The organism is Paenirhizobium cremeum (assembly GCF_022884085.1).
Lineage (GTDB): Bacteria > Pseudomonadota > Alphaproteobacteria > Rhizobiales > Rhizobiaceae > Allorhizobium > Allorhizobium cremeum.
In genome coordinates this window covers 226,743-280,920 of the sequence record NZ_JAGGCS010000007.1, presented here as the reverse complement: position 1 = coordinate 280,920, position 54,178 = coordinate 226,743, and the positions used below count along the sequence as shown (strand labels likewise).

Genomic DNA, 54,178 nt, shown 5'->3' with positions numbered 1-54,178 from the left:
CAGCATTTAGGGCCGCAGATCTGGAGCTGATCAGACGATGCCGCCCGAACCACCCTTCACAGCCGGTCGTTCCGCCGCGACCTGGGCGCGATAGCCGCTGGCGCGATAGGTGGCGACCGGATCGATAGCGCCGCCGGCGCGGCGGCGGGCTTCGGCCAGGATCGGCTCGACATCCGTGCGATAGGCGCGCTTCAGCGTTTCCGTCGCCATCAGCGCATCGTTTTCGCTTTGGAAGCCCTCCAGTGCCGTGCGGTCGACCAGAAGCGCCTGGGCATAGGCGCGGCGGATCTCGTTGGCGCTGGAAATCAGGCTCTCGATCGGATCCGTGACATTGTGGCTCTGGTCGATCATGTGGGCCGGGTGGAAGCCCTTGACCCCGCGATGCTCGGCATCAACCAGTTCGTTGAAGACGAGGAAGAGGCGGTAAGGCTCGACCGAGCCGGCATCGAGGTCGTCGTCACCGTATTTCGAGTCGTTGAAATGGAAGCCGCCGAGCTTACCGAACTGGATCAGGCGGGCGACGATCATCTCGATATTGGTGTTCGGAGCGTGATGGCCGAGGTCGACGAGGCAAAAAGCCTTCGGGCCAAGCGTCTGGGCGATCAGGAAGTTGGTGCCCCAGTCCTGCACGACGGTCGAATAGAAGGCCGGTTCGTACATCTTGTGTTCGGAGAACAGCCGCCAGTCTTCCGGCAGAGCCTTGTAGATGTCGGCCATGGAGGCGAGGTAGCGCTCGAACTGGCGGGTGAAATTCGACTGCCCCGGGAAGTTCGAACCATCGCCGATCCAGACGGTTAGCGCCTTCGAGCCGATGGCATTGCCAAGCTCGATGCATTCGATGTTGTGTTCGACGGCCTGCGCGCGGGTTGCCGCGTCTACGTGGCTGAGCGAGCCGTATTTATAGGAATGGGCCTGATCCGGCGCGTCGGAGAAGGTGTTGGAGTTCATGGCGTCGAAGCTTAAGCCGAGCGCATCGCCCTTTGCCTTCAGGTCCTTCGGGTCCGCTTTGTCCCACGGAATATGCAGCGAAACCGTCGGCGTGGCGCGGGTCAGTTCGTTGATGACCGAGCAGTCTTCCAGCTTGTCGAAGATATGGCGCGGCTCGCCGAGGCCGGGAAAACGGGCAAAGCGCGTACCGCCGGTGCCTACACCCCAGGAGGGAACGGCGACGAAGAACTCGGCGACCTGCTTCGTGACGGCGTCGATGTCGATATTGTTGCGGGCGAGCTTTTCGCCAAGGGCTGCATAGTCGGTCTTGAGCGCGCCGGCGCGCTTTTCGTTCTCGGCCGAAATCACGTCGGCGGCGATCTTCTGTTCTGTCATATCATCCTCCCCGCAACGCTGCGCGAGCATGAGGCCGCGTCGAAGACGTTGCAACTTTCCAAACCGCGAGGGGCCTGCCGCCGACCTTGGGAGCGTCGGCAGCAGGCAATTGTTATTATTCAGCGCGTGAAGCTCTGGGCGTTACCAGCATCGACGTTGATGATATTACCGGTCGACTTGGCCGAGAGATCGGAGGCAAGGAAGTAAATTGCTTCCGCAATGTCTTCCGGGAAGACATTGAGCTTCAGCATCGAGCGCTTGCGGTAATGCTCCTCCAGATCGGTGACCTCGATCTTCGAGGAAGCCGCACGCTGTTCGCGCCATTCACCGTTCCAGATCTTGGATCCGCGCAGGACGGCGTCAGGATTGACGGTGTTGACACGGATGCCGGCTTCCGCCCCTTCCAGGGCCAGGCAACGGGCGAGATGGATCTCGGCGGCCTTCGCTGTGCAATAGGCCGAGGCGTTCGGCGAGGAGGCGAGGCCGTTCTTCGAAGCGACGAAGACGATATTGCCGCCGATCGCCTGCCGGCGGAACAGGCGGAACGCTTCGCGGGAGACGAGGAAGTAACCAGTCGTCAGAATGTCGATATTCTTGTTCCACATTTGAAGCGTGGTGTCCTCGACCGGCGCAGAGGAGGCAATGCCGGCGTTGGAAACGAGAATGTCGACACCGCCGAATTCGACGCAGGCTTCAGCGAAGGTCGAAGCGACGGCCTCTTCCTTTGTCACGTCGAGAGTGACGGAGCGAACGGCATCCGCGCCGTAGCGCTTGGAGAAATCGGCAAGCGTGTCGGACAGTGCGTTGGCGTCGATGTCGGCGAGCACCACGCATGCGCCCTCGGACATCAACCGTTCAGCCGTTGCCCGGCCGATGCCGCCGGCGCCGCCGGTGACGAAGGCCACACGGCCTGCAAGCGACTTCGGCTTCGGCATGCGCTGGAGCTTGGCTTCTTCAAGCAGCCAGTATTCGATGTCGAAGGCTTCCTGTTCCGGCAGACCCTGATACTCGGAGACCGTCGAGGCGCCACGCATGACGTTGATGGCGTTGACATAGAATTCGCCGGCGATGCGGGCGGTCGCCTTGTCCTTAGCGAAGGACAGCATGCCGACGCCCGGAACCAGGAAGATGACCGGGTTTGGATCGCGCATGGCAGGCGAATTGTCGTGCTTGCAGGTCTCGTAATAGCGCGTGTAGTCGGCGCGGTAGTCTTCGAGAGCCTTGTCGAGGCCGGCGATAACAGTGTCGACATCCGGCTTGGCCGGGTCGAAGTCGACGATCAGCGGGCGGATCTTGGTACGCAGGAAGTGGTCGGGGCAGGACGTGCCGAGGCTGCCGAGCGGCTTCAGGTCTTTCGAATTGACGAATTCTAGAACGGCGGGCTGGTCGTCGAAGTGACCGAGCTTGCGCTCAGCCTTGCCGATGCGGCCGCGGATTTCCGGCATCAGCCGTGCACCGATGGCGCGACGTTCGGCTTCCGGCAGGCTCTTGGCGACTGCGCCGCCGAAGATCGTCTTGCCGTCCGTCTCCCTGGCGAACCATTCGATCGCCTTGTTGATGATTTCGAGCGTCAGCAGATAGCATTCCTTGGCGTCGTTCGCCCAGGTAAACAGGCCGTGGCTTTCGAGCACGACGCCCTTGGCCTTCGGATTGGCCTTGACGAAGGCTTCGAGGTCGAGACCGAGCTGGAAGCCCGGGCGGCGCCAAGGCAGCCAGCCGATTTCTTCCCCGAAGATCTTCCGGGTCAGTTCCTTCGAGTTTTTCGAGGCGGCGATCGCGATAATCGCGTCCGGATGCATGTGGTCGACATGCGTGAACGGCACGAAACCGTGCAGCGGCGTGTCGATCGAGGCTGCGCGCGGGTTGAGATTGAAGGTGCAATGGGGCAGGAAGCCAACCATACGATCTTCGTCGTGGACGCCCTTGTAGATGCCCTTGAGAGCTTCGAGCTTTTCCATATAGAGGGTGGCAAAACCATCGAGCTTGATGGTGCCGACGTCGCCGCCGGAGCCCTTCACCCACATGACGCTGACCTGATTGCCCGTGAGCGGATCGGTTTCGAGCACCTTCGCGGAGGTGTTGCCGCCGCCGTAATTGGTGATGCGCTTGTCGGCGCCGAGCAGATTGGAGCGATAGAGCAGCTTGCCCGGTTCATCGAGCTTTGCAGCGTAAGCGTCGTCCCAACGGTTTTCGAGAAGGCGGGTTTGGCCCGTCATTGCTTCCTCCCTTGCGTGTCGATTCATGGGCCGCTTCACTGAGCGGCCCATCTCCTTCTGGTCGACGGTATCGCGCATCGATCCGACTGTTGTCAATCAATTTCGATCATGAATGTTCATTGTGCGGCGCAATATTATCTTTTTTGATCGTTTTTGATTGACAGCATAAAAGCAATACGAATAAATCAAGCTCAGGAGGAGCCCATGCACGAACGCGAACGACATCGCATTATCTTAAGCGCGATCCAGGAAAAGCCGGTCATCACCGTGCAGGATATCGCTGAGCTGACGGAGGCTTCCGAGGCCACGATCCGTAGGGATATCGCGTCGCTTCATGTGCAGGGCAAACTGCGCCGGGTACGCGGTGGCGCCGAGGCGGTGCATCCTCCGCAGCTTGGAAATCTCGCGGCACGGCCGTTCAGGGTGTCGGAATCAGTCAACATCGATAAGAAACGCGCAATTGCGCGCGCAGCCGTCGATCTCTGCGAAGAAGGCGATTCGATCATCATCAATGGCGGCACGACCACCTTCCAGATGGTGCACTTCATGTCTGCTCGCCGTCTGCAGGTCATGACCAATTCGTTCGCCATCGCCGAGCATCTGGTGAAAAATTCGAAATGCACGGTTTCGGTTCCCGGCGGCGCGATCTATCGCGACCAGAGTCTGATCCTTTCGCCTTTCGACAACGACGCGATCCGCAATTTCTACGCTCGCCGCATATTCATCGGCGCGCAGGGCATTAACGCGCTCGGCGTTATGGAATCGGATGCGCTGGTGATCCAGAGCGAGCAGAAGCTGGTCCGACAGGCCGAAGAGCTGATCGTCATGGTCGATTCCAGCAAGTTTTCACGGCGTTCCAGCCTGATCCTGTGTTCGCTCGACAACGTCTCGACGATCATCACGGACGACAAGATCCCGGAGGAGGCGGCCGCGATGGTCACCAATTCAGGCATAAAGCTCATAACGGTCAAGCCGATGGCCTCGACCGAGAAGGAGGATACCACGTCGGTCGCATGAGAGGCGCGGCTGCGTGGGGAGTTCAAGCAGTCCATCAACCTGGGAGGAACATCAAATGAAACTAGCCAAGACACTGCTCGCAGGCGTCGCCCTTGCCGCCATGGCCATGGGTTCAGCCGCAAGTGCCGCTGATATGAAGATCGCGCTCGTGGTCAAGTCGCTCGGCAACGGCTTCTTTGAAGCTGCAAACAAGGGTGCGCAGGAAGCCGCCAAGGAACTCGGCGGCGTCGAGATCATCTACACCGGTCCGACATCCACGACGGCCGAAGGCCAGATCGAAGTCATCAACTCGCTGATCGCGCAGGGCGTCGATGCCATCGCGATTTCCGCCAACGACCCGGATGCGGTCGTTCCGGCGCTGAAGAAGGCTGCCCAGCGCGGCATCAAGGTCATCTCGTGGGACTCCGGCGTTGCTCCGGAAGGCCGCATCATGCACCTGAACCCGTCTTCCAACGAGCTGATCGGCAAGATGTGCCTCAAGCTTGCCGCCGACCACCTGCCGGAAGGCAAGGGTGACTTCGCCATCCTGTCGGCCACCACGACCTCGACCAACCAGAACATCTGGATCGAGGAAATGAAGAAGCAGTTGAAGGACTTCCCCGGCCTCAACCTCGTGACCACGGTCTACGGCGATGACCTCGCCGACAAGAGCTACCGCGAAGCCAACGGCTTGCTGTCGTCCTCGCCGAACGTGAAGGTCATCGTTGCTCCGACCACCGTCGGCGTTCTCGCGGCTTCCCAGGCTGTAAAGGATGCGGGCAAGATCGGTGACGTCTACGTGACGGGCCTCGGCCTTCCCTCGGAAATGGCAGGGGCCATCAAGTCCGGCGCGACCAAGGAATTCGCCATCTGGAACCCGATCGACCTCGGTTATTCGGCAACCCAGATCGCCTATCACCTGGTCAAGGGCGACACCGACGGTGCTCCGGGTTCGGAAATCGAAGCCGGCCGCATGGGCAAGATCAAGATCGGCGATACCGGGGAAGCCGCAATGGCGGATCCCTTCGTCTACGACGCATCGAACATCGATCAGTTCTCGAAGATCTTCTGATCCTCGGACACCAAAACACCCGGCGGCATTGGCCGCCGGGCCCTTTTCCATTTTCGGATGCACGGGATGATGACCGTTCAAGCTTCAAAAATCGGCGCGGGCGCTGAACCCGCTGACACGCCCATCCTCGAGATGCGTGGCATTTCCCAGATCTTTCCCGGAGTGAAGGCGCTCGATGGCGTGAACATCGCGCTCTATCCCGGCAAGGTGACGGCGTTGATCGGCGAGAACGGCGCGGGCAAGTCGACGCTCGTGAAGATCCTGACCGGTATCTATCGCCCGAACGAGGGCGAAATCCTGATCGATGGCCAGGCGATGACCTTTGCCAGCGCGCAGGCCGCGATCGATGCGGGTGTAACCGCGATCCATCAGGAAACCGTGCTTTTCGACGAGCTGACGGTCGGCGAGAACATTTTCCTCGGCCATGCGCCCCGCACGCGTTTCGGCTTGATCGACTGGAAGACCATCAACCAGCGCGCTCGCGAGCTGATGGCGGAGCTTGAAAGCAATATCGATCCGACGATCCGTCTGAAGGATCTTTCGATCGCGCAGCGCCATCTTGTGGCAATCGCCCGTGCTCTTTCGGTCGAAGCGCGCATCGTCATCATGGACGAGCCGACCGCCGCTCTTTCGCGTAAGGAAATCGATGATCTCTTCCGCATCGTCGAAGGCCTGAAACGACAGGGAAAGGCGATCCTGTTCATCAGCCACAAGTTCGACGAGGTCTACGAGATTGCCGAGAACTATGCCGTTTTCCGCGACGGCAAGATGGTCGGCGCCGGCGTTCTGAAGGACACGCCGCAGGATGAAATCGTCCGCCTGATGGTCGGGCGCGACGTGCACGACGTTTTCCCAAAGGTGGAGGTTGCCATCGGCGACACGGTGCTTGCCGTCGAGCGCTACTGCCATGAGACGGAATTCCGCGATATTTCCTTCGAGCTGAAGAAGGGCGAGATCCTCGGCGTTTACGGCCTCATCGGTGCCGGTCGCTCGGAGCTCTGCCAGTCACTGTTCGGCATCACCATGCCGGCGTCCGGGGCGTTGAAACTCGATGGACGCGACGTCGTGATCCGCTCCCCTGCAGACGCCATCGCCGCTGGCATCGTTTATGTGCCGGAAGAGCGTGGTCGCCATGGTCTGGCGCTTGAAATGCCGATCTACCAGAACATGTCGTTGCCGTCGCTGGCCCGTACGTCGGCAAGGGGCTTTCTGAAAGCGATCAACGAGTTCTCGCTCGCCCGCAAGTATGCCGAACGGCTGGATCTTCGCGCCGCTGCCCTTTCCGTGCCGGTGGGAACGCTTTCGGGCGGCAACCAGCAGAAGGTGGTCATCGGCAAGTGGCTCGCCACCCAGCCGAAGGTCATCATTCTCGACGAACCGACCAAGGGCATCGACATCGGCTCCAAGGCCGCCGTCCACGGCTTCATCTCCGAACTTGCGAACGAAGGCCTCTCGATCATCATGATCTCCTCCGAACTGCCCGAGATTCTCGGCATGTCGGATCGCGTTATGGTGATGCGCGAAGGTCTTCAGGCCGGCATCTATCAGCGTCAGGGCCTCACCGCCGAGACGCTGGTGCGCGCCGCGACCGGCAATGCGTAAGGACATTTCAATGCAACGTCTCCTGAAAAACCGCGAATTGTTGCTCGGCCTGATCATCATCGTGATGATCGTCGGCTTCTCGACCCGGGCATCCAATTTCGCCACGCCCGGAAACCTCGCCAACATCTTCAACGACACGTCGATCCTGATCATCCTGGCGCTCGGCCAGATGACGGTCATCCTGACCAAATCGATCGATCTCTCGGTTGCCGCCAATCTGGCCTTTACCGGCATGGCGGTCGCGATGCTCGATGCCGCCTATCCGGGCCTGCCGCTGGCGCTGCTGATCGTTCTGGCCGTCGTGATCGGTGCAGCCCTTGGCGCGATCAACGGCTTCCTCGTCTGGCTTTTGCAGATCCCGCCGATCGTGGTTACGCTCGGTACGCTGACGATCTATCGCGGCATGGCCTTCGTACTTTCCGGCGGCAGCTGGGTGAATGCGCATCAGATGACTCTCGATTTTCTCAATCTGCCGCGTCTCGTGGTGCTCGGCCTGCCGATCCTGTCCTGGGTGTCGATCGCCATCGTCTTCCTGATCTGGTTCGTCCTGACCCGCACGCCCTTCGGCCGCTCGACCTATGCCGCCGGCGGCAACCCGACGGCTGCGGTTTATGCCGGCATCGATATCGGCCGGGCGCGCTTTCTTGCCTTCGTGCTTTCGGGCGCGCTTGCGGGGCTTGCCGGCTATCTCTGGGTTTCGCGCTATGCGGTCGCCTATGTCGATATCGCCGCCGGTTTCGAACTCGATAGCGTCGCGGCCAATGTCATCGGGGGCGTGTCGATTGCCGGCGGTATCGGGACCGTGGTCGGAACCGTTCTCGGCGCGCTTTTCCTCGGCGTCATCAAGAACGCGCTGCCGGTGATCGGCATCTCGCCCTTTGCCCAGATGGCCATTTCCGGCATCGTCATCGTGCTGGCCGTTGTCTTCAATGCCCGCGCCGAACGCAAGAGGGGCCGCATCATCCTGCGTGATCGCGCAGCCAAGGATACCCATGAGGTGACCGCATGACCGTTGCAGCTTCCGAAAACGTCGTGACACGCCGCCAGATTCCGGATCGGCTGGGCACGCCCTTCAAGCGGTTGATGGGAAGCTGGGAGGTCCTTCTGTTCGGCGTCGCCGTGGTGATCTTCATCGCCAATTCGCTGGCTTCGCCCTACTTCCTGGATGCCTGGAACCTGTCGGACGCGACTTTCAACTTCACTGAAAAGGCGATGATCGCCTTTGCCATGGCGCTGCTCATCATCGCCGGCGAAATCGATCTCTCGGTCGCCGCCATCATTGCGCTTGCATCGACCGCCATGGGTGCTGCCGTTCAGATGGGTGTCGGCACGTCCGGCCTCGTCGCCATCGGCATTGGCGTCGGCCTTGCCTGTGGTGCTTTCAACGGTCTGATGGTTGCGGGGCTGAAACTGCCGTCCATCGTGGTCACCATCGGCACGATGAGCCTCTTCCGCGGTATTTCCTATATCGTGCTCGGCGATCAGGCCTATGGCAAATATCCCGCCGATTTCGGCTATTTCGGCCAGGGCTATGTCTTCTGGGTCTTCTCCTTCGAATTCGTGCTTTTCCTCGTTCTCGCCGGTGTCTTCGCCGTTCTTCTGCATGCGACGAATTTCGGCCGGCAGGTCTACGTGATCGGCAACAACCCGCTTGCGGCACGTTTTTCCGGCATTCCGGTCGAGCGGGTGAAGTTCATCCTGTTCGTGCTCACCGGCCTGATGAGCGGAATCGCGGCCGTCTGCCTCACCTCGCGTCTCGGCTCGACCCGTCCTTCGATTGCTCAAGGCTGGGAGCTCGAGGTCGTGACCATGGTGGTCCTCGGCGGGGTCTCGATCCTCGGCGGGGCGGGCACCATCGCGGGCGTCGTCATCGCCGCTTTCGTTATGGGCCTAGTCACCTTCGGCCTCGGCCTTCTCAATGTGCCGGGCATCGTCATGTCGATCTTCATCGGCCTGCTTCTGATCGTTACCATCGCACTGCCCATCATCGGGCGTCGCATTCGCAACGCAAGGAAGAGCTGATGTCCGAGCTGGAAAAGCATGCCTTCAAGATGAAGCTCAATCCCGGCATGGAGGCCGAATACAAGAAGCGTCATGACGAGATCTGGCCGGATCTTGTCGACCTTCTGCACGAGGCTGGCGTCAGCGATTATTCGATCCATCTGGACCGCGAGACCAACACGCTGTTCGGTGTCCTGACGCGCCCGAGAACCCATGGCATGGCGAGCCTTCCGGAACATCCGGTGATGAAGCGCTGGTGGGCTCATATGGCCGATATCATGGCGAGCAATCCGGACAATTCTCCGGTTGCCACCGATCTCGTGACAGTGTTCCACCTGCTATGATGGATATGAAATACGAGCGGGTTGCCGTCATCGATATCGGCAAGACCAATGCCAAGGTGGTCCTGCTGGATGGGAAAAGCGGCGCGGAAATCGCAGTGCGCAAAACGCCCAACACCGTCATCCCCGCGCCGCCATATCCGCATTATGACATTGAGGCCCTCTGGTCCTTCATTCAGGCAACGCTTGCGGAATTCGCTAGGGCTCCGGGTTTCGACGCGATTTCCATCGCCACCCATGGGGCGAGCGCCGTTTTGTTAGGCAAGGACGGAGATCTGGCGCTGCCGGTGCTCGACTACGAATTTGAGTATCCGCAGGCGATCCGTGAGGCCTATGCAAGGCTCCGACCGGGATTTTCCGAGACTTGTTCACCTTCCCTTTCCGCGGGCCTCAATCTCGGTGCTCAACTGCATTTCCAGAAGAGCGCCTTTCCGGAAGCATTCGAACGCGTCTGGGTCATTTTCACCTACCCGCAATACTGGGCGTGGCGGCTGAGTGGAGTGGTGGCCAACGAGGCGACCTCGCTCGGTTGCCACACGGATCTCTGGAACCCCGCGAAGGGTGAGTTCTCGTCGCTGGTGGATCGTCTCGGTATCCGCGACAGGATGGCTCCGGTCCGCTCGGCATTCGACGCTCTGGGGCCTGTTCTGCCCGAGTTATGCGCGGTGCTGGGGCTGTCGCGCCCGGTACCGGTCTATTGCGGCATTCACGATTCCAACGCATCGCTACTGCCTCACCTGATCCTCCGCAAACCGCCATTCTCGGTGGTTTCGACGGGGACCTGGGTGGTGTGTTTCGCAACACCTGGCAACATCGAGAAATTAACGCCGGAGCGCGACAGCTTGGCCAACGTCAATGCCTTTGGCAAGGCCACGCCTTCGGCGCGTTTCATGGGCGGCCGCGAATTCGAAGTTTTGATGCATGGCCTCGCTATGCCGGACGGCGATCTGGATGATGTTATCGACAGGGTTATCGGCAAGTCTCTGATGATCCTGCCGAATGTCGTCGAGGGGTCTGGTCCTTTTCCGGGACGTTGCATGCGATGGGTTGGGTCGCCGGCTTCGGGCGCTGAAAAGGTCGTTGCGGCGTCGCTCTACATAGCACTGATGACGGAGGTCTGCCTCGATCTGATTGGCGCGCAAGGGGAGATCATCGTGGAGGGGCCGATGAGCCGGAACACGGTCTATTTGAAGGCGCTGGCGGCGGCCACAGGCCGCGATGTTATCGTCCAGTCCGGGGAATCCTTGAGTGGCACTGCTCTTGGGGCCGCGATGCTGGCGGGGATGAAGCTGCCGATCTCGGGTTCCATACGCTATACCCCTTCGCTGGCGTTGAAAGACTACCGGGACGCATGGCTGACCTCATGACGGGCTTGTCGCAAATTTTTGCGCTTAACGGGCTGTTCACCAAGCTTGGGGAATTCCGCTCCCGATGTAGCGGGGCGTAGCCATGATTCTGAATTCCATTGCCGAGAAATTGAAGCGCCAATCTAAAGACGATTTCAAAGGGTGGCATTTCGAGGCGTGGCTGAACTTGCAAGCGGTGACCTGGTATCTTCGTTATCCGCTCAGCTACAGAGATCTGGAGGAGATGTTCCGCTGAACTGCGAGCCCTGATCCGAGTGGATCAGCACCTTGTCCTTCGGTTTGCGTCGCCAAACCGCCATGAGTAGAGCCTGCAGCACGACGTCGGTGGTTTGGCGGCTCTGCAGTGCACAGCCGATCACCCGGCGGGAATAGAGGTCGATGACGACGGCCAAATATGAAAAACCTTCGCAGGTCCGGATGTAGGTGATGTCCGTGCCCCACGGCTTGTCCGGAGCCGCCACGTCGAACTGCCGGTCGAGCGTGTTGTCGATAGCGACGGAAGGCCTGCCGCCTTAGATGCCGGGACGGCGTTTGTAGCCGATCTGCGCCTTGATCCCGGCGAGACGCGTCAGACGCGCAACCCGGTTCGGGGCGGCCCATGACGACCGCCTCGGCGCCGACCGCCTGAACCTGCGTCCGCGCACCCGCGCTGCGAGCAAGCGCGCGGACGCATCGGCCATCGGCCAGCAGGCGGCGGATGAGGTCTCGACCGACGAAGCCGGAGCCTTCGGCGACGAGGGCCGGGCGGGGCGAATTCCGCTTCCGCGATGTCGACCTTGCCGCAGGTGTGGTGCGAGATTGACTGCGTTGCCGGAGATCTGATCGGTCTTCGATCTGGATCCGGACGCCTTATGCGATCAGCGCAACGCAACGCACCGGAGTGCGTCAGTCCAGCATCACCATGTGGGCGGCAACCTGCTCTTCGAAGAATTTCGAAAATGAGGCGATCCTCGGAGGCAGAGCCTGGTATGGCGGATAAAACAGCGTCAGCCACAGGTCCGGCGGCGCCCAGCCCTTGAAGACGTGGACGAGGCGGCCGCTCCTGATATGGTCGGCGATGTTGAAGCCTGGCAACAGGGCAACGCCGGCGCCGTCCGCCGCCATGTCGGCCAGAACCTCGCCGCTGTTGGCGCTGAACGCCCGACCTGCAGCAATCGTGATGCTCGATCCGCCGTCCGATAGCACCCAGTTCTCGCGTCGGCTTTCCCCGCTATAGGCAAGGCAGTCGTCTGGTTTCAGTTCGTTCGGGTGCTCCATGGAGGTGAAGCGACTGCCCGGTGCGGCGACCAGGATGCGCGGCACCCTTCGGATCTTTCTCCAGATCGTGAATTTGTCGGAAGGCTGCGAGGAAATGCGGATAGCGAGATCGTAGTCGTCGTCGACGATGTTCACCAGCCCATCGGACAACGAGATCTCGAAGCTCATCTTCGGATAGCGTTCCTTGAAGCCGGACAGGATCGGCGGCAGTACCGTCTTGCCGAACCATGTCGGCGCGCTGATCCGCAGCCGCCCTTCATCAGCCTTGTGGGCATTCATCACCTCGCGCCTTGCATCTTCCAGCGCCTTCACCGCGGGCTGGATCTGCGCGGCGAAGATGGCGCCATCGGTCGTCAGCGATACCTGCCGGGTCGTGCGTACGAAGAGCTGCACGCCGAGTTCAGCCTCAAGCGCTGCGATGGCACGTGTCACCGCTGCTGGTGTCATGTCCAGTTCGCGGGCGACCTGAGCAAAATTCCGCTTCTCCGCAGCAAGAAGGAAGGTTCGAAGAGCTTTGTAATCGTTCACGTCATTGTTTCGTTTATTGCAACTAAATCAAAATAAATATTGCAATTCTCTTCGGCATTCAAGCTGGATACAGTCATTTTAACACTTGAACCTAACGGCCATTGAAAGGCGTCGATATGATTAAGGATATCAAGGGACTGCATCACGTGACCTCGATGGCTTCGGATGCTCGGCAGAACAACCGCTTCTTCACCGACACGCTCGGTCTGCGCCGCGTCAAGCAGACGGTCAACTTCGACGACCCGAGCGTCTACCATCTTTATTATGGCGACGAGAACGGTTCGGCCGGCACCGTCATGACCTACTTTCCGTTCCAGAACATGATGCAGGGCCGCCGCGGCGTCGGCGAAGTTGGGGAGACACAGTTCTCCGTGCCGAAGGGTGCGTTGAAGTTCTGGCAGGATCGCTTGACGGCCCGGGGAGTCGGCGGTCTGGAATCGGATGTCGCATTCGGCGCCAACCGACTTCGCTTCAGGGGACCCGACGGCGATGGCCTGGCGCTCGTCGAGGCTCACGATGACAACCGCGCTCCATGGCTTTCTCCCGGCATCCCAAGCGATGTGGCCATCCGCGGGTTCGCTGGCGCGCGTTTCAGTCTGCATGACAGCGCTGCGACCGAGGAACTGCTCGGTTTCATGGGCTATCAGCGCGCCGAAAAACAAGGTGACGTGACCCGTTTCATCATTCCGGGAGGAAACGGAGCGGATATGATCGATCTCGAGGCGCTGCCGAAGACGGCGTTCGCGCGACAAGGTGCCGGTTCGGTTCATCATGTCGCATTTGCCGTTGACGATCGCGAAAAACAACTCGAAGTGCGCAAGGCACTGATGGATACGGGCTATCAGGTGACGCCGGTCATCGATCGCGATTATTTCTGGGCGATCTACTTCCGCACGCCGGGCGGCATCCTGTTCGAGGTTGCCACGAACGAGCCTGGCTTCAATCGCGACGAGGACACTGCTCATCTCGGTGAAGCCCTCAAGCTGCCAAGTCGATACGAAGCGTACCGGGATCAGATCCGGGCCAATCTCGTACCCCTTGCCGCCTGAGACGAGGCCAGGGATTGAAACCGAAGGCGCCGCGACCCTTGGGTACGCGGCGCTTTAGTGCGTCCTGCGCGTACGACCGTAGCAATGGACGATGTGTGCATTGAGCGCGAGGGCGATATGGGCGACCAGCGATCGGTCCACATCACGCTGGCCGATCAAGGGAAGGAGTGCCGCGCCGATGTCGCGAACCGTCGGATCATCCCTGCCGCGACAAACCGCGAGATCGTCGACCGACGGCGCTTCGGTCTGTTCGGCCAGCTCGGCCAGATGCTTGCGTGGCAGATGGATCGCGAGCGCTTCAAACCGTCCGCGAACGGAAATCGCAGCGCCTGCCGCAAGATTGATGAGACATATCGATCCTTTAGGATAGATCCTGAAGGGGGCCGGCGGCCTGTCTTGGAAAATGTCGGAATGCTCGGTGTCCCTCAGGTAGAGCACGAGGAGAAACGCATCCTCTGCCGGGATGACGACCGATGGACCTGGAAGGGGATACTCGCGACAGACGTGGATCATCGTCATCTCGGCTTCCCGGAGCGGCCTGACGACGAGCGTTGGCGCGTCGCCCACCCTGAACCATTCGCCCATCTTGTCGGCGACCGCCGATGCTGTAGCCACAATAAACTCGTATCGGGATGGCCAATGATGCCGAAGAGACATGTCGGGCCGTGGTTGTAAAGATACCGTTCAATCCACCGTTGTGGCGCGTCCGGTCATATTGGGATAGTTAAAGTCCTCGTCTTTCCCGCATCGTAACGGAAGAGACCCGCCTGCTGGTTTTTATCGAACGGAAGGTAGCGTGTTTGATGAGGAAATCCACCACTCCCTTTGAAAAACCTGCTGACGCATCGACCGACAGCTTCGGTTGTTCGCTCGAAAAGCTGTCCACGAACCAGACACTTCGCGGTGCCGGCCTGACTGTGCTTCGCAAGGGGGTGCGGGAAGGCTTGTCTCAGCAGGTATCCACAGAAGCCAGCAATCGCGGATTTGTCATTGGCGTCTCCACGCTTCCTGGCCATACCCGGCGGATCTTCCACGAGCACCACGCGACGACACATGTCTTCGAACAGGACTCGGTATACATCCGGAGCCTGGACGAGAGATACAAAGCTGATCTCCGGAATGCCTTCGACTTTCTTCTCTTCGAGATTTCTCCTGCCGCGCTTGCGACGATCGCCGAGGAAGCCGATCTGCGGGCGGTGTCCGTGCTCAACACCATAACGGGTCATCCTGATCCGGTTCTCGCCAATCTCGCACGCGCCCTGATACCGGCACTCGAAAATCCCGAGCAGGCGAGCAGACTGTTTGTCGATCAACTGACGACGGCGATCGGCACCCATGTGATCCAGAAGTACGGTCATCGGACCGCCGCTTCCGGGACTCGAGCGCGAAAACTGTCCCGTGCCCAGGAGAATGTCGCCAAGTCGATTATTCTCGACAATCTTCACGGCAACGTATCGATTGCGGAACTCGCCCGGGCCTGTAACCTTTCGCGTGGCTATTTCATCCACGCCTTCCGCGAAACGACGGGAATGACCCCTTATCAATGGCTGTTGCGGGAGCGGATTGCCAGAGCGCGGACGCTCCTGCTGGAGACGGATGTCGCAATTTCCGAAATTGCCATCTCCTGCGGATTTTCCGATCAGAGCCACTTCACGCGCGTGTTCGTGAACCTCGTCGGGACCACGCCCGGCATCTGGCGGCGCAACGCCTGAATGTAGCGGATTGCATTTGCGACGCGCATGCGGCCTTTTGCATTGCCATGCAGAATTTACCTGCATTTCATTCCATGAACCTGACTAATCAACAAGACCGCTTAGCCGGTTCGCGCCAGAAATCTCCGTGTTCGGCCAGCGATGGGCGCTTGCCATAAACGATACGGACATCCGGCGCCATGTGAAGATCGTTGCGGTTTTCGCAATTCATTCGCAATTAATATTGCAATTCCGTGCATGGGTCTGCTGCGTTAGATTTCTATTCAGCAGCCAAGACAACAAGTGAACGGCTTCCAAACGAAACCGGCAACACTTCAAGGATTTCGGAAAGACGGCGCCACCGCGTCGTCCGATCGATAGCTGCTGCCCATTTTCACACCGCAACACGCGGTTCAGACAACCAAAGAGGAAAGACCATGTCCAAGCTCGAAGTTCTTACCCCCGCAAACAGCCAGCTCATCTTCATCGACCAGCAGCCGCAGATGGCTTTCGGCGTGCAGTCGATCGACCGTCAGACGTTGAAGAACAACGTTGTCGGGCTTGCCAAGGCAGCGAAAATTTTCAACATCCCGACCACGATCACCACGGTCGAAACCAAGAGCTTCTCGGGCAACACTTTCCCCGAACTGCTTGCGGTCTACCCGGAGAACGATATTCTCGAGCGCTCCTCGATGAATTCCTGGGACGACCAGAACGTTCGCGATGCGCTCGACAAGAACGCCGCCCAGGGCCGCAAGAAGATTGTTGTCTCCGGTCTCTGGACAGAAGTCTGCAATACGACCTTCGCGCTTTCGGCGCTGCATGATCGCCCTGATTTTGAAATCTACATGGTCGCCGATGCTTCCGGCGGCACTTCCGCCGACGCGCACAAATACGCCATGGACCGGATGGTGCAGGCAGGGGTGATCCCCGTCACCTGGCAGCAAGTCCTGCTCGAGTGGCAGCGCGACTGGGCTCGCAAGGAAACCTACGACGCGGTCACCACGCTCGTTAAGGAACACTCCGGTGCCTACGGCATGGGTATCGATTACGCCTACACCATGGTTCACGGCGCTGAAGAACGCGTCAAGCATGGCAAGCGCATCGGCCCGAACCCCGCGAAATAACGATCCTGGCGGGCCGCTTCGAGGACCCCGTCGAAGCGGCCTTTTTCTCACTTCGTGGAGAACATCCCATGAAAATTTATCTTCTGTCTCTCGGTGCAGGCCTGCTCGTCGGCATCATTTACAGCCTTCTCAATGTTCGCTCGCCCGCCCCGCCGGTCATCGCGCTCGTCGGGCTCCTCGGCATCCTGGTTGGTGAACAGATCATTCCTCTGGCAAGATCGCTCTGGGCAAAAGAGCCTGCTGCAATTTCTTGGATTCATCAGATCAAGCCGCACATGTTCGGTCATTTGCCAAAAGGCCGTGAAAATCTTGCCGTCGCTCTTGGAGCAGACGAACAACGTGAAAAGCGAGGCTGACATGACCTCGAGCTTCACTTCCATGACGCGCCGCAACGTGCTGCTGACGACGGGTGCTGCTGCAGCGACCGTCGCAATTTCACCCGCTTTCGGTTTCGCAGCGAATGCTGCTTCCGCCACACCCTCACACGAAGGAAACAAGATCATGGCATATGTAACCACCCAGGACGGCGTTGACATCTTCTACAAGGATTGGGGTCCGAAGGATGCCCAGCCGATCGTGTTCCACCATGGCTGGCCTTTGTCTTCCGATGACTGGGACGCGCAAATGCTGTTCTTCCTGTCGAAGGGCTATCGCGTCGTTGCTCATGACCGCCGTGGACACGGCCGCTCTGCGCAGGTCTCCGAAGGTCATGACATGGACCATTACGCAGCCGATGCCTTCGCGGTTGTGGAAGCGCTGGATCTGAAGAACGCGGTCCACATCGGACATTCGACAGGCGGCGGCGAAGTTGCCCGTTATGTCGCGAAGCACGGCGAGCCGTCGGGCCGCGTTGCCAAGGCGGTACTCGTTTCCGCCGTTCCGCCGATCATGCTGAAGACGGCCTCGAATCCGGAAGGTCTGCCGATGGAAGTCTTCGACGGCTTCCGCTCTGCGCTGGCCGCCAATCGTGCGCAGTTCTTCCGCGACGTTCCGGCCGGTCCCTTCTACGGCTTCAATCGCGACGGTGCGACGGTGCATGAAGGCGTGATCCAGAACTGGTGGCGGCAGGGCATGATGGGCGGTGCAAAGGCCCATTACGATGGCATCAAGGCCTTTTCGGAAACGGACCAGACGGACGATCTGAAGGCCATCGGCGTGCCGACGCTGGTTCTGCATGGCGAAGACGACCAGATCGTGCCGATCGCTGCTTCGGCACACAAGTCGGTCAAGCTCCTGAAGAACGGCACGCTGAAGACCTATCCGGGCTTCTCGCACGGCATGCTCACGGTCAATGCAGATGTCCTCAATGCAGATCTGTTGGAATTCATCCAGTCCTGAGGGTATCCCGGGGCCGCGATCGTCGTCGCGGCTCCGGTCTTTCGTGGACAACAGCGGTGTTGGGTCGTCTAAGCGGTAACGTCGGCCTGAACTCGTCGCATTCAAAGCTATCTACAGGAGTCTTGCCAATGACGACACGTCGGACCTTTCTTGGAGCGGCGTCAGGTCTCGCGTTTTCGAGCCTCTTTTCCACGGCCAATGCCGCCGATCCCGAACAACCCGGAGTAGACGATATGCATCCCGACCTCATTCTCCATAACGGTCGCTTCACCACGCTTGACCGGACCAATCCGAACGCGACGGCAGTCGCAATCAAGGATGGGCTTTTTCTGGAGGTTGGGTCGGATAGCGCGGTCATGGCGCTTGCCGGACCGGGCACGAAGATCATCGATCTCAAGGGTAAGCGGGTATTGCCCGGCCTGATCGACAACCACACCCACGTCGTGCGTGGCGGCCTGAACTTCAACATGGAACTGCGCTGGGACGGCGTACGCTCGCTTGCCGATGCCATGGACATGCTGAAGCGTCAGGTGGCGATCACGCCGGCACCGCAATGGGTCCGGGTCGTGGGCGGTTTCACCGAGCATCAATTCGTCGAAAAGCGTCTTCCGACCATCGAGGAAATCAATGCCGTGGCGCCCGACACCCCTGTTTTCCTGCTGCATCTTTACGACCGCGCACTGCTGAACGGTGCCGCCCTGCGCGCAGTGGGGTATACGAAGGATACGCCCAACCCTCCCGGCGGCGAAATCGCCCGCGATGCGAACGGTAATCCGACGGGGCTGCTGCTGGCCAAGCCGAATGCCGGCATTCTCTATTCGACGCTTGCCAAGGGGCCGAAGCTGCCGCTCGACTACCAGGTCAACTCGACCCGCCACTTCATGCGCGAGTTGAACCGGCTTGGCGTGACCGGCGTGATCGACGCGGGCGGCGGCTTCCAGAATTATCCAGACGACTACGAGGTCATCCAGAAGCTGTCAGATGAGAACCAGATGACCGTTCGGCTGGCTTACAACCTCTTCACCCAGAAGCCTAAGCAGGAGAAGGAAGACTTCCTCAACTGGACGCAGTCGGTCAAATACAAGCAGGGCAACGACTACTTCCGTCATAACGGGGCCGGCGAGATGCTGGTCTTTTCCGCCGCCGATTTCGAGGATTTCCGTCAGCCGCGCCCGGACATGCCGCCGGAAATGGAGGGCGAACTGGAAGCCGTGGTGCGCATTCTGGCGGAAAACCGCTGGCCCTGGCGCCTGCACGCGACCTATGACGAAACGATTTCCCGGGCGCTCGATGTCTTCGAAAAGGTCAACAGGGATATTCCGCTCGAGGGACTGAACTGGTTCTTCGATCATGCCGAAACCATTTCGGAGCGCTCTATCGACCGCATTGCAGCTCTCGGCGGCGGCATCGCGACCCAGCATCGCATGGCCTATCAGGGCGAGTACTTCGTCGAGCGCTACGGCCATGGCGTTGCGGAAGCGACACCGCCGATCAGGAAGATGCTCGACAAGGGCGTGAATGTCTCGGCCGGGACCGACGCCACCCGCGTCGCCTCCTACAATCCGTGGGTATCGCTTTCGTGGATGGTGACAGGCAAGACAGTCGGCGGCATGCAGCTTTATCCGCGCGCCAACTGCCTCGACCGCGAGACGGCGCTCAGGATGTGGACCGAGAAGGTCACATGGTTCTCCAACGAGGAGGGAAAAAAGGGCCGCATTGAAAAGGGTCAGTTCGCCGACCTCGTCGTGCCGGACAAGGACTTCTTCTCCTGCGCCGAAGACGAAATCTCCTTCATCGTCTCGGAACTGACCATGGTCGGCGGCAAGATCGTCTATGGTGCCGGAGACTTCAAGACGCTCGACGAAACCTCCATTCCACCGGCGATGCCGGACTGGTCGCCCGTCCGCAAGTTCGGCGGTTACGCTGCCTGGGGCGAACCGGAGGGCGCGGGTGCCCGTTCGCTGCGCCGTACCGCCATCTCCACCTGCGGCTGCGCCAGCGATTGCGGTGTGCATGGACACGATCACGCATCGGCATGGACGTCGAAGCTTCCGATCGCTGACCTCAAGGGTTTCTTCGGTGCACTCGGCTGCTCCTGCTGGGCCGTGTGAGGCTGGGACATCAAAGGGCTATCGTCTAAGACGCTAGCCCCCCTTCCGGCCTGCCGGCCATCTCCCTCCCAAGGGGAAATTTGCGCCAACCGCTCCGCCTCATTGGGTTTCGGCGGATAGGGTGGGTTAGGCTCTCCCCTTGTGGGGAGGGGTGGGGGCCTCGCGTTCATATGCGATAGCTCCGCTCCTCTATCAGTGCCAATGGGCAGGCAGTGTTTGCCCATTTGGCATTAATTGCGAAAATCGCAATTAAATCTGAATTTTTAATGCAATTGTTGGCGGCAATCTCTCCGGCCAATATCGCTCCATCAGCCCAATACAGCGCCGCTCGGCTCGACCGGCCAAACCCAAGAGGAGCAGACATGACCGATCATTCTCCAGCCGCAACACGCAAGGGCAGCTCGCTCGCCCGCGTCACCGCCGCGCCTGCGACGCGCACCATCGCGCTATTGGCGCTCTGCGCCGCCTATATCCAGGGTCCGCTGACCAAGATCTTCGATTTCAACGGGGCCCTGGCCGAAATGGATCACTTCGGTCTCCATCCGGCCGCGTTCTTCGCGGTCGCCGTCATCGTGTTCGAACTGACGGCGTCGGCATTGGTGGTCTCCGGTTTCTTCCGTTGGACCGGGGCCCTGGCGCTGGCCGGTTTCACTCTGATGGCCACCTTCATTGCGCTGCGCTTCTGGGAAATGGCTCCAGGGATGGACCGCATGATGGCGACCAATGCCTTCTTCGAGCACCTCGGCCTCGCAGGCGCGTTCGTCTTCGTCGCAGCGTTCGATCTTACCAGGGGAGAAGGAAAATGAGCGCCGCAAAAACATCCGGAGGCACATTCGCTCCCCTTGCGCAGCCCGTCTTCGCGGTTCTCTGGACTGCCACCGTCCTCGGCAACACCGGCAGTTTCATGCGCGACGTCGCCAGTTCATGGCTGATGACCGATCTCTCCGCATCGCCTGCCGCAGTCGCCATGATCCAGGCAGCCGGAACGTTGCCGATCTTCCTGCTCGCCATCCCGGCGGGCGTACTGACTGACATTCTCGACCGTCGCAAATTCCTGATCGCAGTCCAGCTTCTTCTGGCCTTTGTGAGCATTTCGCTGATGGCTCTGTCCCAGATGGGTATGCTTTCGGTCAGCGCGCTGATCGGCCTGACTTTCCTCGGCGGCATTGGCGCCGCCCTGATGGGGCCGACCTGGCAGGCGATCGTTCCCGAATTGGTGAAGCGAGAGGACGTCAAGAGCGCGGTCGCTCTCAACTCGCTCGGCATCAATATCGCCCGTTCCATCGGGCCTGCCGCCGGTGGTCTGCTTCTTGCCGCCTTCGGAGCGGGGATCACCTATGGGGTTGACGTTGCGAGCTATATCGTCGTCATTGCGGCTCTGGTCTGGTGGCCACGTGCAAAGAGCGGCAACGATGCGCTTCAGGAAAACTTCTTCGGCGCCTTCCGGGCAGGACTTCGTTACACCCGCTCGAGCCGCCCCTTGCATGTCGTCCTGCTGCGTGCGGCGATTTTCTTCGCTTTCGCCAGTGCCGTCTGGGCGCTCCTTCCGCTTGTTGCAAGACAGCTTCTGGGCGGCGATGCCAGCTTCTACGGCATTTTGCTTGGGGCAGTTGGCGCCGGCGCGATCGGTGGTGCGCTGGTCATGCCGAGACTGCGTGAACGCCTGAGTTCCGACGGCCTTCTGCTTGGCGCGGCCCTGATCACCGCAGCCGTCATGGGGGTCCTGTCGCTTGCCCCGCCGAAGATCGTCGCGATCATCGCTCTTCTCTTTCTCGGGGCTGCCTGGATCACCGCGCTGACGACACTGAACGGCGCAGCGCAGGCGGTGCTCCCGAACTGGGTGCGTGGTCGCGGTCTTGCCGTCTACCTGACCGTCTTCAACGGTGCGATGACCGCCGGAAGCCTCGGTTGGGGTGCGGTCGGCGAGGCTGTCGGCATCCGTTCGACCTTGCTCATCGGCGCCGCTGGCCTGATTGTCGCAGGTATCATTATGCACAGCATCAAGCTTCCCGCTGGCGATGCCGACATGGTGCCGTCGAACCATTGGCCCGAACCGCTCGTCGCCGAACCCGTTGCACATGACCGTGGTCCGGTCCTGATCCTGATCGAATACAGGGTCGAGAAACATCACCGCAGCGCCTTCCTGCGTGCCATCGATCAACTTTCGCACGAACGTCGCCGCGATGGTGCCTATGGATGGGGTGTCACCGAAGACGCCGCCGACCCGGAAAAGGTCGTCGAATGGTTCATGGTCGAATCCTGGGCCGAGCATCTTCGCCAGCACAAGCGGGTTTCGAATGCCGATGCCGACCTCCAGGGAAAGGTTCTGGCCTACCATGTCGGACCCGACAAACCTGTCGTCCGCCACTTCCTGACGATCAATCGACCGGGCGCCGCCTGACGAAGGCTACGGAGCAGGGCGGCTTCGGCCGCCCTTTTCATTATGTCGCCTGGTGCGATGAATTCGAAAGAATTGATGCAACTGCGAATATAAACCGTCGGCTGTTTGGGCAATCTGGCGTGAACTCAACAGGATACGCTCTCCCGACCTCGCCGATCTCTTCACGGCGTCGATGACCTTGAGCGTCTGGAGCCCCTCGCGACCGCTGACGAGCGGGCGTTCCTCACCGCCGATGACCTTGCAGAACTGCCGGATCTGCAGGGCAAGCGGGTCCTCCTCGATATACGCGGCCTTCTCCGTCTCGAGGGGCTCCCACCAACTGCGCTTTGACGGGTTGCGCCAGACCGCCAGGGACGGGACGGTGAGGGAACCGTGCGTCCCGCCAATGACGTAGCAGGCTCCGTCGGTTTTCGGATAAACCGGTTCTCGCCCGTCGTCATCTCCCACCAGCTCCAGGGCGCCACGACGGCGTCGGAAACGGACGCGGTTGCAAGAACACCGTTCTCGAATTCAATGAGGATCACGGCCGTCTCCTCGACCGCATTGCCACGAACGGCATTGGATTCCCGCGCCTGAACGGCGCTGATATCGCCGGAGAGATAACGAAGATTGTCGATGTCGTGAATGAGGTTCAGGAAGATCGGCCCGGCCCCGGCCGACGTCGCCACTCGATATCGAAATAGTCGTCCGGCTTGAAAAAGCCAGAACATCGCGTTGATGACCAGCACTTGCCCAAGCCGGCCGCTGTCGATGATGTCCTTGGCCTTGCGCATCATCGGATTGTGCCGGCGATGGTGGCCGGTGAGGAGAGGCACTCCTTTCGCTTCCGCTGCCGCGATCAGGCTTTCCCCGGAAGCGATGTCGTCGGCCAGCGGTTTTTCGATCAGGGCCGGAATGCCGGCCTCGATGGCTTCGAAACCGTTCTTCACGTGGACCTGGTTGGGGGTCGCGACAATGATGCCGTCGGGCCGATCGACGGCGATCATGTCGGCAAAGCTGGAGAACCACCGCGCGCCGGCCTCCCTTGCCACCGCCTCGCCGTTCGGCGTGGGATCCATCACGGCACTGAGCACCGCATCCGGTTTGCGAACGACGTGCTGGATGTGTCCGTTTTCCGATATTTGTCCGCCTGATCGAGGATGCGGACGCGTTCGAGATACTTGCGAGCCAGCGTCTCGGCCTCGGCGCGGCCCATTCCCGGCACGCGCATGGGGGCGAGCGAGCAATTCTGCAGGACGGTCATGTGCGGAAAGAGGTTGAAGCTCTGGAAGACCGACTTCTCGACGGATCGCATCCACGGCCTTGCTGCTGCCGTCGAGCATCCGGCCTGCGACCGTTATCTGCCCCTCCTCGATGGTCTCCAGCACATTGATGCAGCGGATCAATGTCGATTTGCCGGAGCCGGACGGCCCGCAAAGAACGATCTTCTCGCCTTTGCGGACCGTCAGATTGATGTCCTTCAGAGCATGAAAGGCGCCGTACCACTTCTCCACTTTCTCAAGTGAAATCAGCATGGATTGAGTATTGGCAGAAGCAGGCACGACGCCTCCCTCGATATGTCAGTTCACGGTGAAGGGGATGTTGGGAATGGATTCCGGGAATTGCAGAAGATCGATTCCCATCCATTTCCTGGTGATGGCGGCCAGCTCGCCATTCGCCTTGATTTTGTCGAGAAAGGCGTTGACGGTTTCGTTCCAGTCCTTTTCGCCCAGGCGCGTCCCGACGCCGTTATAGGTCGTCAGGAAATCGATCTTGCGTTCGTAGGTGCCGGGAGCCGCAGCCTCGAGCCGCTGGCCGTAGAACTGGATACCGACGACGATCGTGCCCTTGGCCTTTACCTCTTCGACGCTTGCGGCGGATGCCGCGGCAGCGCCGCCGAGGACCCATGCCGTCGTTGCAAGCGCCATGCCGATGAATTTCCTGCGATTGTATTGCATTTCATTTCCTCCTCTTTGGTATCGTTGTGTGGGGTGTGAGCGGGTGGCCTTGGCCATCCGTTTCTCGAGAGCCGCTCCGAAATGGGAGAGCGGCCAGCAAATGACGAAATAGATCGCGCCGACGATGCCGAAGACCAGCAGCGGGCGGTACGTCTGGTTCGAAACGATCTGTCCGGCGCGGGCGAGTTCGACAAATCCAACGATTGCCGCAAGCGACGTGCCCTTGATGAGTTGCACCAGGAAGCCGATGGTTGCCGGCAGGGAAATCTTGAGTGCCTGGGGCAGGATGACATCTTTCATCCGCGACACGTAATGAAGTCCGAGCGCGTTGGCGGCCTCGGTCTGTCCCTTTGGCACAGCCTGGATGGAGCCGCGCCAGATTTCGCCGAGGAATGCACTCGCATGCAGCCTGAAGGCGATCTCGACCGCCAGCCACGCGCTCACATCGATGCCGAGCAGCGCGACGCCGTAATAGACCACGAAGAGTTGCATCAGCAGCGGCGTGCCCTGGAAGAGCCCGATATAGCCCATAGCAATTCCGGGGCGCGCTCCAAGACCGCACCGAAGTCGAACTGGTAATTCATGAAAAGGTCTTCCTCCTCCGGGCGCAGTCTCCGCCGCGCCAGATCAGGAATGTCTAAGTCTCTGCCTGAAGAACTTCCCGCGTTTTCAGATTGAGATTTCGCAGATGCGCCGATGCCGGTGTGTCGCCGACCAGCGGCACCTCCACCGAAATGGCGGCCTTGCCGTCAAGTTTCGCAATCAGGTCCTTGAGCGCCAGTATTCCATCGCCTGGCGCGAGGCGCCCGCTCCGTGCCTCCTTCATCATGTCTTCGGCACCCTTCGGCGGCGGGCCGACCACATCGCAAAGCTGAACGTGCCGCACGATATCGACATCGATCTCATCGACATCCCCGCCGTTGCGGAAGAAATGAATGGCATCCACCAGGGCGCCGGCATTGTCCTGTCCGCATGCATGAACGAGTGCGGCGCTCTCGCTGTAGCTGCTGACGGCGCGCCAGCCCATGTTTTCGATATCGACAGCCATGCCGTACCGCCCGGCGAGTTGACAGAATGCATTGAAATTTTCGATCAGACGGCTGCGATCCGCATCGTCGCCACAGGCGGACAGCCGTTTTGCGCCAATATCCGCTGCGGCTGCAACGATGTGCTCGACGGAGGCCGCCTGGAAATCCGGGCCGACAATGAAGAACTCGATGTCGAAGACCTTCATGCCTTCGCTGTCGAGCAGGGATCGGAACTCCGACGCCGCCCGACTGCCCCGCGGCAGCTCGTAGTAAGGCGCGCCGGCAAAGGCCGGATGGAGTCGAAGCCCGACCGAGCCGAACCCGGCGGCGGCGGCCTGCCGGACGAATTCCTGCGGCGGCAACTGGATCGCCGAGAAATGCGCGACGCCGATCGGGTTTTTCTGCATCTGCCGGGCGTCGGTCATCGGACCGCTCCGGTGCGGGCGAGGTGGGCCAGAAGATTGGTGCCCGTGCGATGGATGTGCTGGCGTAGTTTTTCGGCGGCATAGTCGCTGTCGCGGGCCACCGCGCCCTGCGCGATCTCGCTATGCTCCTGGCTCACGTTCCTGTCGCCGGATGTCTGCTTGAGAAATGTCCTGCGGTAGCGATCGTTGAGATTGAGCAGCGTCTTGCAGAAGTGAAGAAGAAGCGGCTTGCCGCAGCCTGAAATAAGGGTGAGGTGGAAGTCGCGGTGGACGGCTTCCCAATGCTCCAGCGTTTCGGGCCTGCTCGCATCGCGCTCGGCGCGGTTCAGCTTATGAAGCGCGCGCATGACATTGCCCTCCCATTCCACGTTTCCGAGCCGAATGGATTCCTTGAGCGCGAAAATCTCGAACTCCTCGCGAAGCACGGTGATTTCCTCGAGGTTCGCCAGCGAGACCGGGGAGACCCGATAGCCGCGATTGTCCTCGAATTCGACAAGGCCATCGGAAATGAGACGCGCCAATCCTTCGCGCAGCGGGCTCAGGCTCACGTTGAACGCTTGCCGTTCCTTGTCGAGATTGATCTTGCTACCGGCTTGCAAGCTGCCGGAAATGATCGCTTCCCGCAGCCGGGATGCCAACTGGCTGCCGATCGTATTTTTCCCGTCGTCGGAAAAACTGCCGATCTCGGATGGGCCCGCCGCGCCGTCCTGCTGCTTCATGGTGTCCTCCCGAACGGACGTCGTCCGTCGTCGATGATGGTTAGAATAAACGATTATTATTGTCAACCGTCAAGAATTCTACGGTTGCTCTCGAGAAAATGTTCGCACATTCTTTCCGTAAAATCCAATGAAATCAATAATAAATGAAGGGATTTCCCTTTCATTCTGAAGGTCGATGATTTTGTCCCGCTCGGGAGCGCTTGACAAATAATCGATTATTCTTGTATCGGTCGCCCATCGGGAGGTGGCATATGGTGATGAGAACTGAGAGCGATGTAACGCCCGCCGTGGTCGCGGCGATGCAGCAGACATCCGATCCAAGGCTGCGCGAAATCCTGGTTGCGCTCGTGAAGCATCTTCACGCCTTCGTGCGCGAGGTGCGGCTGACAGAGGCGGAATTTCGGGAGGCCACCGCCATCCTGAACGAAATCGGAAAACTTCAGACCGACAGTCATAACGAGTTCGTACTGATGTCGGGCTCGCTCGGCGTTTCCTCGCTTGTCTGCCTGCTGAACAACGGGGACAAGGGCCAGACGGAGACATCCCAGTCGCTTCTCGGTCCGTTCTGGCGCCTCAACTCTCCAAGGGTCGAGAACGGCGGAACGATCATTCGTTCCGAAACGCCCGGCACGCCGCTTTTCGTGCATGCCCGTGTGGTCGACCGGGAGGGCAGGCCGATTGCCGGTGCCGAGGTGGATGTCTGGCACGCATCGCCGGTGGGCCTTTACGAAAACCAGGACCCGGACCAGGCGGATATGAACTTGCGCGGCAAGTTCATATCCGATGAGGACGGGCGTTTCTGGTTCCGCACCGTGAAGATGGTAGGCTATCCAATCCCCGTCGATGGCGTCGTCGGCCGTCTGCTCAAGGCCCAGGGCCGTCATCCGTATCGCCCGGCCCATCTGCACGCCCTGATCTTCAAGCAGGGTTACAAGACGCTGATTTCACAGGTCTTCGATCCCAGCGATCCCTACATCGCATCGGATGTTCAGTTCGGCGTGACCGCGGCCCTCACCGGGGATTTCGTCCGCCACGACGAGCCGCATCCGACCGACCGCGACATCGAGGGAGCCTGGTTTTCGCTCGACTACACCTATGTCATGGAGCCCGGCGAGGCCGTCCTGCCGCGCCCGCCCATCAAGTAACGTCACGACCGGAGCCAGTTCATGATTACCGAAGAGCAACGTCAGGCGGCGGCAGACGCCATATTGAAAGCGGAGACCGAGCGAAAGCCGATCGTGCAACCCAGCAAGACCTATCCGGGTCTCGATCTCGATGACGCCTATCGCATCCAGGAGCTTTGGGCACAGTCGCGCGTTTCCCGTGGCGCGCGGATCGTTGGCCACAAGATCGGCCTCACCTCGCGTGCGATGCAGATGGCGTCCAAGATGACGGAACCCGATTACGGCGTCATTCTGGACGACGCGCTCTACAACGACGGAGCGCAGATCAAGGCGGATCTCTTCATAAAGCCAAGGCTTGAAGTGGAACTGGCCTTTATCATGGGCGAGGACCTCAAGGGTGCGGGCACCCGGATCTACGACGTCATGCGCGCGACCGAATTCGTCGTGCCCGCCCTCGAGATCATCGACTATCGGACGGAGGTGCCGCGGGCGATCACCGATACGATTGCCGACAATGCGGCCTTCGGAGCCATCGTGGTCGGCGGACGTGTCATTCGCCCCATGGATATCGACATCCGCTGGGTGGGGGCGACCTTATCGAAGAACGGCATTATCGAGGAGTCCGGAGTTTCGGCGGCGATCATGGGGCATCCGGCGGCCGGCATCGCCTGGCTCGTCAACAAGCTGCATGCCGTAGGCGGCGGCTTGAAAAAGGGACAGATCGTCCTTGCCGGCTCGTTTACGCGCCCCGTGGATATCGCTGCGGGCGATGTGATCCAGGCCGACTACGGTCCCGTCGGTTCCATCGGCGTTTCTTTCTTGTGAGGCTGGAAAATGGATCTTCCCGTCAACAAATTCAAGGCGAAGCTCCGCAGCCGGCAAAGCCAGATCGGCCTCTGGTGCGGACTTCCGGGCAGCTACGCGGCTGAAATCGTCGCGCCGGCCGGTTTCGACTGGCTGCTGTTCGACACGGAGCATTCCCCGAGCGACGTGCTGACGGTTTTGCCGCAGTTGCAGGCCGTGGCAGCCTATGACGTCGCGCCTGTCGTGCGGCCTGCGGCCAACGATCCGGTCCTCATCAAGCGCTTTCTGGATATCGGCGTTCAGACGCTGCTCATCCCCTATGTTCAGAACGCGGCTGAAGCAAAGGCCGCGGTGGATGCAACCCGATATCCGCCTGAAGGCATCAGGGGCGTTTCAGCGCTCACGCGGGCCACCCGCTTCGGCAGGGTGAAGAATTACGCGCAACAGGCCGCGCAGGAACTCTGCGTTCTCGTCCAGGTCGAAACGCGCGAAGCGATGGCTCATATCGAAGCCATGGCATCGATCGATGGCGTGGATGGCATCTTCATCGGACCGGCCGACCTTGCTGCCAGCTTCGGATATCCTGGGCAGCCCGGCCACCCGGAAGTGGTCGAGGCCATCGAAAAGGCCATCGTGCTGCTCAATCGGCTCGGCAAGCCGGCCGGGATTCTTACGCCGGATGAAAAATTCGCGGCACGGTGCATGGAGTTGGGAACGCTGTTTACGGCGGTCGGTGTCGATGTCGCCGTGCTGGCGCGCGGCGCGGAAGCCCTGGCAGGCAGGTTCTCGGATCGGGCTTGACGAATGGCGGCACCGGAGAACATCGTCGCCGAACTTGCACCGACCGGGACAATCCGTGCGGCGGTGAATACCAGCAATGCCGCCCTCGTCCGTATCGATGAACGCACGGGAACGCCAGCCGGTCCGAGTGTCGATCTGGCGAATGCCGTGGCCGCAGAAATCGGTTGCCCGATTTCGGTTCTGAAATATCGATCGGCGGCGGCAATCCTGGCGTCGGCGGATCTGAACGAATGGGATATCGCCCTGATCGCGGCAGATCCGTCCCGGATGGATCGGTTCGCATTTTCCCCACCCTATGCGTTTGTTACGGCGACCTACCTCGTTCCGGCGAGGTCCGATGTCCGCTATGCGGCGGACGTGGACGTTTCCGGCCGCCGGATAGCAACCGCACGAGACGCCGCCTACACGAAAGAGATCGAACGCCGGGTGAAGAATGCGACGATCGTTTATGCCGAAAGCCCGTCGGCAGCGGTGGACATGCTGAAAGCCGGCGATTGCGACGCGGCTGCGGGGCTGAGGCAATCCCTCGAACCTGCCGCCCTGCATGACCCGGGGTTTCGCACACTGGCCGATGCCTTTTCCGAAATTCCCCAGACCGTCGCCGTCCTGAACACTCGGAAAACGGCCGCGGTCTTCCTCGCGAATTTCGTGGAAGACTATCTAAAAAAGCGCTCCCTGCCGTAGCAAGGCATCGGCACGGAATGTTTTCCAATCGCAGGCCGGTTGGAAAAATCACCCGGCATCACGCCGAGCGAGTTCACGGGCCAGTTCCAGAAACGCTCTCACGCCAGCCGACAGATTGCGGCGACCGGGATAATAGAGGCAGAGCCCCGGATATGGCGGCGTCCAGTCCTCCAGTACACGAATGACCCGTCCGGCCTCGATTTCCGGAAGAATGTCCTGCTCGAACAGATAGCCCACGCCGGCGCCTTCAAGCACCGCAGTCCGGGTGAGGCTGGTCTCATCGAGCGAGATCTGACCCCGAACTTCTATCTGAACCTGCTCCCCGTCCTTCTCAAACCGCCATCGAAACAGAGAGCCGTCCGGCAGTCGAACACGAATGCACCTGTGCCCGAGAAGATCCGGGGGAACCACAGGCATGCCGTGCTTCTCGAAATATTCAGGCGAAGCAACCACGGCATGGCGCTGAGGCCGGCCAAGCGAAACGGCAATCATGTCGCTGGGAACGAGGCCTGCAACTCTGACGCCCAGATCGAACCCGTCCCTGACGATATCGACCATCTTCCCTTCGGTGACGATATCGACATTCATCTCGGGATAGCGGCGCAGGAACTCAAACACGAGCGGTGTGAGGATCGCGCGGGCCGCAAAGGGCGCCGCGTTGATCCGTATGGTTCCGGACGGCGTTTCACGCTGTTCGCGCACGGCTTCCAGTGCTGCATGGAGATCCTGAAGCGATGGCGCGACCTGCTGCATGAAGAGCCGACCGGCGTCCGTCAGCGAAACGCTCCGCGTGGTGCGGTTGAACAACCTCACGCCCAGCCCGGCCTCGAGCCTGCCTATCGTGTGGCTCAATGCGGTCGTCGAAATGCCGAGATCGATGGATGCCGCACGAAATGTCCCTCGCCGGGCAATCGCGATCGCGGCTTCAAGTTCCTTCAGGCTCGCCTGGTCCATTATCCCGATTTTTTCATCACGCCATGCCGGTTTGTCCCACTTATTCATCCAATTGTCCAGTGTTAGCTATCGTCTCAAGCAAAGGAGAACACTCATGGCGCCAACACTGCCCAAACCCATAAACGACTATGTCGAGGCCAACGCGAGGCTCGACCTCGACGGCATGCTGAAACCCTTTTCCGTCGATGCGCTCGTCCTGGACAACGGACACCGTTACGACGGCCCTGCCGAACGGCGAAAGCTGCTCGAAGAGGCGGTGGCCGTAAAGGCGATCTTCACGCCGGATACCGTTCGCCACGAGGACGGTCAGGTCGTGGTCGAAGGCCCTGCGCATGGTGACTTCAAGGGCAGCCCGATCCGCTTCACCTATCGTTTCACGCTCGAACAGGACGCCATCAAGGTCCTGGAGATCACGGCATGAATATCAAGGCTGATCCAACCGAGTTTTCGGGAAAGCGTGTGCTCGTCAGCGGCGGCACGAAGGGTGCGGGCCGCGCCACGGTCGAGCGCTTTCTGGCCGGCGGCGCCCGGGTCATCACCGCCGCCCGCGGAACAGCGGAGCCGATCGACGGTGTCGACTTCGTCCAGGCGGACCTGACGACAGCCGAGGGAGGAGAACTTCTGGTCAGGGCGGCGCTTGAACGCCTGGGCGGAGTGGACATCCTCGTGCATGTTCTCGGCGGATCGTCGACGCCGGGTGGCGGCTTCGTCGCCCTGACGGATGAGCACTGGCTATCCGAACTGAACCTGAACCTTTTGGCGGCCGTTCGCCTCGATCGTCTCCTGATCCCGCAGATGATCGAACGCGGCAGCGGCGCGGTGGTGCATGTGACCTCCATCCAGTCGGTCCTGCCTCTGCCGGAAGCCACCACCGCCTATGCCGCCGCCAAGGCAGCGCTCAAGACCTACAGCAAGTCCATCTCCAAGGAGCTCGGTCCCAAGGGCGTGCGGATCAATGTCGTTTCCCCCGGCTGGATCATGACCGAGTCGTCCGTGGACTTTCTGAAACGACTGCAGGCGGCCAATGGCGGGACGATCGAGGACGCGCGGCAAGTCGTCCTTGACAGCCTGGGCGGCATCCCGATCGGGCGTCCGGCCGAGCCCCATGAGGTCGCCGACCTTATCGCCTACCTGGCCTCGGATCGCGCCGCTGCGATCCATGGCGCCGAGTTTGTCATCGACGGCGGCACGGTTCCGACCGTCTGACGTGAGGCGTGCACGGAATGTGAGTGTTGCGAGCGTTTGAAGGACCGGCGACGGTCCTTCGACAATGCCGGGAACGGCCCCCAGGCTCCTGGGCAATCACGTTGAAAGGCAGAAGGCCGGTTGAGGGATGCCGGGATTGCGGAGCCACGCAAGCGCTTCATCACGTCCTCGCCCGGCGTGACAGACGCTGTATTTTCTCGTTGAACGTCCGAAGCGGAAGTGACAGCAGTCTTGCGGCATCCGCACTGTTCCCGGCTGTGGCCAATGCGTTCTTGAGAACGCGCAGTTCGAAGGTATCCATCTGCTCGGCGAGAGATGTGCCTGGCACGTCATGACCATGTTTCGCGGCGCCCTCCGGCGCCCAGTCCAGATCGAGTGCCCGTCTTTCCGCCAGCAGTTTCAGTTCACGCACATTGCCGGGCCAGGGATAAGAGAGAATTCTCTCCATCTCCTCGCCCGTCAGGGGCCGGTTTGGGACCCCAAGGCGGCTGGCCATGGCCGCCGTGAAGTGGCTGAAGAGGACGATTGCGTCATGGCCGCGCTCGCGCAGCGGCGGGATCGAGATCTCCGCGCCCATGAGCCGGTAATAGAGGTCTTCGCGGAAGCCGCCGCCTGCGGAAAGGTTCTTGAGACTTTCCTTGGTGGCCGAGACGACGCGGATGTCGATCCTGATATCCTTGTTCGAGCCGAGTCGGGTGACTGTGCGTTCCTGAAGCACGCGCAGGAGTTTGGCCTGCGCGGCGGCGGGCATGCTCTCCACTTCGTCGAGAAAGACGGTCCCGCCATTGGCATATTCGAACTTGCCGAGCCGGCTCCCGCTTGCGCCGGTAAATGCACCGGCCTCATGTCCAAAAAGCTCGCTTTCTATGATATCGGCGGGAAGGGCCGCACAATTGAGGGCGACGAAGGGTTTGTCCCGGCGGGAACTGCCATCGTGAAGCAGCCGGGCGACGACCTCCTTGCCGGTGCCGGTCTCCCCAAGGATCAGCACATCGACAGGCAGCGCCGCCAGCCGTGCGATGGCCGATTTGAGCCTCGCGGTCGACTGGTCCTCGCCGATGAGATGACGCTCGATCAGCGCCTCAATCTCGTTGCTGCGCTCATAGGCGGCCACCTTGCGGCGCAGGCTCGAGCTTTCGACGGCGTTTCGCAACGTCGCGATCAACTGGTCGGGCAGATACGGCTTGGTCAGAAAGGTGAAGGCGCCGCCCTGCATCGCCGCGACCGCCATGGGCACGTCGCCGTGACCGCTCAGGATAATCACGGGTAAGGTCGGGTGGCTGGCCTTGATGGCGTCGAGAAGTTCGAGGCCCGACATGCCGCGCATCCGCACATCCGAGAGAACCACATCCGGTTTTTCCGCCGAAAGCATCTTGAGTGCCTCTTTGGCGTTGGAGGCCTCAATGACACGGAGATCGTTGAGCTCCAGCCACTGAGCCATCGACTGGCGAAGCGTATGGTCGTCTTCGACAAGGAGAACAAGGGCGGGCAGAACGGGGGCGGCGTTCATGCGCGCAGTCTCCCGCGATCCATCTCCACGCGCGGCAGTTCGATCCGGAAACCCGCGCCACCGAGCGGTGAAGGGAAATAGGACAGCCGGCCATGGTGATCGGTGACGATGCGGTTGGCCGTCGCAAGTCCGAGGCCAAGGCCTTCGCCTGCGGCCTTCGTGGTGTGAAAGGGCTCGAACAGCCGCGTTTGTTCGGCAGGATCGATGCCTGCGCCATTGTCGGAAATGGTGAGCGCGCAGGCCCCGTCACCGGTCTCGATCGCCACCTCTATTCGCGGATTTTCCACATTGCGCACCGCGTCGACGGCATTGTTGAGGAGATTGAGAACAACCTGATCGAGCTGCGTTCCGCTGCCGTGGACGACCACGCCCTCCTGCAAACGGTCGATGGCGGCAATACCCAGATCGGCGAAGCGGAATTTCAGCAGCGTCAGTGTGCGACGGACCTGGAGGGCGAGATCGAGCTCGACAAAGTCCTCGTCCTTGCGGCGCGCCAAGCGCTTCAACTGATTGGTCAGTTCCGAAACGCGGCTGACAATATCGCCCATCGTGTCGAAATTTCCCTTGGCGACATCGAGCTTCCTTCGCTCCACCAGAAGGCGGGTCGAGGCGATATAGGTCTGAAGGGCTGCGAGCGGCTGGTTGATTTCGTGGGCAAGCCCGGCAAAGCTCTGGCCGATGGCCGCCAGCTTCTCCGCCTGCGTCAGGTTGGTGCGGGTGACGTCCAGTTGTCGTTCCGCCTCCTGCCGTTCGGCAATCTCCAGGGCGAGCCGCGCGTTCGTCTCGCGCAATTCGCTTGTCCGTTCGTCGACGCGCGCCTCCAGAACCTCCAGCGCCCGCCGCGCGACCGCCTGCGCCTTGCGCCGCTGCAGCAGGATCATCAGCCCGGCCACGGCCAGCATCAAGGCAAGAACCGCGGCCAGCGCCAGCGTATTGGCAAGCCGTTCCACCGAACCGAGGTCGGCGAAATAGTTCAGGACCCAGCCATCCGGGCCGAAAGCCGCCGTAGCGCGCAGGCGTTGCGGTGCCTCTGCACCGCCGAACGAGGCCTTCTCATAACCGCCTTCGTTCTTCAGCGCGATGCCCGCCAGGCCAATCGCGGCGTCGCCGTAGCGCCGTTCGTCGGTCAGTTGCTTCAGCTGCCCGGTGCTGACGGCGCCAATGGCCGTGTAGCGCCATTGCGGATTTGAGGAGAGGAAGATCACGCCCTGGCTGTCGTTCATCGCAACCGTTTCGCCCGCGTCGCGCCATTGCTGCTCAACGGGAAGAAGGTCGATCTTCACGATGGCGACGCCGACGACAGCGCCGTCCAGGGTGATCGGGGTGGCGAGGAAATAGCCTGGCTGACCGGTCGTCGCACCGACTGCGTAATAATTGCCGAAGCCCTTGGCCAGCGCATCCTGGAAATACGGACGATAGCTGTAATTCTGTCCGACGAAACTGCCGGGACTGCCGAAATTGCTGGAAGCGATGGTCAGGCCCGATGTGTCGGCCACGAAAAGCGCAAGCGCGCCCGATGCGTTGGAGATGCGCTCCAGAAGCTGGTTGGCGGCCAGACGCTGATCCGCTGTCGCATTCTGCCGGAACAGGTCTTCGATTTCCCGCGAGCGGGCGACGACATCAGGCAGATAGCGAAACCGCTCGATGCTGGTCGAGAGCGTCGCCGAGATGAGACGAAGACGCTCCTGCGCGGTGCGGGAGACGTCGCGCGCCCCGTAATCGACGGCAACCGCGCGAACCAGGAGGGCGGTGCCGACCAGGCATAACGTAAACATCAGCACGAGCGGCAGATAACGACCGCGCAATCCCCGTCCTCCTCCCGCGTCCTCGCCCATGAGGCGAAAACTGTCCGCACGGTCTCCCGCCGTGCGCTTTGCGTCAATCAAGGGTCAGTCCCTTGCGTTCGTCAAGGGTGAAGCGGTCATGTTCGGCATGGACGAGGCTCGCCAGTTCCTTTTTGATGGCGTTGAACTCAACCGAATTGCTGTCGCGCGGGTAGGGTAGATCGATGGCGACATCCTTTTTGATCGTGCCTGGGCGATAGGTCAGGATAACGACGCGCGAGCCGAGATAAACGGCCTCCTCGATGGAATGCGTGACGAAGACAATCGTCTTGCCGACGCTGCGCCAGATGCGCAGAAGCTCGTCCTGCAGCGAACGGCGGGTCAGCGCGTCGAGCGCGCCGAACGGCTCGTCCATCAGCATGATCGGCGGATCGAGCGCCAGAACGCGGGCAATCGCGACGCGCTGGCGCATGCCGCCGGAAAGGTCCTTCGGAAAGCGGTGGCGGAATTCCTTGAGACCCAGCATATCGAGCAGTTCGTTGACGATGAGGGCGATCTGATCCTTTCCCGTGCCGCGGATCTCAAGGCCGAATGCGACGTTGGCCTCGACCGTCATCCAAGGGAACAGGGCATATTCCTGGAAGACCATGCCGCGATCCGGCCCCGGCGCGGTGACTGGCTTGTCGGAAACTTCAAGTGTGCCCGACGTCGGCAGCGAGAAGCCGGCAATGGCATTGAGCAAGGTGGATTTTCCGCAGCCCGAGGGGCCCAGAAGGCAGACGAATTCGCCGGGCCGGATTTCCAGATCAATGTCTTTCAGGGCCACGACCCCGCCCGGCTCTGCGCCGAAAATCTTGTTGACGCCTGCGGCCCGCACCAGCGGCTTGACCTCGGCTTCCATGTCCTTCGAAACGGTGTGATGCGCGTTCATGATGTCTCCTCCCGATTGAGTTGTTGCTCGCTTTGCCGATGAGCGGTCGGTAAGGGAGCCCGCGAAGGCGGGCTCCGGCAGCGTCAGGATTCGATGCCCCGGTGCCAGCGAAGCAGGTGGTTGTTGACGCGGTTGACGCCGACATCGATGGCGAGCCCGAGAAGGCCGATGGCGATCATTCCGGCGATCACCTTGTCGGACCACATGTATTCGCGAGCTTCGAGAATCCGGTAGCCGAGGCCGCTGTTGACCGCGATCATCTCCGCCACGATGACGACGATGAAGGCCGTTCCTATGCCGATCCGCATGCCGGTCAGCACATAGGGCGTGGCAGCCGGCAGGATGACGCGACGGAACATGGTCATGCGGCTGGCGCCGAGATTGGTCGCCGCGCGGATATAGATGCTGTCCACGTTGCGCACCCCGGAAATCGTGTTGATCAGCACGGGAAAAAAGGCCCCGATGGAGATCAGGAAGATCGCCGGCGGATCGCCGAGCCCGAACCAGAGGATCGCCAGCGGAATATAGGCGATCGGCGGAATGGGCCTCAAAAACTGGACCACCGGGTTGAGATAGGCCTCGAACCGCCGGTCGGTGCCCATCAGCAATCCAAGCGGCAGCGCGAGGCCCGCGCCCACGGCAAAGCCGAGCAGGACGCGACGCATGCTGGCGACGAGATCGCTGAGCAGTTCGCTCGACCAGATCCAGTCGGCAAAGCCGGCGCTTTCCGCAAGGTTCTGCGCCGGCAGGAGATAGATCCACAGCCTCTCGATAATGGCGAGAGGGGACGGCAGGATCACCGGTTTGATGAAGCCGGACTGTGACAGCAACTGCCACAGCACGAGCAATACCACCGGAACCGCCAGATTTCTGAAGAGCGTGCGGGCCATGGCTTATTTCGCCTTCAATGCGTCGTCGAGCAGGTCGGTCTTGACCCAGTCCGTCGCCTTCGGCGGATTGGCGAGCTTGCCGACGCCGAACTTGACCATCAGGTCGGTCGTGATCTGCACATGCTCGGCCGTAATCTCATAGGTATAGGGCGAGTTGCCGATGGCGTCCTTGAAGTCCTGATCGGTGATCTGGCCCTTGAACATGTCGTTGATGACGTATTTCTCGGCTTCCGCGGGATGGTCGATGAAATACTTCGTCGCCTCGACGAAGAGCTTCATGGTGCGCTCGGCGACGTCCTTGTTGTTGTAGAAGCTTTCCGAAAAGACCAGGGAACGAACGGGCATGCCGAGCGGCGTATCGTAAGGCTTGAGGATTTCGATGCCGAAGCCCTTGTTGACGGCCTGGCTCGCCTGCGGTTCCGACTGGCACATGGCGTCGATATTGCCGGCCATCAGTGCCTGATTGAGATCGGCAAAAGCCATGTAGACGATCTGCACATCCTTGCCGGGCTTTTCCGACCAGGTGAGGCCGGCCTTGCTGAGTTCGGCCAGAAGCAGCAGTTCCTGCGCGCCGCCCCTGGCAACACCCACCTTCTTGCCCTTGAAGTCGGCGACCGAGCCGATTCCGCTCTTCTCGCCGGCCACGATCCGTGCGCCACCCTTGGCGAAACCGGCGACGGCATAGATCGGCACGCCGGAGGCGCGGCCGGCAATCGCGGCATCGACGGCGCTGGCCGCGATATCCACTTCGCCGGCGACGATGGCCGGCAGGATGTCGATGCCCTTGGCGAAGAAGCGCTCCTCGATCTGAAGGTCATATTTCGGCGCCAGTTCCTTCATGTAGGAAATTGCGCCGTAGTGTGCGAACTTGAGATTGGCGAGCCGCACCTTGTCGGCGGCCTGCGCGGATGTTGCGGCAACGAGTGCGGTAGCCACCAAAAGGTGGCGCATCAAAGTCTTCATGATTTCCTCCCAAAACAGGTAGACCCCTCCTAGGGTCGATCCCTTCTATGCAGACGGCGTGCCAGAACGGGAGGGAGGCGCATGGCCATTTGTAACGTGCTGTAAAGACGTCATTTTTTAAGAGGAGGGCGAGAAAGCGAGATCTCTGCCCCATGTATTCTGGCAAGAAGTTGCTTGAGGCGGGCAAGAACTTGCCTGCGTCGATCCGCAGCCCCTCAAGCCGACGAGTCCCGGGCCTGGCGACTTGCGGCAAGCGGCTCTTTCTTTTCGAACCGCAAACGCAGGATCATGATGGCGCCGATCCCATAGAGGGCGGCGACCAGCAGCCAGATCGCTCCCGGCCAGTCGGATCTCAGGGAGAGGTAGGCGCTCGAAAACCCGAGCGGAGCCAGGATGGAGGCGAGGCTGACCGCCGATTGCAGCACACCCTGGAATTTCCCTTGCTCCGCCTCGCTCACCTGGCGGGTGGCAAGCGACTGAAGAGCAGGGACACCTATGCCGCCGAGCGCCAGAAGCGGCATTGCCGCGAATACCATCCAACCCTGTTTTGCGCCGGCAAACACGGCAAGCGCGGCGCAGGCGCTCACAATTCCGGTGAGTATCGCACCTCGCTCGCCGAGCCGCTTTGTGGCAGGTCCGGGGAGCAATGCCTGTGCCAGTGTCTGGCAGGTGCCGTAGGTGCCAAGGGACAGACCGATCCACAGACCGTTCCATTGAAAGACGTCGTTGCCCCACAAGGCCCAGCAGGTGCCGTAAGCCTCACCCAGGCCGCTGAATATGAAGAATATGAACACAAGTGGCAGGACGCCCTCGATTGTGAAAGTCCAGCGGAGCGGTAGAAGCGGGTTCAATGCCCGGACGCGGACGTTTTCGCCGGTGGGCGAACGGGACTCGGGCAAGGCGAGAATGCACAGCAGGAAATTGATGCCGGTCAGAACCGCCGCTGCCACGAAGGGCAGCCTGACCCAACGATCGCCGAGCAGTCCCCCGAGGACTGGGCCGAGGATGAAGCCGATGCCAAACATGGCATTCAGCAGCCCGAAACGCCGCGGTCGCATTTCCTCGGACGATGTGTCGGTTATGTAGGCGGCAGCAACGGACATGTTGGCGCTGGTGAGGCCCGCAAGGGCCCGGCCAAGGAGCAGCAGCCAGAGGCTGGGGGCAAACGCCAGGAACAAGTAGTTGGTCATCGCGCCGATGAGCGAGATCAGCAGGACCGGACGTCGGCCATGGCTATCGCTGAGCGCTCCGAGCACTGGAGCAAAGACGAACTGCATGGCGGCATAAAGCGCCATCATGATGCCGATGTATGGCGTAACGTCGCCAACATGCGTGACGTCTTTCAGCAGCGAGGGAAGGACAGGAAATATCAGCCCGATGCCGACCGCATCGAGGGCGACCGTTATCAGGATAACGAGGAGAGGTTTGGTCATAGCGTTCGCTCCGGACGCCAGCCGGCGACGCGCGGGTGTGCGTGGCCGGAACCGTCCATTGAAGCCCGAGATGTCTCGGGTGCAGGTTTCAGGGAGACGCTGGCCGGCTCACATTTCATGTGGTCCGACGTGTGCTTGACCGCATGGACGAGAATTCGTCCACCTGCTTACTCGCGCCATTGGCGGATCAAGGTAAGCGGTCGCTTTTCGCGATGGCCATTTGGTAATTCGGGCTGAGTGGTCCGTCAAGCCCTTCGAGGAAGACGGACCTGAGGCGATGCGGCATCCATCCGCACAATTGATCGGCGATGGCGGTTGTGATCTTCTTCGCAAACTGCCCTCGAGAACGATGTCGGGAACTCGTCTTGCGCATCCACCACCTCAACTGCGGCTCGCATTGTCCCGTCGGAGGGCGCCTGTTCGACGGAACGAGCAATGGGCTGTTCGCACATATCTGCACGCACTGCCTGCTCGTCGAGACCGCGGATTTTTTGGTCCTTGTCGATACCGGCTATGGACTGAAGGACGTGATGCGGACATCGGCGCGAAGACTGCCGCTGACATGGCCGCTCATCCTCAACACCCGTCTGCGCGAAGGGGACACGGCTATCCGTCAGATCGAAGCGCTGGGCTTTTCGGCGCGGGATGTGCGACACATCTTACTCACGCATCTGGATTTCGACCATGCGGGCGGTATCGCGGATTTTCCGCAAGCGAGGGTCCATGTCATGACCGGCGAACGGAAAGCGGCGGAGAACGCGAAAGGGTTCGTCGCTCGGCAGCGCTACAGACCTTCAATGTGGAAAGACGTCACGGATTGGCGAATGTACGAAGCGGAAGGTGAAGCGTGGTTCGGGTTTCGGTCGGTCCGCGACCTCGACGGCCTTCCGCCCGAGATACTGATGATTCCGCTGCCGGGCCACACGACCGGCCATGCCGGGGTCGCGATCAGGTCGGGCGACCGCTGGCTCCTGAATGCAGGAGACAGCTTCATGCATGATCGGCAAATCGATGGGGTCCATCCGTACTGCCCGACGGGGATCGAAATCTATCAGGCCATCATGAGCACCGATCGGTATGCCCGCCTCGACAACATCGAGAGACTGCGTGATCTCAAACGGGATCACGGTTCGGAAGTGCGCATATTCGCCTCGCATGACAGCATTCAACTGGCGGCTATGCGTGGAGAGGCGCCATCGCGTTAGCGGCCGGTATGCGCCGCGATGGCCGTGCTTCCTCAAGGCCTGTGGCCGCGGACTGTCCGGTCCCGACCATTTTCATTCGCCATTGCCGATCAAAGGGGCGAGCCTACTTCAAAATCGATTAGTTCGGCGGGACAAGGTCATAGCGGTTGGTCGAGCCGAGATACCGGGCGGCTGGCCTGTCGAGGGAGAGATGCGGTCCCAAATCGTGGCGGGCATCGTTGAATGCCTTCCAGAGGCCTTCATTGCCGAGCGATGGTATCGTGACGAGTTCGCCAGCGTCGAAGCCGGATAGCGCAGCATCGACCATCTGCCCTGCGTCCATCATCATTCCTGCGGGGATAACGGAGCTGTCGAGACCAGCGCGTTTGAAAATCTCAGTCTTGGTGAAGCCGGGCATAACCGCCTGGATGCGGACGCCCTTGGGCCGAAGTTCGGCATCGAGCGCCTGTGTGAGCGAGAGCACAAACGCCTTTCCGGCAGCATAGCTTCCATTGAAGCTTTCTGGCATCAGAGCGACGACGGACGCAATGTTTATAATCGCTCCCGCGCCTTTGGCGACGAATGTCTTTGCGGCTGCGACAGTGAGTGCATGTAGCACATTGACGTTCAGATGCACCACTTGGTCGAGGACCTCCTCGCTGGAGTCCAGGACACTGCCGCTCGGCGCGATGCCTGCGCTGTTGACGAGAAGTTCGATATTCTCCTCTTCTCGGATGCGCTTGAGAAGAATGTCGAGGTCGCTATGCCTGCTCAAGTCGAGAGACAGCGGCGTGGTGGAGACTGCGTAACGCTCAGTCAATTTATTGGCGGCGTTGCGCAGTCGTTCAGGGTCTCGGGCGACCATGATGAGGTCATGGCCTCGGGCGGCGAGCCGGTCGGCGTAAACCGAACCGATGCCGGAGGATGCTCCCGTGACGATGGCAATGGGTCTGGTCATGGCGATCTCCTTAAATTGGCTGACAGGGACTTACCGCGCGTGAACTTTTCGGTCGCGCCATCGGGCGTCAGGCGGCATGGCCGACGGGGAGGGCGCTCACCTGGGACGCAGCGGGCCGCGCATGACGCTCGGCCCAGTCAAGCGCGAAATCGGCGACCTCTTCCCAGCCCGCGTCGATGCAGGTGAAATGCGAACGGTCGTCGAATATCTTGAGTTCGGTGCGAGACGCCGCGCGCTTCTGCTTGTCGTAGATCGCTCTCGTCATGCTTGCATCGGCGATGAGGTCGAGGCCGCCGCCGATCAGGAGGAGCGGCGCGCGGTCGGGATTGTCCCAGCGGATCTTTCCGACCGACGTCAGGATGCCGTCCCAATAGACCTTGCCAGCCGTCGGCACGATATAGCGATCGTAGTAATCGTCGACCCGATCCTTCGGGAGCGTATTGGCGAAGCGCGTGCCGAAGAACCGGCGCGACATATGCATGGTTCGCTTCCAGCTGCCCCAGGAGGCCAGCACCGGGAGGGCGGAGACGATCGAATGGATGCCGAGGCGCACTCCGGTCGTCGGCGCCGGATCGATCGCGACGCCGGCGACCCCGAGACCGCGGTCGAGCAGTATCTGGGTCCAGACCCCGCCGGCAGAGTGGCCCATCAGGATGGGCTGCTCCGGCAGCTTGCGGATCGCGGCTTCGAGGTGGTCGACGATCGCCTTCACGCCGACCGTCTTGAGCATGGGATGCGGATTGGCCCGCAGATCGGCCGGATCGCCGTCGTCATACGGCCAGTTCGGGGTCACGACGGAGTAACCCTTGGCTTCGTAGCGGGCCTTGAAGCCTTCCCAGCTCTTCGCATTCAGCCAGGCTCCGTGGATGAGCATGATTGTCTTCGTCATCGGAATTCTCCTTGTCGTGCTGTCCGGGCCTGGATGTCTCAGGACGAGGACTTGAAGAACGCCAGCAAGTCGGCGTTGATGACGTCCGGATGGGTCGTGCACATGCCGTGGGGCAGGCCCGCATAGGTCTTGAGCGTGCCGTTCTTCAGCAGCTTGACCGACAGTGGCGCGGAATCGGCGTAAGGCACAATCTGGTCGTCGTCGCCGTGCATCACCAGCACCGGAAGATCGATCTTCCTGAGGTCTTCGGTGAAGTCGGTTTCCGAGAAGGCCTTGATGCAATCGTAGTGCGCCTTGGCGCCGCCCATCATGCCCTGCCGCCACCAGTTCTGGATCACGCCCTCGGAGACCTGGGCGCCCGGACGGTTGAAGCCGTAGAACGGGCCCGCCGGCACGTCGCGGAAGAATTGGGCGCGGTTGGCGACCAGCGCAGCGCGGAAGCCGTCGAAAACCTCGATCGGCAACCCGCCGGGGTTCTTTTCGGACTTGACCATGATCGGCGGGACGGCGCCGATGATGACGGCCTTGGACACGCGGCCCGGTTTGGAGCGGGCGACGTAATGGACGACTTCGCCGCCACCCGTCGAGTGACCCACATGGATGGCCCCCTTGAGGTCGAGCTTTTCGGCGAGCGCCGCGACGTCGGCGGCGTAGGTATCCATCTCGTTGCCGGTGTCGGTCTGGGTGGAGCGGCCATGGCCGCGGCGGTCATGGGCGATGACCCGAAAGCCCTGACCGAGGAAAAACATCATCTGGTTGTCCCAGTCATCGGCAGAGAGCGGCCAGCCGTGATGGAAGACGATGGGCTGGGCGTCGCGCGGGCCCCAGTCCTTGTAGAAGATTTCGGTGCCGTCCTCGGTGGTGATGTAAGACATGATCGAGTTCCCTTTTTCGGTTGCTTTTTCTGCGGTGGCGGCCGGAGCCATCTTCGGGAGAGCCGCGACGGCGAGCGCCGCGCTTCCTCCGAGAAGCATGTCGCGCCGGGTCGCGATGATCGAAGCCTGTGCGATTGTGGTGGCGTTCATGGTCGTCTCCTTGGCGGGGTGAATGCCTCTGTTCGACGAGATGAAGCTTGGCGGAGCGGGCGATGTAACGCGAGTAAAGCGTCGTAAATCTCTGAGAATCGAAGTTCCGGGTGGCGTGCCGCCATAAGAAAAGGGACCAGGCTGCGCGGGCCCGGTCCCCTCCGGAACACGATCGGACTGTCGTCAGGCTGCGACGAACCTGTAGGCATCGCCCTTTTTTTCGGCGTATCCCACGCCTGGATAGGTCCAGTGGTAACCGAGCAGCTTCAGCTTTTCATTTGCGGCGCGGTCGAGCAGGTCGCGCCGATTTTTGAGTGCGAGTTCTGCATCGGTGTCGAATCCGAAATGCCACCGAGGATGCTGAAAGAAGATGACGTCGCTTGTGCAGGCGTCACCCGTGATAACGAGGTTGTCGCGGCCGGCGAGTTCGATGGAGATATGGCCGGGCGTGTGGCCGGGCGTATCGACGATGGACATCCCCGGGACGATCTGATCTCCTTCCTTCACCCGCGTGATACGGTCCTCGACGGCGAAAAGGTCTCGTCGGGCGCCCTTGGCGAAGCCATGCAGCGCGGCCGGCCGGCGCGTTTCGAAGTCCTTGTCGGTCCAGAAATCCCACTCCGCCTGGCCGATGAAGTACTCGGCGTTGGGATAGAGGAGCGTCCCGTCGGCGGCGGTTGTCGCACCCGAGTGGTCGGGATGGGCGTGCGTGAACACGATCTTGGTGATCGATGCAGGATCGACCCCGTTTGCCCTGAGATTGTCTGCGAGGCGTCCGGCACTGGGCTGGAAGTTGCCGCCGGCCCCGGTGTCGATCAGGATCAGGTCGCGGCCGTAGCGGATCAAGGGAACATTTGCCTGGACCCTCGCGCCCGTTTTGTCGCCGCCCATGGATTGCAGGATCGGTTCGCGAAGCTCGGGTGTGGCGTCAGGGAGCAGGATCTCGGCTGAGAGCGTGAGAAAGCCGTCGCTGAAGACCGAGATATCGAAATCTCCGTGGTCAAATCGATGCATGGCCTGAGCATAGGCGGGAACTCCCGCCACGCCTGCCAGCGCCGCGCCTGCCGCAAGTGAGAGGAATTGCCTTCGATCGATCGCATACGGGTGGAAATTGGTCATCGACATGTCTCCGACAGATTGGGTTGAACACGTCAATTCTGGGCGCATGCCTGCCTGCGGCCGAGTGAATGCTTGTGAATCGGTGCGAAAGGGCCTCGTCTTCTTAACCGAAGAATGAGGTGAGCCCGTCAAAACCGGCAGTCGCGGTGCGAACGATGAGGAGGCCCCGGCCGATCTGGCGCGCCGGCGAGGCGTGCGGAGGCACGACTTTCCTGCCCTCTTCCAGAAACAGAAGTTTCAGCGCTCTCGCGGGACCGGGGTCCGTCGGCTCGGCCGGAAAGAAAACCGCAAAGTCGAAGTCGTCGACGACGATCTGTTCGATGGTAAGCGCATCGGCGATGTCGCTCCGGGCCGCTTTATCGCCCAGGAATTTTGCGATCTCCGGCTCTTCCGCAAACTTGCGCATGTGGCCGGCGACAGCGGGGAAGCCGCCGCCTTCGCAAGCAAACACGACCTCAACTCCCGAATGCCGGAGGGCATTGCAGCTCCTTGCGACGTCCAGAGCAAGATCCCTGTCGGGGAAACCCGCTCTATCCTCGCCGTCCAATATAATCAGTGCTCTGAAGGGAAGGGTCGCCATGCCAATGCCTCTGTTGCCGACAGAATATGAGCGCGGCTGTGGGCGAGCCAGTGAGGCGTTGTAAATCGATGTAAAGGAGGCCGATCAGTGTAGAGCCCGGCGATCGGGTGCGTTAGGCTCGGCGGCGGGCAAGTCGACAATCTCGCTCTCTCCATCGGCGCCAAAAGCCGGCGGCAGCCACGGGAGGCTCGGGTCGAACCGTCTTTCCCATGCGATTGCGCCCTGTGTTTTCGCTTCGGTCCTGCCTGCCTCGAACCAAACGTCAGCAAGCGCGGACCCGTCTGGATCGCCACCCTCAAGAACCAGATGGCCCTTGATCCGAAGCAATTCCGGTTTGCACCAGCGCTCTCCCGACGTCTCGCAATGCGCAAGCGCCTCTTCGATCTTCACCACGGCTTCATCGAAACGGCGCAACGCCGCCAGTGCCTTCGCTTCGACCGATTGGAAATAGGTCTTGAACAGGACGAAGCCGGCGCGGTCGAGGATGGCCATGCTGGCCCGAAGCTCCTCCAGGCATCCGGGGGCATTTCCCTCCCAGAGCTTCACCTCCGCCTGGAAACAACTCGCATAGCAGTGCCAGACATCCAGCGACAGCGACTTCGTATGGTCTTTCAGCAGCGCGATATAGTCCCTGGCAAGGTCGATCTTGCCGAGCAGCAGCGCAAGCGGGCACGCGGCCTCCGCAAGCACGTTGGCCAGGGACAATTCATGTCCGATGGAGATGGCCTGTTCGACACAGGCCTGGGCCTCCGACAGCGCCCGTTCGCTCTCGCCCAGAGCCCAATGGTCCCGAGCGAGAATGATTCTGGCGGTGATCCGCTGATCGAACTGGAACCGGGTCGTCTGGCTGGTCGGCAGAGCGTCGTATTCGGCGATCATCTGCGTCAGGATTTCGCGCGACTGCGCATGTCGTCCAAGCCAATGCAGCGTCGCGCCCAGGATGCGCTTCGCAACGATCCGGTCCGCCGGATCGCGGGAACCCGCCGCAACGGTCGCGAACTGATTTGAGTATTCAAGTCCCAACTGAGGCTGCGCGCGGTTTATTGCATCGACCCACATGGCCCATATCGCACGGAGTTGATAGTCGACATCGCCGAGACGTTCCGCGATCCGCAAGGCCTCGGTCCACGCGTTGATTCCCTTCTCCGGGATCTCGGTCGACCGCATCTGCGGCCAGCCCAAAGCGGCGTAGAGTTTCATCCGGCGCCGCTCGTCGGCATCGGGGTGGGCGTCGAGATAGGCAATCGCCTTGGTAACGGCGATGAAGCACTCGTCGAGAAGCGAAAGACGGAAGAACAGCGGCAGGGCTGCGACAGTCAGCCGGACGCCGGTCATCTCGTCGCCGTCGGGCTCGAACGCCCATTCCAGCGCAAGCCTCAGGCTTGCGACATGCTGCGAAAAATCCTCGGACCAATCGTCCATCGATGCCAGGTAGAGTTCCTGTTCGCCCCTCTCGAAAAGGCTGGACAGATATTCGGCGAGCCGCAGCATGATCGAGCGATGGCTTCCGCTCTCCATGAGCTTTTCGGCGGCATAGAGGCGCGTCGTGTCCAGAAGGCGGTACCGGGTGGTATCCGACAGGGCTTCGGCGACAACGAGCGACTTCGCAACCAGGGTTTCGACAACGTCTTCGGGATCGGCAAGAACCGCCGTGGCGGCATCTGCCGTAAACCAGCCACGGAAAACGGACAATCGCTGGAGAGCCGTCTGCTCCACGGGGGAAAGGACATAGTAGCTCCAGTCGAGCGTTGCCCGCAGCGTTTGATGGCGCAGCAACGCCGTTCGCCTGCCTCTGCTGAGAACCCTGAAACTCTCCTTCAAGGATGTCGAGAGGGCTTTCACGGACATGGTGTCCATTCTTGCAGCCGCCAGCTCGATGGCGAGCGCGATGCCGTCCAGCTGCCGGCAGAGTTCCACAACGTGTACCACGTCGTCTTCGCCGAGCCGGTAACCGCCCCTGCACGCGGCCGCGCGCTCCACGAAAAGTTGGACCGCAGGCGACAGGGAAGCCTCCGATACCGACGTTCCGGTTTCAGGCAGTTCCAGGGGGCTGAGACGGTGTACCCATTCCCCGTAAGCCCTCAAGGGTTCCCGGCTTGTGGCGAGGAACCGCGCCGACGATGTGCGCCCAAGAATGGATTCCACGAAAAGTGCCGCTTCGTCGACGACATGTTCGCAACTGTCGAGCACGATGCAGATGTCGCGCTCCTCCATCACATCCGCTATCTCCCGGTCGATGTCGTCGGACCTTGAGAGAATGTCGAGCTTGGACGCCACTTCGGTCGAGATGAGTTCGCCCGAGCTCAATTCGGCGAGATCCACCCAAACGACTTCCGTGGACGATCGTCCCAGCACGGCACGCGCCACGGTGGACTTCCCGATGCCGCCGGGCCCAACGATGGTCAGAAGCCGCACGTTGAGCAAACGCTCGGACAGTGCCTCCACCACCTGGCTGCGCCCGAAGACCCTGGCGTTGATACGGCGTTCCGCAGGTGTCGGCGGAGCCGGTTTCCGGACCTCCATTTTCGAGACGGGGTTTGCAAGCGGCGTTGCCGCAGCGATGAAGGTATAGCCGCGACCGGGGACATTGTTGATATACCTGGGTTCGCGTTTGGTGTCTCCGAGAGCTTTGCGGATCGCGGAGATATGGACGCGCAGATTGGTTTCGTCCACGAAGGTGTCGGGCCAGGCGTGGCGAATGATCTCTGCGTTTGTGAGCAATTTCCCTGCGCTGGCGGTCAGGCAAGCCAGAATGTCGATCGCACGGCTTCCCAACGGAACGGGATCGCCATCCCGCGTCAGCGTACGCTTTCCCGGACTCAAGACGAACGGGCCGAACTGGACCTCGTCTTCCACCATCTTCCCGCCTTCCGCCGGGCCGACATCGGCCGCTTAACTGGCTACGCCCATCGAAGGATCAGGATAGCGAGCTTCGTGCGACAAGCAATACAATCTGACAATTGTTAATTGTGTTGCTTGGCCATGCCTGGGCCTGAAGCATTTCCGGCGAAGAGAAGACCGCCTTCAGTGCTCGTCTTCTTGTTTCTACTGTGTTGGAACCGCTCTAGCCCGCAGAACTGAACCTAGTCGTCTTGGCGTTGTAGCCCAGCTTTTCGGAGACCTCGTTTGCTGCGGTCAAAAGGCTTTCGAGATAGGCGTCGCGATTGCGCAGTCCGTCTTCGCGCGGGGTGACGAGGCACAGGGTCGCGATGCAGACGCCATCCGCCTGGAAGATCGGCACGGCAAAGCAGTGGGTGAAGTTCTCCACTTCGCTGTTGAATGTGAAGAAGCCGTCGCGGCTCGCCTGACGCACCTGTGCGATGAAGTCTCGGGGCTCCATGCGTTTGCCGCTCGGCAGGACAAAGTCCTCCGGCGGGATGAGGTCAACGATCTCTTGGTCGCTCAGGTGGGAGACCAGCAGACGACCCGAAGCCGTCCAGACGATGGAGACGAGTTCACCGACATTGGAGGAGATGCGGAATGGCCGAATGCCTTCCCGCATCATGGCGACGGTGTATTTGCGGCCTTCCAGCAAGCACATCTGCGCCGTCTCGCGTGTCTCCTCCGCCAACCGCACCAGCATGCGGTCGCATTCCCGCATCAGGTCGAACTGTTCGGCATAGGCCGTTCCAAGGAAATAGAGGCGGCGACCGAGAAATACCCGGCCGTCTCCCCCCTGGTAATCCAGCATCCCGTGACTGAGCAGCAGATTGACCAGTTCATAGATCGAAGAGCGCGGCGCGCCGATTTCCGACGCGATTTCGTTCGGCCGCATGGGCTGACGCTTCACGCGCAGGAATTCGAGTATCTCGAAAGCGCGATCCAGTCCCCGCGTGCGTCGCGAGATCGTGTCGCCTACGGCTTCCGTCATGCTCTTCTCCATAGTGTTTTCAGGCGCGATCGGCGCGATAAGCGATGCAATCCACCTCGACCTTGCAATCGACCATCATCCGCGACTGGACGCAAGCGCGCGCCGGCGGGTTTTCGCCGAAGTACTCGGCATAGACGCCGTTGAAGCTCCAGAAGTCGCGCGGATCGTCGAGCCAGACACCGACGCGCACCACGTCCTCGATGCCGTAACCCGCCTCATGCAGGATGGCAATGAGGTTCTCGATCGCCTTGCGGCTTTCCTCAACGATGCCGCCACGGACGATTTCACCCTTGTCCATCGGAACCTGGCCTGAAACATGCAGCCATCCATTGGCTTCGACCGCCCGTGCGAAGGGAAGGGGCTGTCCGCCCGCGCCGGTTTCGCCTGCACCGTAACGCTTTATCGTCATTGCATTCTCTCTTTTCTTTTAGTTGAAGCTGGATGTCTTCAGGAATTCGGCAAGACGTTCCGTCTTCGGCTTGATGAACATTTCCTTGGGATCGCCCTCTTCGCAGATGACGCCCTGATTCATGAAGATCACGCGGCCGGAGACCTCATAGGCGAAGCGCATCTCGTGGGTGACGAGCAGCATGCTCATGCCGTCGGCGGCGAGGTCTTTTATGACCTGCAGCACTTCGCCGACGAGTTCCGGGTCGAGCGCCGACGTCACTTCGTCGAACAGCATAAGCCGCGGCGCCATGGCGATCGCACGGGCGATGGCAACGCGCTGCTGCTGGCCACCGGAAAGCTGGCCGGGGTAGTGGCCCCCGCGTGTGCCGAGCCCGACGCGATCAAGCCATTTTCCGGCGATGGCCTCGGCCTCGTCCCGCCCCATTTTCTTGACCTTCACGAGACCGAGCATGACGTTCTGCAGCGCCGTCATATGCGGAAAAAGGTTGAACTGCTGGAAGGCCATGCCGGTCATGGCGCGCTGGCGGGCGATTTCCTTTTCGCTCTTGCGCTTGCGGCTCGCCCCGGAATGTTCGTAGCCGATTTCTTCCCCTGCCAGCCGGATAGACCCGCCCTGGAATTCCTCCAGCATGTTGATGCAGCGAAGCATGGTTGTCTTGCCGGAGCCGGACGAGCCGATGATCGAGATCACCTCGCCCTCCTGCATGGTGCAATCGACGCCTTTCAGGACTTCGAGCGTCCCGTATCGCTTGTGCAGATCCTTGATTTCGAGAAGTACCTTGCTCATGACATGCAGCCTCAGGACGGGACGGCGGTCTTGCGCTCGACATATTTGCCGAAGCGTTCGATGCCATAGTTGATGACGAAATAGAGAAACCCGGCGAAGAAATAGAACTGCAGGCTCATGAAGTTCCGGGAGATGATCTCCTGTGTGCGCAAGAGCAGTTCCGCGACGCCGATGACGGAAAGCAGCGTCGAGGCCTTGACCATTTCCGCTGCCGTGTTGACCCAGGCCGGCAGAAACTGCCGCAGCGCCTGTGGCCAGAGCACGTAGGCGAATGTCTGTCCGAAGGTCAGGCCGATTGCCTTTGCGGCTTCGGTCTGGCCTTTCGGGATGGCCTGCAGGCCGCCGCGGACGATTTCGCCGACATGCGACGAGCAGAAGATGGCCAGCGCCAGGACACCGGCCTGGAACGGCCCAAGTTCGATGCCGACGGTCGAGAGCACGTAGTAGCTTGCGAGAACCAGCACCAGCACCGGCGTGCCGCGGATGAAATCGGTATAGGCCCGCATGACGAACCGCAGCATCCGGTTGCCGTAGACGAGCGACAGGCCGACGATGACGCCGAGCAACGAACCTGCGACGATCGACAAAAGAGAGATCGACGTCGTGACGCCAAGGCCCTTGAGGATGACGTAGCGCGCGAGCCAGATCTGGTCGAGGAAGGCGGGAAAATCCATCATGACATTACCTCGGTACGGCCAGACGCCGTTCGGCGACACGCATCAGCGCCGCAAGCACGGAGCAGGTGGCAACATAAAGAGCCGATGCGACAATCCAGGTTTCGATAACGCGGAAGGTTTCGACATTGATCTTGCGCGCTTCGAAGGTCAGTTCCGGAACGGCGATTGCAGCGGCAAGCGACGTATCCTTGAACAGCGAGATCACCGTTGAAGACAAGGACGGCAGGACGTTGCGCAACATCAGTGGCGCGATGATCGAGGTGCGGATCTGCATCGGCGTCAGGCCGATCGCCAGTCCCGCTTCCGTCAGTCCCCTCGGGATCGACAGGAGGCCCGCGCGAAACACTTCCGCGAGATAGGCGCCGGAATAGATCGCGAGCACGGCGATGAAACTCTCGATCTTGCCGAGACGTATGCCGAGCTGCGGCAAGGCGAAATAGGCAAAGAGAACCAGGACCAGGATCGGCAGGTTCCGGATGATCGTGACGTAGGTGGCTGCCGGAGCCTTGACCCAGCCGCTTTTCGAAATCAGCGCGAAGGCGACGAAGAGACCGATCACGGCGCCGATCAGAATGGAAGCGAAAGCCAGGCCGAGACTGAGCAAGAGGCCTTCGAGCAGTTGGTCGAAGCTGCGCCAGACGGCGGCAAAATTGAGCGAGTAGCCCATAGTGTCATCCTGCCATAGCGGAATGGGAGAGGACGAAGGACAGGTGTCCTCCGTCCCAAGGGAGTTTCGAGGCTTACTTGTACTCGACCGGGAAGCCGATCTGCGGCGGCGCCAGATCCTTGCCGAACCAGGTCTTGTAGGACTTGGCATAGAAGTCGAATTCCACCCCGGTCATGGCTTCATGCAGCGCGGTGTTGACGAAGTTCAGCCAATCCTGATCGCCGCGCTTGACGCCGCAGGCATAGGTCTGCGGATTCCAGCCATATCCGGCGTCCTTGTAGCGGCCGGGGTTCTGCGTCATGTACCAGGCGAGGGACGACTGGTCGGTGGCGGCGGCATCCGCCCGGCCGGATTCGAGCGCCTGATAGATCAGATCGACGGAATCATACTGGTCGACCTTGGCCTCGGGCAGCGCGGCATGGACCATGTCTTCGGCATAGACGTTCTGCAGCACCGAGATGGTGACGGACGAGCCGGCCGCCTTCAGGGCCGCGTAGTCGGCATATTGGCCGTCAGCCTTCAGCATCAGGCCTACACCCTCGCGGTAGTAGGGGATGGTGAACGCAATCTGCTGGGCGCGTTCGCCTGTCACCGTCATGAACTGGCAGGTCAGGTCGACCTTGTCGGTGGTGATGTTCGGGATGCGGGCATCCGACGACTGGTTGACATATTCGATCTTGTCCGGGTCGCCGAAGAGCGCCTTGGCCACGATGCGGCCCATGTCGACATCGAAACCCTGAAGCTTGTCGTCGGCGCTTTTGAAGTGCCAGGGCGCATTGGTGCTGCCCGTGCCGAGCACGAGATGGCCGCGCGCAAGAACCTCGTCAAGCTTGCTGCCGTCTGCGAGTACCGGCGAGGCGGAAAGGAAGGTGGCGGCGACCAGCGACATCACGCCGGCGCGGAAGGAAATGTTCATGGCGGTTCCCCTTGGATTTAAGTCGTCTATCAATCCAATATAGCGGACATATGTCTGTTTTACTGGATTGATATATGAAGTCCTATGAGAAAGGTCTTGTCAATAGCCACGGATCGCGCATCGGCATATTGCTGTCGCGTCGCGGAATTTTCGGCGATGGATGGGTTGCGAGCCTTGAGGAGAGCGGGCTCTTTTTCGACTGACGACCTTGCCATTGTCGATACGCCGGCAGTACCGGGCGATCTCGCTGTCGCAAAGACAATATCGAGCGTTTTCAGTCCTATGCGGGATCGTCCAGGACTACGCGTCCGACCGGATAATCGAGGTGCGCAAGCCCTGGATGGGCGTGCGCGGGCCGCCGCTGGGGAGGCAGAACCGTTGGAGGGGGCAGGAAGGTCGTCACCTCCGGCGGGAGGTGCAAAACGGCTTCGTCCTCCCTTCCTGGGTGAAAGGGAGAACGCTTGTCAACAGGCTGGCCGATTGCCGGTAAGATCGTCAGGCAGGCCGTTCGGAAGCGCTTGGGCGCCACTTGATGAGATGCTTTTCGGCGATGTCCAGGATGCTGTCGATAATCAGCACGAAGATCGCGAGGATCAGGATGCCCGCGAAGACGCCGACTGCATCGAAATTGCCTTCCGCCTGAGCGATCAGATAGCCAAGCCCGGCGGAGGAGCCGAGATATTCCCCGATAATCGCTCCGACGACGGCAAAGCCGACCGAGGTGCGCAGCGACGAGAGAATCCAGCTTGCCGCCGCGGGGAAGTAGACGTGGCGGAGCAGGTCCGACCGCCTGGCTCCCAGAATGCGGGCGTTCGACAGCACCACCGGGTTCACTTCACGCACACCCTGCATGGCGTTGAAGAAGGTGACGAAGAACACCAGTGTCACGGCGAGCGCCACCTTGGACCAGAGGCCGAGGCCGAGCCAGAGGACGAAGATCGGCGCAAGCACGACGCGGGGGATTGCGTTCAGGCCCTTGATGAAGGGGTCCAGAATGCGCGCCGCCGAACGGCTGAGGCCGAGCCAGACGCCTGCCGCCACGCCAAGGGCCGTTCCGACCAGATAGCCGAGCACGGTTTCCGTCAGGGTAATCGCCACATGGCTGTAGAAGCCGGCGTCCATGATCCAGGATACCACTTGATTGAAGATGTCGACCGGAGCCGGGAAAAAGAAGACGTCGATGATGCCGGCCGTGACGCCGAGCTGCCAGCCGCCGACAATGGCGACCAGCAGCACGACCTGGATGAGACGTTCAGTCATGGCGTTCATAGCTTTTCTCCACTTCGCCGCGCAGCGATGACCAGATGTTGCGATAGAGATCCAGGAAGCGTGGATCGAGCTTGATTTCCGCGACATCGCGCGGACGTTCGAGATCGACGGGGAAACTGTCGATCACGCGCGAGCGCGGTCCGGCGGCAAGCACCACAACCCGATCCCCAAGGGCAATTGCCTCTTCGAGGTCGTGCGTAATCATCACCACG

50 protein-coding genes and 4 pseudogenes (1 of these 54 running past the window's edge) are annotated in these 54,178 nt (G+C 60.9%); 23 read left to right on the top strand and 31 right to left on the bottom strand.

Features of this window, described 5'->3' with window-relative positions:
* Positions 1-30: 30 nt before the first annotated feature.
* Together rhaI and J5N58_RS15125 are read right to left on the bottom strand one after the other, a co-directional pair.
* Complete coding sequence (rhaI, locus tag J5N58_RS15130) at positions 31-1,323, bottom strand: L-rhamnose catabolism isomerase (RefSeq protein WP_112826958.1); 1,293 nt, start codon at positions 1,321-1,323, stop codon at positions 31-33.
* A gap of 119 nt (positions 1,324-1,442) precedes the next feature.
* Positions 1,443-3,539 (bottom strand): bifunctional rhamnulose-1-phosphate aldolase/short-chain dehydrogenase, encoded by a 2,097-nt coding sequence (locus J5N58_RS15125; RefSeq protein WP_112827130.1) that lies wholly within the window; start codon positions 3,537-3,539, stop codon positions 1,443-1,445.
* 204 nt (positions 3,540-3,743) lie between these two features.
* On the opposite strand from J5N58_RS15125, the gene J5N58_RS15120 reads away from it, so the two are divergent.
* The 8 genes and pseudogenes from J5N58_RS15120 to J5N58_RS15085 all read left to right on the top strand — a co-directional run.
* Positions 3,744-4,556, top strand: a complete 813-nt coding sequence (locus tag J5N58_RS15120; protein ID WP_112826959.1) for a DeoR/GlpR family DNA-binding transcription regulator — start codon at positions 3,744-3,746, stop codon at positions 4,554-4,556.
* Positions 4,557-4,611: 55 nt separating this feature from the next.
* Complete coding sequence (rhaS, locus tag J5N58_RS15115; protein WP_112826960.1) at positions 4,612-5,607, top strand: rhamnose ABC transporter substrate-binding protein; 996 nt, start codon at positions 4,612-4,614, stop codon at positions 5,605-5,607.
* A 66-nt stretch (positions 5,608-5,673) separates the two neighbouring features.
* A complete protein-coding gene (locus tag J5N58_RS15110) occupies positions 5,674-7,209 on the top strand; it encodes a sugar ABC transporter ATP-binding protein (RefSeq protein WP_113442391.1) in 1,536 nt (511 codons plus the stop codon).
* Between the two features lie 10 nt (positions 7,210-7,219).
* Positions 7,220-8,218: an ABC transporter permease gene (locus J5N58_RS15105; RefSeq protein WP_112827131.1), complete on the top strand. Its 999-nt coding sequence runs from the start codon at positions 7,220-7,222 to the stop codon at positions 8,216-8,218.
* Positions 8,215-9,231: an ABC transporter permease gene (locus tag J5N58_RS15100; protein ID WP_113442393.1), complete on the top strand. Its 1,017-nt coding sequence runs from the start codon at positions 8,215-8,217 to the stop codon at positions 9,229-9,231. Before J5N58_RS15105 ends, J5N58_RS15100 begins: the two co-directional genes overlap by 4 nt.
* Positions 9,231-9,554, top strand: a complete 324-nt coding sequence (gene rhaM / locus J5N58_RS15095; RefSeq protein ID WP_112826963.1) for an L-rhamnose mutarotase — start codon at positions 9,231-9,233, stop codon at positions 9,552-9,554. Before J5N58_RS15100 ends, rhaM begins: the two co-directional genes overlap by 1 nt.
* Positions 9,551-10,918 (top strand): FGGY-family carbohydrate kinase, encoded by a 1,368-nt coding sequence (locus J5N58_RS15090; protein WP_425314470.1) that lies wholly within the window; start codon positions 9,551-9,553, stop codon positions 10,916-10,918. Before rhaM ends, J5N58_RS15090 begins: the two co-directional genes overlap by 4 nt.
* An 82-nt stretch (positions 10,919-11,000) precedes the next feature.
* Positions 11,001-11,147, top strand: a pseudogene (locus J5N58_RS15085) (IS6 family transposase); the annotation flags it as partial.
* 1 nt (position 11,148) lies between these two features.
* Here J5N58_RS15085 and J5N58_RS15080 read toward each other — a convergent pair.
* Positions 11,149-11,505: pseudogene (locus tag J5N58_RS15080) on the bottom strand (DDE-type integrase/transposase/recombinase); the annotation flags it as partial.
* A gap of 298 nt (positions 11,506-11,803) precedes the next feature.
* Positions 11,804-12,703 carry a LysR family transcriptional regulator gene (locus tag J5N58_RS15075; RefSeq protein ID WP_112826965.1) on the bottom strand — a complete coding sequence of 300 codons (900 nt, stop codon included), beginning with the start codon at positions 12,701-12,703 and terminating at the stop codon, positions 11,804-11,806.
* A 116-nt stretch (positions 12,704-12,819) separates the two neighbouring features.
* On the opposite strand from J5N58_RS15075, the gene J5N58_RS15070 reads away from it, so the two are divergent.
* Positions 12,820-13,752 carry a VOC family protein gene (locus tag J5N58_RS15070; RefSeq protein WP_244711443.1) on the top strand — a complete coding sequence of 311 codons (933 nt, stop codon included), beginning with the start codon at positions 12,820-12,822 and terminating at the stop codon, positions 13,750-13,752.
* A 54-nt stretch (positions 13,753-13,806) separates the two neighbouring features.
* Here J5N58_RS15070 and J5N58_RS15065 read toward each other — a convergent pair whose 3' ends face one another.
* Positions 13,807-14,367, bottom strand: coding sequence for a hypothetical protein (locus J5N58_RS15065; protein ID WP_113467225.1), 561 nt, complete (start codon positions 14,365-14,367; stop codon positions 13,807-13,809).
* A gap of 188 nt (positions 14,368-14,555) precedes the next feature.
* Here J5N58_RS15065 and J5N58_RS15060 point away from each other — a divergent pair, with 188 nt between their 5' ends.
* The 7 genes from J5N58_RS15060 to J5N58_RS15030 all read left to right on the top strand — a co-directional run bounded on the left by J5N58_RS15060 (position 14,556) and on the right by J5N58_RS15030 (position 22,420).
* Positions 14,556-15,464, top strand: coding sequence for a helix-turn-helix domain-containing protein (locus J5N58_RS15060; RefSeq protein WP_342346001.1), 909 nt, complete (start codon positions 14,556-14,558; stop codon positions 15,462-15,464).
* Between the two features lie 416 nt (positions 15,465-15,880).
* On the top strand, positions 15,881-16,570 hold the full coding sequence (locus J5N58_RS15055; protein ID WP_112826968.1) for a hydrolase: 690 nt from the start codon (positions 15,881-15,883) through the stop codon (positions 16,568-16,570).
* Positions 16,571-16,638: 68 nt separating this feature from the next.
* Positions 16,639-16,926 (top strand): XapX domain-containing protein, encoded by a 288-nt coding sequence (locus tag J5N58_RS15050; protein WP_112826969.1) that lies wholly within the window; start codon positions 16,639-16,641, stop codon positions 16,924-16,926.
* 145 nt (positions 16,927-17,071) lie between these two features.
* Entirely contained in the window at positions 17,072-17,908 is an 837-nt protein-coding gene (locus J5N58_RS15045) for an alpha/beta fold hydrolase (protein WP_414902062.1), read from the top strand.
* A 128-nt stretch (positions 17,909-18,036) separates the two neighbouring features.
* Entirely contained in the window at positions 18,037-20,019 is a 1,983-nt protein-coding gene (locus J5N58_RS15040) for an amidohydrolase (protein ID WP_244711441.1), read from the top strand.
* Between the two features lie 362 nt (positions 20,020-20,381).
* Positions 20,382-20,825 (top strand): DoxX family protein, encoded by a 444-nt coding sequence (locus J5N58_RS15035; protein WP_113442403.1) that lies wholly within the window; start codon positions 20,382-20,384, stop codon positions 20,823-20,825.
* Positions 20,822-22,420: an MFS transporter gene (locus J5N58_RS15030; protein ID WP_244711439.1), complete on the top strand. Its 1,599-nt coding sequence runs from the start codon at positions 20,822-20,824 to the stop codon at positions 22,418-22,420. Before J5N58_RS15035 ends, J5N58_RS15030 begins: the two co-directional genes overlap by 4 nt.
* A gap of 161 nt (positions 22,421-22,581) precedes the next feature.
* Here the strand turns inward: J5N58_RS15030 and J5N58_RS15025 are convergent, their stop codons facing one another.
* The 5 genes and pseudogenes from J5N58_RS15025 to J5N58_RS15000 all read right to left on the bottom strand — a co-directional run bounded on the left by J5N58_RS15025 (position 22,582) and on the right by J5N58_RS15000 (position 26,529).
* Positions 22,582-23,478 carry a Gfo/Idh/MocA family protein gene (locus J5N58_RS15025; RefSeq protein ID WP_342346002.1) on the bottom strand — a complete coding sequence of 299 codons (897 nt, stop codon included), beginning with the start codon at positions 23,476-23,478 and terminating at the stop codon, positions 22,582-22,584.
* Between the two features lie 59 nt (positions 23,479-23,537).
* Positions 23,538-23,934 (bottom strand): annotated as a pseudogene (locus tag J5N58_RS15020) (ATP-binding cassette domain-containing protein); the annotation flags it as partial.
* Between the two features lie 462 nt (positions 23,935-24,396).
* Positions 24,397-24,885 (bottom strand): annotated as a pseudogene (locus J5N58_RS15010) (amino acid ABC transporter permease); the annotation flags it as partial.
* 109 nt (positions 24,886-24,994) lie between these two features.
* Positions 24,995-25,810, bottom strand: a complete 816-nt coding sequence (locus J5N58_RS15005; protein WP_113442409.1) for a sugar phosphate isomerase/epimerase family protein — start codon at positions 25,808-25,810, stop codon at positions 24,995-24,997.
* Positions 25,807-26,529 (bottom strand): GntR family transcriptional regulator, encoded by a 723-nt coding sequence (locus J5N58_RS15000; RefSeq protein WP_113442411.1) that lies wholly within the window; start codon positions 26,527-26,529, stop codon positions 25,807-25,809. Before J5N58_RS15000 ends, J5N58_RS15005 begins: the two co-directional genes overlap by 4 nt.
* Before the next feature lie 251 nt (positions 26,530-26,780).
* On the opposite strand from J5N58_RS15000, the gene J5N58_RS14995 reads away from it, so the two are divergent.
* From J5N58_RS14995 to J5N58_RS14980, 4 genes are read left to right on the top strand one after another with little or no spacing between them, the layout of a single operon-like run.
* Entirely contained in the window at positions 26,781-27,674 is an 894-nt protein-coding gene (locus J5N58_RS14995; protein WP_112826977.1) for an intradiol ring-cleavage dioxygenase, read from the top strand.
* Between the two features lie 21 nt (positions 27,675-27,695).
* Positions 27,696-28,478, top strand: coding sequence for a 2-oxo-hept-4-ene-1,7-dioate hydratase (hpaH, locus tag J5N58_RS14990; protein ID WP_113442415.1), 783 nt, complete (start codon positions 27,696-27,698; stop codon positions 28,476-28,478).
* A gap of 9 nt (positions 28,479-28,487) precedes the next feature.
* Positions 28,488-29,258 carry a 4-hydroxy-2-oxoheptanedioate aldolase gene (hpaI, locus tag J5N58_RS14985; protein ID WP_113439219.1) on the top strand — a complete coding sequence of 257 codons (771 nt, stop codon included), beginning with the start codon at positions 28,488-28,490 and terminating at the stop codon, positions 29,256-29,258.
* Positions 29,259-29,261: 3 nt separating this feature from the next.
* Positions 29,262-29,942, top strand: coding sequence for a transporter substrate-binding domain-containing protein (locus tag J5N58_RS14980; protein WP_112826980.1), 681 nt, complete (start codon positions 29,262-29,264; stop codon positions 29,940-29,942).
* Positions 29,943-29,990: 48 nt separating this feature from the next.
* On the opposite strand, the gene J5N58_RS14975 is transcribed toward J5N58_RS14980, so the two are convergent.
* The gene (locus J5N58_RS14975; RefSeq protein ID WP_244711435.1) at positions 29,991-30,944 is read right to left on the bottom strand and encodes a LysR family transcriptional regulator; all 954 of its coding nucleotides are present in this window, start codon (positions 30,942-30,944) and stop codon (positions 29,991-29,993) included.
* A gap of 46 nt (positions 30,945-30,990) precedes the next feature.
* On the opposite strand from J5N58_RS14975, the gene J5N58_RS14970 reads away from it, so the two are divergent.
* Positions 30,991-31,317, top strand: a complete 327-nt coding sequence (locus J5N58_RS14970) for a nuclear transport factor 2 family protein (protein WP_112826982.1) — start codon at positions 30,991-30,993, stop codon at positions 31,315-31,317.
* Positions 31,314-32,102 (top strand): SDR family oxidoreductase, encoded by a 789-nt coding sequence (locus tag J5N58_RS14965; RefSeq protein WP_113438290.1) that lies wholly within the window; start codon positions 31,314-31,316, stop codon positions 32,100-32,102. Before J5N58_RS14970 ends, J5N58_RS14965 begins: the two co-directional genes overlap by 4 nt.
* Positions 32,103-32,262: 160 nt before the next feature.
* Here J5N58_RS14965 and J5N58_RS14960 read toward each other — a convergent pair whose 3' ends face one another.
* The 6 genes from J5N58_RS14960 to J5N58_RS14935 form a co-directional block, all read right to left on the bottom strand.
* On the bottom strand, positions 32,263-33,612 hold the full coding sequence (locus J5N58_RS14960) for a sigma-54-dependent transcriptional regulator (protein WP_113426288.1): 1,350 nt from the start codon (positions 33,610-33,612) through the stop codon (positions 32,263-32,265).
* Positions 33,609-35,498, bottom strand: a complete 1,890-nt coding sequence (locus tag J5N58_RS14955; protein WP_244711432.1) for an ATP-binding protein — start codon at positions 35,496-35,498, stop codon at positions 33,609-33,611. The genes J5N58_RS14960 and J5N58_RS14955 overlap by 4 nt, the downstream gene beginning before the upstream one ends.
* On the bottom strand, positions 35,491-36,297 hold the full coding sequence (locus J5N58_RS14950; protein WP_244711456.1) for an ABC transporter ATP-binding protein: 807 nt from the start codon (positions 36,295-36,297) through the stop codon (positions 35,491-35,493). The genes J5N58_RS14955 and J5N58_RS14950 overlap by 8 nt, the downstream gene beginning before the upstream one ends.
* 113 nt (positions 36,298-36,410) lie before the next feature.
* Positions 36,411-37,217: an ABC transporter permease gene (locus tag J5N58_RS14945; RefSeq protein ID WP_112826987.1), complete on the bottom strand. Its 807-nt coding sequence runs from the start codon at positions 37,215-37,217 to the stop codon at positions 36,411-36,413.
* Between the two features lie 3 nt (positions 37,218-37,220).
* Positions 37,221-38,180, bottom strand: a complete 960-nt coding sequence (locus tag J5N58_RS14940) for an ABC transporter substrate-binding protein (protein WP_414901982.1) — start codon at positions 38,178-38,180, stop codon at positions 37,221-37,223.
* A gap of 215 nt (positions 38,181-38,395) precedes the next feature.
* Positions 38,396-39,613, bottom strand: coding sequence for a TCR/Tet family MFS transporter (locus tag J5N58_RS14935; RefSeq protein WP_112826988.1), 1,218 nt, complete (start codon positions 39,611-39,613; stop codon positions 38,396-38,398).
* Positions 39,614-39,921: 308 nt separating this feature from the next.
* On the opposite strand from J5N58_RS14935, the gene J5N58_RS14930 reads away from it, so the two are divergent.
* Positions 39,922-40,818 (top strand): MBL fold metallo-hydrolase, encoded by an 897-nt coding sequence (locus J5N58_RS14930; protein WP_244711430.1) that lies wholly within the window; start codon positions 39,922-39,924, stop codon positions 40,816-40,818.
* A 118-nt stretch (positions 40,819-40,936) separates the two neighbouring features.
* On the opposite strand, the gene J5N58_RS14925 is transcribed toward J5N58_RS14930, so the two are convergent.
* The 14 genes from J5N58_RS14925 to J5N58_RS14860 form a co-directional block, all read right to left on the bottom strand.
* Positions 40,937-41,755, bottom strand: coding sequence for an SDR family NAD(P)-dependent oxidoreductase (locus tag J5N58_RS14925; RefSeq protein ID WP_244711428.1), 819 nt, complete (start codon positions 41,753-41,755; stop codon positions 40,937-40,939).
* A 67-nt stretch (positions 41,756-41,822) separates the two neighbouring features.
* The gene (locus J5N58_RS14920) at positions 41,823-42,644 is read right to left on the bottom strand and encodes an alpha/beta hydrolase (RefSeq protein WP_113466193.1); all 822 of its coding nucleotides are present in this window, start codon (positions 42,642-42,644) and stop codon (positions 41,823-41,825) included.
* A gap of 38 nt (positions 42,645-42,682) precedes the next feature.
* Positions 42,683-43,519 carry an alpha/beta fold hydrolase gene (locus J5N58_RS14915; RefSeq protein ID WP_244711454.1) on the bottom strand — a complete coding sequence of 279 codons (837 nt, stop codon included), beginning with the start codon at positions 43,517-43,519 and terminating at the stop codon, positions 42,683-42,685.
* A gap of 333 nt (positions 43,520-43,852) precedes the next feature.
* Positions 43,853-44,788: an MBL fold metallo-hydrolase gene (locus tag J5N58_RS14910; RefSeq protein WP_425314469.1), complete on the bottom strand. Its 936-nt coding sequence runs from the start codon at positions 44,786-44,788 to the stop codon at positions 43,853-43,855.
* A gap of 103 nt (positions 44,789-44,891) precedes the next feature.
* Positions 44,892-45,239 (bottom strand): hypothetical protein, encoded by a 348-nt coding sequence (locus J5N58_RS14905; RefSeq protein WP_244711424.1) that lies wholly within the window; start codon positions 45,237-45,239, stop codon positions 44,892-44,894.
* Positions 45,240-45,452: 213 nt separating this feature from the next.
* On the bottom strand, positions 45,453-48,227 hold the full coding sequence (locus J5N58_RS14900; protein WP_244711422.1) for an ATP-binding protein: 2,775 nt from the start codon (positions 48,225-48,227) through the stop codon (positions 45,453-45,455).
* Between the two features lie 205 nt (positions 48,228-48,432).
* Positions 48,433-49,239 carry an IclR family transcriptional regulator gene (locus J5N58_RS14895; RefSeq protein ID WP_113339926.1) on the bottom strand — a complete coding sequence of 269 codons (807 nt, stop codon included), beginning with the start codon at positions 49,237-49,239 and terminating at the stop codon, positions 48,433-48,435.
* Positions 49,240-49,258: 19 nt separating this feature from the next.
* Positions 49,259-49,648: a RidA family protein gene (locus J5N58_RS14890; RefSeq protein WP_112826994.1), complete on the bottom strand. Its 390-nt coding sequence runs from the start codon at positions 49,646-49,648 to the stop codon at positions 49,259-49,261.
* 18 nt (positions 49,649-49,666) lie between these two features.
* Complete coding sequence (locus tag J5N58_RS14885; protein ID WP_244711420.1) at positions 49,667-50,437, bottom strand: amino acid ABC transporter ATP-binding protein; 771 nt, start codon at positions 50,435-50,437, stop codon at positions 49,667-49,669.
* A gap of 11 nt (positions 50,438-50,448) precedes the next feature.
* The gene (locus J5N58_RS14880; RefSeq protein ID WP_113339927.1) at positions 50,449-51,111 is read right to left on the bottom strand and encodes an amino acid ABC transporter permease; all 663 of its coding nucleotides are present in this window, start codon (positions 51,109-51,111) and stop codon (positions 50,449-50,451) included.
* Between the two features lie 7 nt (positions 51,112-51,118).
* Positions 51,119-51,781: an amino acid ABC transporter permease gene (locus J5N58_RS14875; protein WP_112826996.1), complete on the bottom strand. Its 663-nt coding sequence runs from the start codon at positions 51,779-51,781 to the stop codon at positions 51,119-51,121.
* A gap of 73 nt (positions 51,782-51,854) precedes the next feature.
* Positions 51,855-52,697, bottom strand: coding sequence for a transporter substrate-binding protein (locus tag J5N58_RS14870; protein ID WP_112826997.1), 843 nt, complete (start codon positions 52,695-52,697; stop codon positions 51,855-51,857).
* 495 nt (positions 52,698-53,192) lie between these two features.
* Positions 53,193-53,966 (bottom strand): ABC transporter permease, encoded by a 774-nt coding sequence (locus J5N58_RS14865; RefSeq protein ID WP_112826998.1) that lies wholly within the window; start codon positions 53,964-53,966, stop codon positions 53,193-53,195.
* Positions 53,950-54,178, bottom strand: the 3' end of a protein-coding gene (locus J5N58_RS14860) for an ABC transporter ATP-binding protein (protein ID WP_112826999.1). 602 nt of this gene lie beyond the right edge of the window; only the last 229 of its 831 coding nucleotides appear in the window; the start codon falls outside the window, past its right edge; its stop codon occupies positions 53,950-53,952. Before J5N58_RS14860 ends, J5N58_RS14865 begins: the two co-directional genes overlap by 17 nt.

Excerpts from the sequence above, each read along its gene's own strand:
- hpaI (WP_113439219.1), top strand. The coding sequence starts at position 28,488 with ATGGATCTTCCCGTCAACAAATTCAAGGCGAAGCTCCGCAGCCGGCAA.
- J5N58_RS14995 (WP_112826977.1), top strand. The coding sequence starts at position 26,781 with ATGGTGATGAGAACTGAGAGCGATGTAACGCCCGCCGTGGTCGCGGCG.
- J5N58_RS14965 (WP_113438290.1), top strand. The coding sequence starts at position 31,314 with ATGAATATCAAGGCTGATCCAACCGAGTTTTCGGGAAAGCGTGTGCTC.
- J5N58_RS15035 (WP_113442403.1), top strand. The coding sequence starts at position 20,382 with ATGACCGATCATTCTCCAGCCGCAACACGCAAGGGCAGCTCGCTCGCC.
- J5N58_RS15025 (WP_342346002.1), bottom strand. The coding sequence starts at position 23,478 with ATGGATCCCACGCCGAACGGCGAGGCGGTGGCAAGGGAGGCCGGCGCG.
- J5N58_RS15060 (WP_342346001.1), top strand. The coding sequence starts at position 14,556 with ATGAGGAAATCCACCACTCCCTTTGAAAAACCTGCTGACGCATCGACC.
- J5N58_RS14895 (WP_113339926.1), bottom strand. The coding sequence starts at position 49,239 with ATGACGGAAGCCGTAGGCGACACGATCTCGCGACGCACGCGGGGACTG.
- J5N58_RS15045 (WP_414902062.1), top strand. The coding sequence starts at position 17,072 with ATGGCATATGTAACCACCCAGGACGGCGTTGACATCTTCTACAAGGAT.
- rhaS (WP_112826960.1), top strand. The coding sequence starts at position 4,612 with ATGAAACTAGCCAAGACACTGCTCGCAGGCGTCGCCCTTGCCGCCATG.
- J5N58_RS15055 (WP_112826968.1), top strand. The coding sequence starts at position 15,881 with ATGTCCAAGCTCGAAGTTCTTACCCCCGCAAACAGCCAGCTCATCTTC.
- rhaM (WP_112826963.1), top strand. The coding sequence starts at position 9,231 with ATGTCCGAGCTGGAAAAGCATGCCTTCAAGATGAAGCTCAATCCCGGC.
- J5N58_RS14945 (WP_112826987.1), bottom strand. The coding sequence starts at position 37,217 with ATGGCCCGCACGCTCTTCAGAAATCTGGCGGTTCCGGTGGTATTGCTC.
- J5N58_RS14940 (WP_414901982.1), bottom strand. The coding sequence starts at position 38,180 with ATGAAGACTTTGATGCGCCACCTTTTGGTGGCTACCGCACTCGTTGCC.
- J5N58_RS15005 (WP_113442409.1), bottom strand. The coding sequence starts at position 25,810 with ATGACCGACGCCCGGCAGATGCAGAAAAACCCGATCGGCGTCGCGCAT.
- J5N58_RS14880 (WP_113339927.1), bottom strand. The coding sequence starts at position 51,111 with ATGGATTTTCCCGCCTTCCTCGACCAGATCTGGCTCGCGCGCTACGTC.
- J5N58_RS14980 (WP_112826980.1), top strand. The coding sequence starts at position 29,262 with ATGGCGGCACCGGAGAACATCGTCGCCGAACTTGCACCGACCGGGACA.
- J5N58_RS15070 (WP_244711443.1), top strand. The coding sequence starts at position 12,820 with ATGATTAAGGATATCAAGGGACTGCATCACGTGACCTCGATGGCTTCG.
- J5N58_RS15090 (WP_425314470.1), top strand. The coding sequence starts at position 9,551 with ATGATGGATATGAAATACGAGCGGGTTGCCGTCATCGATATCGGCAAG.
- J5N58_RS14890 (WP_112826994.1), bottom strand. The coding sequence starts at position 49,648 with ATGACGATAAAGCGTTACGGTGCAGGCGAAACCGGCGCGGGCGGACAG.
- J5N58_RS15030 (WP_244711439.1), top strand. The coding sequence starts at position 20,822 with ATGAGCGCCGCAAAAACATCCGGAGGCACATTCGCTCCCCTTGCGCAG.
- J5N58_RS14970 (WP_112826982.1), top strand. The coding sequence starts at position 30,991 with ATGGCGCCAACACTGCCCAAACCCATAAACGACTATGTCGAGGCCAAC.
- J5N58_RS15120 (WP_112826959.1), top strand. The coding sequence starts at position 3,744 with ATGCACGAACGCGAACGACATCGCATTATCTTAAGCGCGATCCAGGAA.
- J5N58_RS14975 (WP_244711435.1), bottom strand. The coding sequence starts at position 30,944 with ATGAATAAGTGGGACAAACCGGCATGGCGTGATGAAAAAATCGGGATA.
- J5N58_RS15100 (WP_113442393.1), top strand. The coding sequence starts at position 8,215 with ATGACCGTTGCAGCTTCCGAAAACGTCGTGACACGCCGCCAGATTCCG.
- J5N58_RS15000 (WP_113442411.1), bottom strand. The coding sequence starts at position 26,529 with ATGAAGCAGCAGGACGGCGCGGCGGGCCCATCCGAGATCGGCAGTTTT.
- rhaI (WP_112826958.1), bottom strand. The coding sequence starts at position 1,323 with ATGACAGAACAGAAGATCGCCGCCGACGTGATTTCGGCCGAGAACGAA.
- J5N58_RS15050 (WP_112826969.1), top strand. The coding sequence starts at position 16,639 with ATGAAAATTTATCTTCTGTCTCTCGGTGCAGGCCTGCTCGTCGGCATC.
- J5N58_RS14910 (WP_425314469.1), bottom strand. The coding sequence starts at position 44,788 with ATGACCAATTTCCACCCGTATGCGATCGATCGAAGGCAATTCCTCTCA.
- J5N58_RS14920 (WP_113466193.1), bottom strand. The coding sequence starts at position 42,644 with ATGACGAAGACAATCATGCTCATCCACGGAGCCTGGCTGAATGCGAAG.
- J5N58_RS14915 (WP_244711454.1), bottom strand. The coding sequence starts at position 43,519 with ATGTCTTACATCACCACCGAGGACGGCACCGAAATCTTCTACAAGGAC.
- J5N58_RS15110 (WP_113442391.1), top strand. The coding sequence starts at position 5,674 with ATGATGACCGTTCAAGCTTCAAAAATCGGCGCGGGCGCTGAACCCGCT.
- J5N58_RS15125 (WP_112827130.1), bottom strand. The coding sequence starts at position 3,539 with ATGACGGGCCAAACCCGCCTTCTCGAAAACCGTTGGGACGACGCTTAC.
- J5N58_RS14930 (WP_244711430.1), top strand. The coding sequence starts at position 39,922 with ATGGCGGTTGTGATCTTCTTCGCAAACTGCCCTCGAGAACGATGTCGG.
- J5N58_RS15105 (WP_112827131.1), top strand. The coding sequence starts at position 7,220 with ATGCAACGTCTCCTGAAAAACCGCGAATTGTTGCTCGGCCTGATCATC.
- J5N58_RS14935 (WP_112826988.1), bottom strand. The coding sequence starts at position 39,613 with ATGACCAAACCTCTCCTCGTTATCCTGATAACGGTCGCCCTCGATGCG.
- J5N58_RS14925 (WP_244711428.1), bottom strand. The coding sequence starts at position 41,755 with ATGACCAGACCCATTGCCATCGTCACGGGAGCATCCTCCGGCATCGGT.
- hpaH (WP_113442415.1), top strand. The coding sequence starts at position 27,696 with ATGATTACCGAAGAGCAACGTCAGGCGGCGGCAGACGCCATATTGAAA.
- J5N58_RS14870 (WP_112826997.1), bottom strand. The coding sequence starts at position 52,697 with ATGAACATTTCCTTCCGCGCCGGCGTGATGTCGCTGGTCGCCGCCACC.
- J5N58_RS15040 (WP_244711441.1), top strand. The coding sequence starts at position 18,037 with ATGACGACACGTCGGACCTTTCTTGGAGCGGCGTCAGGTCTCGCGTTT.
- J5N58_RS14960 (WP_113426288.1), bottom strand. The coding sequence starts at position 33,612 with ATGAACGCCGCCCCCGTTCTGCCCGCCCTTGTTCTCCTTGTCGAAGAC.
- J5N58_RS14865 (WP_112826998.1), bottom strand. The coding sequence starts at position 53,966 with ATGAACGCCATGACTGAACGTCTCATCCAGGTCGTGCTGCTGGTCGCC.
- J5N58_RS14885 (WP_244711420.1), bottom strand. The coding sequence starts at position 50,437 with ATGAGCAAGGTACTTCTCGAAATCAAGGATCTGCACAAGCGATACGGG.
- J5N58_RS14900 (WP_244711422.1), bottom strand. The coding sequence starts at position 48,227 with ATGGTGGAAGACGAGGTCCAGTTCGGCCCGTTCGTCTTGAGTCCGGGA.
- J5N58_RS14875 (WP_112826996.1), bottom strand. The coding sequence starts at position 51,781 with ATGGGCTACTCGCTCAATTTTGCCGCCGTCTGGCGCAGCTTCGACCAA.
- J5N58_RS14950 (WP_244711456.1), bottom strand. The coding sequence starts at position 36,297 with ATGGAAGCCGAGGTCAAGCCGCTGGTGCGGGCCGCAGGCGTCAACAAG.